Origin of the sequence: Bacteroides sp. AR20 (assembly GCF_964250605.1) — a bacterium.
GTDB lineage: Bacteria > Bacteroidota > Bacteroidia > Bacteroidales > Bacteroidaceae > Bacteroides > Bacteroides uniformis.
Genome location: NZ_CAXUGK010000026.1, coordinates 1 through 57671, shown reverse-complemented (window position 1 = coordinate 57671; position 57671 = coordinate 1). Strand labels below are relative to the sequence as shown.

The following is a 57671-nucleotide window of genomic DNA, read 5'->3' as shown; positions in this document are numbered from 1 at the left end:
CTCCGCCACTATCAGCTCGGAAAGTCCATCCTCCAAGTGGTTCTGAATGGCGCGCTTCAATGGGCGCGCACCAAACTGTACATCGTACCCTTTCGAAGCAAGGAATGTCTTTGCATCATCCTCCACAACCAGCTTGTAACCAATTGCTTCAACCCGTTCGTACAAACCTTTCAGCTCAATGTCCACAATCTTTGTGATGGCCTCCAAAGAGAGCTGGTCGAAAGTAATGATTTCATCCAAACGATTCAAGAATTCGGGAGCAAAGGTCTTGTTCAGAGCCTTTTGTATCACGCTGCGCGAATGTTCATTGTCATCCGTGCGGTTTTGCGCCGCAAAACCTACGCCACGGCCAAATTCCTTCAACTGCCGCGTACCGATATTGGAGGTCATAATGATAACCGTATTCTTGAAATCGATGGTTCTGCCATAATTGTCAGTCAAACGACCTTCATCCAGTACCTGGAGCAAGATGTTGAACACGTCCGGATGGGCTTTCTCAATCTCATCCAGCAAGACAATGGAATACGGCTTGCGACGCACCTTTTCAGTCAACTGGCCGCCTTCCTCATAGCCCACATATCCCGGAGCGGCACCAATCATACGAGATACGGTGTATTTCTCCATATACTCGCTCATATCGATACGTATCAAGGCATCGGCAGAGCCAAACATATATTTTGCCAATTGCTTTGCCAAATGCGTCTTACCCACACCAGTAGGGCCAAGGAACATAAAGGTTCCGATGGGATGGTTCGGGTCTTTCAACCCTACACGGCTACGCAAGATTGCTTTGGTAAGTTTCTCTATCGCAGCATCTTGAGCTATCACCTTCGCCTGTAGTTCTTCCTTCATTCCGGCCAGTTTAAGTCCTTCTGCCTGCGCCATGCGCTGTACGGGTACACCGGACATCATTGAAATAACATTGGCTATTTCCTCTTCACCTACCGTTTGGCGGTCATCCTTCAAACGGGCTTCCCACTCAACCTTCATCTCCTCCAAGCGGACAGAAAGTTCCTTCTCACGGTCGCGGTAGCTGGCAGCCAGCTCAAAATTCTGTGACTTTACAGCTTCAGCCTTCAGGCTACGTGCCTCTTCAATCAGCTTTTCCTGTTCCTCAATTTCTTTCGGAACATTAATATTCGTCAAATGCACACGCGAACCCGCCTCGTCCAAAGCATCAATAGCTTTATCCGGGAAGTTGCGGTCGGTTATATAGCGTGCTGACAACTTGACACATGCTTCCAGGGCTTCATCCGTGTAGCTCACGTTATGATGGTCTTCATACTTCTCCTTGATATTCTTCAATATCTGAAGCGTTTCTTCAGCTGTGGTAGGCTCTACAATCACCTTTTGGAAACGACGTTCCAAAGCACCGTCTTTCTCGATATTCTTTCTGTATTCATCGAGAGTGGTAGCTCCAATACACTGGATTTCACCACGCGCTAAAGCTGGTTTCAGCATATTGGCAGCATCCATGGAACCGGCAGCAGCACCGGCACCTACAATCGTATGGATTTCATCGATGAAAAGGATGACATTCGGATTTTTCTGCAACTCGTTGATGATAGAGCGGATACGTTCCTCAAACTGACCACGGTATTTTGTTCCCGCCACCACAGAGGCCATATCAAGCATCACCACGCGCTTTTCAAACAAAATGCGCGAAACTTTCTTTTGCACAATACGCAATGCCAAACCCTCTACGATGGCAGATTTTCCGACTCCTGGTTCACCGATAAGCACTGGATTGTTCTTCTTACGGCGGCTCAAGATTTGCGCCAGACGTTCAATCTCGCGTTCGCGACCCACAACCGGGTCCAGCTTGCCTTCTTCGGCAGCCCGCGTCATGTCTACGCCGAAATTGTCCAGCACAGGAGTATCATTGGACGGCTTTCTGGATGCAGCCTGTGCAGCCGAAGCCGAACCAGCCCCCCCAGTACGGGAGGAGCGAGACATATTCATATCTTCTTCATCCTCTTCATCATCCTCGGTGAATCCCATTCCCGCATTCGGATTGGTCGATTTCATCGAAAGCTGTTCAAATACAGCCTGATAATCCACCCGGTGTTCTTCCAAAACAGTTGCAGCAAGATTGTCGCCATCTTTCAAAATAGCCAGCAATACATGTTCCGTATCGGCAGTTGCACTTTTCAGCAAACGCGCTTCAAGCATACACATCTTCAATATCTTAGCCGTCATCGGGGACAAGGGCACTTCAGCGTCCGGCAAGAGAGTATCGTCCTCGGCATCCTTTAGGAAACCCTCCAGACGACTTTTTACTCGTTTTAAATCTATATCAAGTTTCAACAATATTTCAATAGCTTTTCCTCCGCCATCACGCAGCATGCCGAGCAGAAGGTGTTCCGGACCAATATAGCGATTTCTCAATCGATTGGCTTCTTCCTTGCTATAAGTAATTATGTCTGAAACTCTTTGTGAAAATTGATTGTTCATATTTTATAATTCTCCTCAATTAAAAAGGTTATCCACGACAAAGATACGCATTTATTAATTCAGCGTATCATATTTAACTGATTTAATAGTATACAAATCCCGTGCCATAAATTTCAAATCTGTTTTTCCACTTTACACCTTATATATTAATAGCAATTTGGTGAGGAAGGGAGGGAGTACTTCCATATTTATGTTGCAGGCAACAAAGTTTATGGAGGAAAACTTTTGTATATCGTAAAAAAGCAGTACTTTAGCGTGGTTTTTCACGAACCCGAAAATGTATAATTAATAATCTTTTTAAATGCTTGAACAAGACAGAATTATAAAGATTAACATCGAGGAGGAAATGAAGTCATCGTACATTGACTACTCTATGTCGGTCATTGTTTCACGTGCCCTTCCGGATGTTAGAGATGGTTTTAAACCCGTTCACCGAAGAATTCTTTTCGGAATGATGGGATTAGGAAATACCTCCGACAAACCTTATAAAAAATCAGCCAGAGTTGTAGGTGAAGTATTAGGTAAATATCACCCTCATGGCGACTCGTCCGTTTACGGAGCTCTTGTACGTATGGCTCAGCCTTGGGCAATGCGTTACATGTTGGTAGATGGACAAGGTAACTACGGTTCAGTAGACGGTGACAGTGCTGCTGCCATGCGTTATACAGAGTGTCGTTTGCGAAAAATTGGTGAAGACATGATGACAGACCTTGAGAAAGAGACTGTTGACATGCAGAACAATTTCGATGACTCTTTGCAAGAGCCTACCGTCATGCCGGCCCGTATTCCGAATCTTTTGGTAAATGGTGCATCTGGTATTGCCGTAGGTATGGCTACCAATATGCCGACCCATAATCTATCTGAGGTTATTGACGCTTGTATTGCATACATCGAAAACAATGACATCGATATAGAAGAGCTGATGACGTATGTCAAAGCTCCTGATTTCCCGACCGGAGGCTATATATACGGTATGAGCGGTGTTCGCGAAGCCTATCTCACGGGACGCGGACGTGTCATAATGCGTGCTAGAGCCGAAATTGAGACTGGTTCGACGCACGATAAAATCGTTGTGACAGAAATTCCCTATGGTGTCAACAAAGCTGAATTGATTAAGAATATAGCCGATTTGGCCAACGAAAAGAAAATTGAAGGTATTGCCAATGCTAATGACGAATCCGACCGTGAAGGTATGCGTATCGTTATTGATGTAAAACGTGATGCAAATGCCAGCGTTGTACTCAACAAGCTCTACAAGATGACAATGCTGCAGACATCTTTTGGTGTGAACAATGTTGCATTGGTACATGGCCGTCCACGTCTGCTGAATCTGAAGGATTTGATAAAATACTTCGTTGAGCACAGACACGACGTAGTCATCCGCCGTACTCAGTATGATTTGCGCAAGGCCAAAGAACGTGCACATATTCTGGAAGGATTAATCATTGCATCTGATAATATCGACGAAGTAATCAAGATTATCCGTGCTGCTAAAACCCCGAATGATGCTATATCAGGTTTGATGGAGCGATTCCAACTCAGTGAAATTCAGTCACGTGCCATTGTTGAAATGCGTTTGCGTCAGCTCACAGGATTGATGCAAGACCAGCTGCACGCCGAATATGAGGAAATTCAGAAGCAGATTGCTTATTTGGAAGAAATCCTTGTCAATGACGAACTCTGCCGCAAAGTCATTAAAGATGAACTGATTGAAGTAAAAGAGAAGTATGGTGACGAACGTCGCTCGGAAATTGTCTATTCATCAGAAGAATTCAATCCGGAAGACTTCTATGCAGATGATGAAATGATTATCACCATCTCGCACATGGGATACATCAAACGCACACCGCTGAGCGAATTCCGTGCGCAAAACCGTGGTGGGGTAGGCTCCAAAGGTACCGAAACCCGCGATGCAGACTTTGTAGAGCATATTTATCCTGCAACCATGCATAATACCATGATGTTCTTTACACAGAAAGGTAAGTGTTACTGGCTGAAGGTATACGAAATCCCCGAAGGTACTAAGAATTCGAAAGGTCGTGCCATCCAGAATTTGTTGAATATCGACTCTGACGATGCTGTAAACGCCTATTTGCGCGTGAAGAACTTGAACGACCAAGAATTTATCAACAGCCATTATGTATTGTTCTGTACTAAGAATGGTGTCATTAAGAAAACATTGCTTGAGCAGTATTCACGTCCTCGCCAAAATGGTGTAAATGCTATCACTATCCGTGAAGACGACCGTGTAATCGAAGTGCGTATGACAAACGGCGACAATGAAATCATCATTGCCAACCGTAACGGACGTGCCATTCGTTTCCATGAAAGTGCTGTGCGCGTTATGGGACGTACTGCCACCGGTGTACGTGGTATGACATTGGATGAAGACGGTCAAGACGAAGTAGTAGGTATGATATGCATCAAAGATCCTGAAGCGGAAACAATTATGGTTGTATCGGAACAAGGATATGGCAAACGTTCGGATATTGAAGATTATCGCAAGACCAATCGTGGAGGTAAAGGTGTGAAAACAATGAATATCACCGATAAAACGGGTAAATTAGTAACTATCAAGTCTGTTACAGATGAAAATGACTTGATGATTATTAATAAATCTGGTATTACCATCCGTCTGAAAGTCGCCGATGTTCGTATCATGGGACGTGCTACACAAGGTGTGCGTCTAATCAACCTTGAGAAACGTAATGACGAAATCGGCTCTGTATGTAAAGTCACTTCAGAAAATGAAGAGGAACTTATAGAGGAGGGGGAAGAAAATACCCTTGAAAGCCCTCAGAACGAGGTAAACAATGAAAATGAAGAATAGACATAATATTAATTTAAATTTTCTACAATCATGAAAAGAGTATTATTTTCAATGGTTTTACTACTTGTCGCAAGCTTTACTTTCGCCCAAGAAAAGAACGTAAAAGAGGCTAAAAGTATTGCTAACGGAGTAAATCCTGACTTTGCCAAAGCAGAGGAACTGATAAATCAGGCTTTAACCAATCCCGAAACAAAGGACAATGCCGAAACGTGGGATGTAGCAGGTCTTATCCAAAGAAAAAGAAGTGAGAAAGAAATGGAAAATGCCTATCTGAGAAAACCTTATGACACTCTTCAGGTATATAATAGCGCATTGAACATGTGTAAATTCTACTTCAAATGTGACGAATTGGCACAAATTCCCAATGAAAAGGGCAAAATCAAGAATAAATATAGAAAATCTAATTCTGCTACAATTTTAGCAGAACGCGGTAATCTAATCAATGGCGGTATCCAATTCTTTAATTTGGCCTCACAGAAAGAAGGCGATGCAGCCAATGAAGACAATAAAAAAGCATTAGATTTCTTTGCAACATACATTGATATTGCTATCAACCCGATGTTTGAAAAGGAAAATCTATTACAAACAGATACAGTATTACCCCAAATAGCATATTATGCAAGTTTAGCAGCTGCTAAGATGGAAGATTATCCTAGTATTTTGAAGTATGCTCCTTATGCGCAAGATGATAAAGAAGTTGGGAAATACGCAATGGAATTTATCTCTACTGCATTGAAAGCTGAAGGTGATACTGTTAAATGGATTGCTTCTTTAAAAGAAGGTATCCAGAAATATCCTGAACATTCATTCTTCTTCGGTCACTTGATTGATTATTATAGCAATAACAACAAATATGACGAAGCTATGCAGTTTGCTGATGATATGTTGGCTAAAGATCCTAACAATACATTCTATTTGTATGTAAAAGGCTACCTTTATCACAATATGAAGGACTATGATAAAGCTATTGAATTCTATAAAAAAACTATAGAAGTAGATCCTAATTATGCAGAAGCATACTCTAATTTAGGCTTGATTTACTGCTTACAAGCACAAGATTTCTCAGAAAAAGCAACTACAGATATTAATGATCCGAAGTATAAAGAAGACCAGGCTACTCTGAAGACTTTCTATGAAAAGGCAAAACCTTATTATGAAAAGGCAAGAGAACTGAAACCTGATCAAAAAGATTTGTGGTTAAATGGTCTGTATAGAGTGTATTATAATTTGCAAATGGGCCCTGAATTCGAAGAAATTGAAAAGTTGATGTAATACTTTCATAATAATAAAAGCCTAATTAAATTATTAATTAGGCTTTTATTATTGTTATATCATTAAGTAAAGAATGTTATTTCTTAAGTGAGGGAGAGAAGAAATTAAAATTAGATTAAATTATTCCAGCGCTATATTAAACATAATGCTTATATTGAACAGAAACCATATTATCCATATTCAACACCTAATTCGGTCTTCCATAAATTACCAACAATGGTGTATCAGAATGGAAAATCATCTTTCTGGCAATGCCAGGGTTAAATAAGCGCGAAAATATATTTCTTTTATAAGAAGTTAATGTTATAATATCAATATGATTACTTTTGATATAACTGTCTAAACTACTAAGCAGATTATCGTTCTTTACCACATCATAGTATATTTCCAATTGTGGATATTGTTTTTGAAAATATTCCTTAATACCAGCCAGTTTTATTTCATTCCATGTATTCTGAACATCTGAAAGATGTATCAGAGACACTGAAAACTTAAATGATTTCAGATTATTTATTAGCGAATCAAAAGCTATTAAATCACGTTGATCAAAATTAGTAATGAATGCAATACGCTTAGCTTCAGAAAATTGCTTGAATGGAGTATTTTCAGGAATGGCCAATACCGGTACACGGCTACGTTCAATCACTTCAGCCGTTACACTGCCGATCAAATCAATATCCTTCTGACTTTTACCACGAGTTCCCATTATGATAATGCGTGGCCGATATTCCTTGGTATAGCGGAGTACCTCTTCTTCAGGAATACCTTCACGCAAAACACAAGTATATTTAATATCTGGAAACTCGCCGGAAGCTACCTTCTCTTTTACTTTATCAGATAATGCATTCAAATCAGCATGAACTTTTTGTAAGATACTCCTTACATTCTCCTCATCACTTAGCTGATAGTTAAATACGTCTCCGTATGGCAAAGAAGTTGCATATATAGGAGTAAAATAAACATGTAGCAAAACAACTTCTGCACCTATATTCTGAGCGAAATTGAAACCGAACTCGCAAGCCTTCAAAGAATAATTGGAAAAATCCACTGGAATCAGCACTTTATTACTAACCTTCTCCAGTTTAGGTGACTTCCCCCCCACTACCTCTTCAGATAACCACGCAGAGCTTTCAGTAATTTTCAGAGCATGAGGTAAGTCACTCTCCTTAATACGTACACGTACGCCAGAAGAAACAACCGGTTGTATCTGGTTTACATTGTGAATATAAGTCTCAATACCTTCATTTTCAAGAACATTTTTCAATATTTGAGCTTTCGCGTACGTTAAGATTGCCAAAGTAACTAATTTATCTTCCATATATCATTGATTTTGAGATTAAAACAAACAAGAAATCCCAATTGTTGTCAGCAATTGGGATTCTATCTAACTTTCTCTTCTTAAGCTCGAACAGCTTCTTCAGTCTTACCTGCCATTTCATCTAAAATTTTTAAAGCTCGCTCTAAAACAGTAGTATCATCAATCATAACCAATCCACCATCTGGTCCAGGTTCCAAGTGAATCCCAACACTTTTCCCCTCCTTAAAATTGTGTCCACCGAAAAAATTTCTTACAGTGTCAACATTCAGTCCAAGTTCATCGGCTATTCTATGCATACTACCACTAGGCAATGAGTCTTTAATCTTACGTAATTCATTAAATGTTATTGTTCTCATATTCATAAATTTAATGGTTAATACTCTGTACTTTTTATTATCACGCTATAAACTTAAGGAAAAAAAAGGATAAAACAAACTATTTCTTTATCTTTTTTCAAAAAGAATATTGCCTCTCCAAAAAATAATCATTTTCAAGTATGCAGAATTATAAGTACAGAGAAAAAGCTCCTAAAAATAGACAGAAACAGCTCGTATAAAGCAGAATTATCGGGTTTATACGAGCTGTTTTTAGAATACAGGGAAAATTTAAATACCTTCTATGGCAGAAGCTGGAACCCACCCTACTTTACCATCTTCCAAACGAATTTCTTTCCATTCACGCATAGAGTTGTCTTTTATCTCAACTTTACGTCCCTCATGAAGAATGAACAGACTTGTACCACTTTCACTGGGAGTACTACGCACTGTGACACTAGGTGCCAACACTATAGCTTCGTTACGTTCCATCAGTTCGCCTTTTTGCTGAGCAGCAAACACATTACTCAATATAACAAGAACCTGGAATACTATTCCTGCAATAAATCCCACTTTCTTTCCCGTAATCTGTTTTGAAAAGAAAAAGAGATAGAACGAAACGAGTAATAGTACAAAGAACACAATCCCCAACTTAGCCCATGCGTCTACGCTAAGACAATTAATCAACGATTTAGTCCAAGATACAAAGAAAACCTCAGGAATTGGGATTACCTTATCGATTGTCTTAGAACGTGCTATCTCCAAATTTGCACGAATATCAGCATTACCAGGTTCCAACAACAAGGCACGCTCATAATTCAATATAGCTCTTGCTATATCATCTGCCTTATAATAACTGTTGCCAAGATTATAATAGACCTCTGCAGCCTCTCCCTTCTTTAACAGATTCTCATATATTTGAATGGCAGAAGCATAATCATTCCGTATATAAGCGCTGTCACCTTCAGCCTTTGTCACATTGCTTTCTTGCCTTGCAGCAGAGAATTCCGCATGTGAACCGACGGATGTAGAGTCACTAGCAGTCTGTAATGTATCTACAGATGCAGAATTCTGCCCATAGGCAGTAATTGCCATCACTAGACTAAGAGTAAAAAACAATATTTTATTCATTACCATTTCCTCCTGATTAATGTTTTATCGAGTTTTCCATTTTACTGATAACTTCCAAAGAAGCTGAATATACCTTATCCATAGCCTGGTTATCATCACCCGGAGCAAAGCGGGCAAACTCACAGTTATTCAATGCATCGAGGAATTCCTTTATCAACGCATCATTCACACCATAATTACGAAGTTCCTCTTCGATATTATCCTTAGACAAACGGGATACCGGAATGTTCAGTTTATCACTGATATACCCCCAAAGAGCCTTCAAAACCTCATCATAAAACGCATCTTTCTTATTCTCAACCAATAATTTACCAGCTTGCTTCATACGTTTCACCGCCACTTTATTGGCTTTCTTGGTACGCATCTTTGCTACATTTGCATTGGCTGCTATTTGCTTACGATAGATGATAAAGAATGTAATGAATGCAATACCCGGTATCAAATAAAGTAACCAATACGTCAACGAACCGAAGAAGAAATCACCTTTGGGAGACAGAGTAACATTATTCTGCTTGATAAAACGAATATCCTCGTTCAATACTTTCAACTCTTCCTTGCTTGTAAAGTTTGCAATAGTCTGAGCAGCATTGCCTGCTCCCTTTTCCACATGCAATTCATACTCTTCCGTAGTCAACGTTTTATACGAACGGGAATTAATATCAAAATAACTGAACTTTACGGCAGGAATCTTATAAGTTCCCGCATTACGAGGAATTGCCAGATACTCAATGACCTTGCTACCGGAGAGGCCCGAATTTGTCAGACGGAATTTATTGTCCACCTTCGGATCATATACTTCAAAATCCTCGGGGAATTTAACCTCCGGATTAGAGAGCAATTTCAGATTACCGGTACCAGAAATGACAAGTTTGACAGTAACAGCATCATTGGTCTTGACATTTGTACTATTGATAGAAGAAGTTATATTGAACTCTCCCACTCCTCCCGAAAAATCGGCTGGCTTACCTGCCGGCAAGGGCTTTACGTCAATTGTCAGTTGCGGAGTCAAAATTGTCTTTTTAACTTCTACGTAATTGCTTCCTCCATTGAAAAATGCCTCGAACGGATCAGCAACTTGTGTAGCCTTTGCAATGGAAGCATCAAAGCGTGCTGCATCAATTGTCAGCTTACCGGCTTGTTGCGGGAACAACACAAACTGACGATAGATTGTAGACTGATAATTTCTACCTTTATAATGCTCCAATCCCCATCTTCTGTCATTAGGCAATTCTACTTCCTGAGAATGGAATCCTTTGAAGTCAGGCAATTTCACATTATCAAACATACGTAAGTCCACCAAGGTATATATCTTGTATGTCAGCAGAAAAGCCTCTTGTTCATACACCGTCATCTTACTGGCAGTAGCTGTAATAAACAAATCACTATTCGATACAGATGTCCCGGAAGAAGCGCGGCTGGCAGTGCCCTCACTCTGTTTGCCACCATTTCCAGAAGCTCCATTAGCAGCCTGATCTGCCGGAAGAACCCTTACTTGTACAGAATTCGAAACCATTTGGTTACCATCAGCAGTGATAGTGGCTCCTGGAATAGTAAAATCACCTTCTGCAGTCGCCATTAAAATATAAGTGAATGTAATACTGCTGGTTGAAGTCGTCTGCCCATTAATCATCTGCACGCTACTCTGTTGCGAGCGGCTGGGCCCCATCAACACATCAAATCCCTTCATAGAAGGAGCACGAAAGTCCCTTACCTTTTGTGTAGTCACCGTATACGACAGTCTGAACTGGTCTCCTACCGCCACAGCGTCAGGAGCGGACGCAGTAAACGATACCTTGCCATCGGCAAAGGCATTCATACTGACTGCAATCAGTGCTATCCATAAGAAAACTATTTTTCTCATATATTATTCCTATTATGTTTGTTACCAATCTTTTTCCAGACGACCTCCTTGAAGTACCTGCTGCTTTTTCACTTTATCCTGCACATCCTTCTCGTCTTGCATGACAGAGTTTAACAGCTGCTCGGCATTTTCCTTAGACATCTCATTATCTTTCTTTTCCGGCTGAGAAGGTTGTTGTTGCTGGTCTTGATTCTGTTGCTGGTCTTTCTGCTGATCCTGCTGTTTATCCTGCTCCTTCTGTTGGTCCTGTTTATCCTGATCTTGATTCTGATCCTGGTTCTGCTGCTGGTCTTGCAATTGTTTCTGTGCCAAAGCAAGGTTATAGCGCGTTTCATCATCTTTCGGATTATTGCGTAACGACTCCTTATAGGCTTCTACCGCCTTTGCATAATCCTTCTGAGAATGAAAGATGACTCCCATATTATGATAAATCTGTGCTAAGTTCGATTTGTCCTTTTCTATCTTGGTAGCTCCCACATATTGCTCCATCGCTTCCTGCAGCTTGTTCTGCTGGGTCAATGTATTTCCCAGGTTGAACATGGAAACCGTTGACTTCGGGTTTACCTCCAAAGCCTTCCGATAGTTCACTTCTGCATCCACATATACGCTATCCTTAAAAAAACGGTTTCCCTTACGGATATAATCGCGTTCCGCCTTCTGTGCAGAAGCTGAAGCTGCCACTAACAGCAGCAAAACTATTCCAATATATTTTTTCTGTAACATACGCATCATTTCTTATTAGAGAATAAATGAATGTTGCGGAACAGAGGATTCTTGCGCTCCAATATCAACATCTCAGTCAGTAACAACAGCAGAATAATCCATGCCACTGCCTGAAACTGTTCATTGAATTCCGTGTACACCTGTGTTTCCACATCTGCCTTTGCCATCTTGTTGATTTCCTGACTAATCGCTTTCTGTGCACCATTGGTATTGTCTACGCGCACATAAATACCATTTCCTGCCTGAGCAATTTCCTGACACATCTGCTCATTCAAGCGAGTAACGATTACATTACCTTCACGGTCACGACGATAATCATTAGTACCCTCTATTGGAATGGGGGCACCCTCGGGCATACCTACCCCTAATACATTGACCTGGATACCTTTCTCTGCAGCAGCCTTAGCAGCTTCTACGGCACCACCTTCATGGTTTTCACCGTCGGTGATGACAATAACAGTACGTCCCACTCCTTCTTGAGGTGTAAAACTCCGGGCAGCCAGATTTATTGCAGCTCCAATTGCCGTACCTTGCTTGGAAATCAGCGAAGGATCGATGGACTCCAAAAACATCTTGGCAGAAATATAATCACTCGTAATAGGCAACTGGGTAAATGCGTCACCTGCAAAAACAATCATACCGACCTTGTCATTCTGCATCTTATCTACCAACTGCGCCACCAGCCGTTTTGCCTTCTGCAAGCGGCTTGGCTGTACGTCTTGTGCCAGCATGGAATTGGATATATCCAACGCAATCATCACTTCCACTCCCTGGCGTTTTACCGTCTCCAGTTTGGAACCAAACTGCGGACGTGCCAGCAGTACCGTGAACAACCCGATAGCCGCAAAAACCAACCAAAACTTCACATCCGGACGGTATTTGGAAACATCCGGCATTAGCTGTGCCATCAGTATAGGGTCACCAAATTTACGAATGGCTTTCCTCCTCCGATAATTGGAGTACAAGTAGAAGGCCGCCAATAAAGGCAGCAGCAGCAACAAGTACAAATATGCAGGTTCTTCAAATCGAAACATCTTTTTATTTACAATTTAGCAATTTACAATTTACAATTTGGCTACGCAATGACTGATACACTAAAAGACATTCTCCGTTTTTACGGTATCTTCTTCAATATAGAGTTGCGTAACAGTACCTCCAGTAATACGCACAAGAAAGCAGCCAACGCAAACCAGCGGTACTCTTCCTGGCGCTTGCTGTATTCTTTTACATTCAATTTTGTTTTCTCCAACTTGTCTATCTCCTCATACACTTCCTTCAACTTCGAGTTGCTGGTGGCACGGAAATAGTTACCTTCCGTTGTTCCAGCAATCTGTGTCAAAGTCTTTTCATCAATTTCGACGGGCATATTGACATATTGCACTGTTCCACCTACCGGATAAGGATAAGGAGCCATACCATTGGTTCCTACCCCAATAGTATAAACGCGAATGCCAAAGCTCTTGGCTATTTCAGCAGCTGTCAAAGGAGAAATATCACCTTTATTATTGACACCGTCCGTCAGCAGAATAATGACTTTCGACTTTGCCTTGCTATCCTTCAAACGGGTAACGGCATTGGCAATCCCCATACCGATTGCCGTTCCGTCTTCAATCAGCCCGCACTTCATATCTTTAAGCAAGTTCAACAATACGGCATGGTCTACTGTCAATGGACATTGCGTAAAGCTTTCTCCAGCAAACAAAGTTATACCTATATTATCATTCGGACGTCCGTTAATAAACTCTGCCGCTACATCCTTCGCCGCTTCCAACCGGTTAGGTTTCAGGTCTTCGGCCAGCATACTGGTAGAAACGTCCATGGCAAGCATGATATCAATACCCTCAATCTCACTGTTCTGCCAGCTATCGGTGGTTTGCGGACGTGCCAAAACAAGAATAATCAGTATCAAGGCAATTATCCGCAATACAAACGGTACATGCAGCAAGTAGTTCTTATAGCTTTTAGGGGTATGGGCATACACACGGGCATCCGAAATCTGAAGCGTAGCTTCACTATTCTTCCGCTTCATAATATACCATACTATATAAGGTATAAGCAACAGCAGCAAAAATAAATATTCAATATTGGCAAAAACCATATTTATGTACGATTTAACGATTTACAATTCAGCTTCGCTCCAAACATCCCTCATTTTTCACTCATGTATATCCGATTGAAGTCACTTTTTCAGTATTAAGCAAAATAATTATACAACTCCAATCCAATATATATCAAGGAACTGACAAGGGCTACAGCCAACACTACAATACCCGCTCCCAGCAAAATCTTGGTACGCAAAGAACGTTTCTCGATAATGGTAATCTCCGTAGGCTGCGGTTTAGCATTCTCCTCTTCTTTCTCCTTGGTTTCATTAATAAAGTCAATGGCATTAATCAGGTTAGCGTCATTTTCGTTCACCAATGGATTATGCTTGGCAAATTTCACCAAATCAGCAGTCTGGAACAATTCACGCAAATCTGATAGAGCTTCCTTATCTTTCATTTCCAGCAACTTATCTATGATTTCCGTAGAAGTCATTTCCAAAGCATTGAAACCAAAACGGTCTTTTATATATGTACGAAGAGCATCAGTCAATTCCGTATAATATTCCTTCGGCTCCCCTTTCTGCCATACCTTCTCATTCTTGATACGTTCTATCTCCTGCATAGCCAACTGATGGGGAGGCAACTTAGGTTCTACCTTCACCTTACGGATAATAGGCTTATTGTCGAAGAAACGCATTATCAGATAGACAAGCAATATCCCTATCGGGATAATCAGCGCACCACAAGCCATAAGACCATACCAGTCTTCCCAAGCAAAAGGCGCTTGCATCACTGTTTTGGGACCGAAAAACTGTTCCGGATTCTCCGGATCTAACGGGACATTCACCGAATATACTTTCAATGCCAACGCTTTGGAGCGATACTTCTCATTATCCACCGTCACTTCCATAGGCGGCAGATAATAAAGAGCCGAATCAAAAGAGGTAACTGTATACTCTTGAGTTATCAATGCACGCCGGCCATCATTCAGCAATTGCGTATCCGGTTTGGCCACATCAATAATTTCAACCCCATTCACCAGCGTATCGGTATATACCGGGAATATGGCACGCTTATCGGCATCTAGAGATACTTGAAGTTTTATCTTTGCCTGCTCTCCAATAAGAATCTGCAAAGAGTCAATCGTAGCATCTACCGTTACCGACTGGGCTACTACCCTTCCCGACCATGCTATTAATAACGCTATCAGAAATAAATATCTTTTCATTTTCCGATTAATTTCGTTTCGCAAACAAATTCATCAATGCCTTGACATAATCCTGGTCGGTACGTACCGACACATTGTCGACATTACTCTTGGTAAACGTTTCATTCAATTCCGCCTGCTTGTTCACCCACCAATCATGATGGGCACGGCGCACGGCACGCGAGGAGGTGTCAATCCACTGCTCATGTCCCGTCTCGGCATCCCTAATCTTCATCAGTCCCACGGGAGGCAATTCTTCCACACGACGGTCGTACACCTGAACGGCAACCAGGTCATGCTTACGATTGGCAATGGTCATGGCGTTCTTGAAACTTTCCTGGTCGATGAAGTCGGACAAGACAAATGCCGTGCAACGGCGTTTCATTACGTTTGTCAGATACTCCAAGCCCAGACGAATGCTCGTCCTCCGGCTTTCCGCATGAAAATCTATCAGTTCGCGGATGATGTAAAGTATATGCTTACGTCCCTTCTTGGGCGGAATAAACTTCTCAATCCGGTCCGAAAAGAAGATGACACCAATCTTGTCATTATTCTGAATGGCAGAGAATGCCAGTGTGGCGGCAATTTCCGTCACCATATCCTTCTTCATCTGCTTTACCGTACCGAATTCCAAACTACCGGAAACATCTACCAACAACATCACTGTCAATTCGCGCTCCTCCTCAAACACCTTGACGTAAGGCTTGTTGAAGCGGGCGGTCACATTCCAGTCAATGTCGCGTATGTCGTCGCCAAACTGATACTCGCGCACTTCGGAGAATGCCATACCTCTACCCTTGAAGGCAGAGTGATACTGCCCGGCAAAGATATTGTTGGACAGTCCGCGCGTCTTTATCTCAATCTGACGGACTTTCTTCAAAAGTTCTGTTGTTTCCATTGATTTATTTTAATAATCTCATTTAAGCACACAAGCGCAATTTAGTTTATAACAGAAACTTCCCTATGAAAAGGGGTGAAGTTTTCGGTACTCAACCCTAAGGTTTACGACGCTAAACCTCAGGTATTGGATTGTAAACCTCAAGTTTACGAAAACCTCTATTATGCGTTAGGGCACTTCAACCTTGTTCAGTATCTTGCTGACGATTTCATCAGATGTCATATTGCTGGCTTCCGCCTCGTAAGTCAAGCCGATACGGTGGCGAAGTACGTCGTGTGCCACAGCGCGCACATCCTCCGGAATGACATAACCGCGACGCTTGATGAACGCGTAGCTACGGGCAGCCAGGGCCAAGTTGATGGAGGCACGGGGCGAACCGCCGAAACCAATCATGTCTTTCAGCTCTTTCAAATCGTATTTTTCCGGATAACGAGTAGCAAATACAATATCGACAATATATTTTTCGATTTTCTCATCCAGATATACCTGGCGAACCACCTTGCGGGCTTCGATAATCTCGTCAGCCTTCAAGATTGGCTTCACGTTGAACTTCTCTCCATTGATATTCTGGCGAATAATCAGTTTCTCCTCTTCCTGCTTCGGATAGTCAATTACAACTTTCAGCATGAAACGGTCCACTTGCGCTTCGGGCAGCGGATAAGTACCTTCCTGCTCAATAGGATTCTGCGTGGCAAGCACCAAAAATGGTTTGGGCAACCCGAAAGTTTCATTGCCGATAGTAACTTGACGTTCCTGCATGGCTTCCAGCAAAGCACTCTGTACTTTGGCGGGAGCACGGTTGATTTCATCAGCCAAAACAAAATTTGCGAAGACCGGACCTTTTTTTACTTGGAACGTTTCATCTTTCTGGCTGTAAACCATTGTACCTATTACGTCGGCAGGCAACAAGTCAGGCGTAAACTGAATGCGGCTGTATTGCGCATCAATCAACGAAGCAAGCGTCTTGATAGCTAAAGTCTTTGCCAAACCGGGCACACCTTCCAACAACACGTGTCCATCGGACAACAAACCAATTAACAACGACTCTACCAGATGCTTTTGTCCTACAATGACCTGGTCCATACCTGTGGTAAGATTGGTAACGAAAGCACTTTGTCTTTCAATCCGCTCATTCAGTTCGCGGATGTCAATTGTTTCAGCCATAAATCATTCTATTTTTTTAATGTTTAATTTCCTCATTTATCCGGTTTTGAACCGGTAATTATTTTTTTCGCTCCCAAAAGTACGGGAATAAATTAACCATACCAACTAATTTTTATTAAAAAACTATGCGAAACCTTTAGATTAAACTACTTTCATAGAGTTTAGTATTTAACAAAAAAAGAAGCAGTAATTTTTTACTGCTTCTTGGCCAATTTTGGTATCTTGATAGTAGTACCATAAGGCACATTATCCGGATTCTTGATTACGCCGGGATTATGCTTCACGATATAAGGCCAAAGAGCTTTTGTTCCATAAAAACGAAACGCTACCCTAGTCAGCGTTTCCCCTTCCTTGATGGTATAAGTGGTTTCTGTTCCCACAATCGTATACCCCACAGAATCCGGTTCAAACGGTACAACTGTCTTTTTTTGCTCTTTTTTAGGAGTGGGAGACTGTACTTGTACATTTTCCTTTGGAGTTTTTTTAAGCGTAGGAGTTGTTGCAGCAACAGTTTCTGCCACAGTATCTATCCGGGCAGGAGCTACAACATCTTTTGAAACAATACTGTCTGTCAAGGCAATATTGTCTTGACCGGCAGGAACCTCCACCTTTTCAGTAACAGATTCCCTCACATCCGGGTCTGCAACTTCTTCTACAAGAGGCTTTGCAGTAAGTGCGTCAAGCAAGTCCGGATAATACATGAAAGCTACGGCACCACCACACAGCAACACTACAAAAACAACGATGCCTATAAAATATTTCATAGTCGAAGAATCTGCCATATCTTTTATCACTGGCTCAGACGGTTCCGGCTCAACAGCAACTATATTTTCAGGCATTGCTTCAGGTTCCGTTTTTTCCGGTTTCTCCTCTTCAACTGCCGGTTCGGGCTCAATTAACGGCTCTTCTATTACAGTTTCCACCAAAGGTTCTTCTATCGTGGCTTCTTCCACTAAGGCAACCTTCTCCTCCACCTCTTGTTCCGGAGTTTTGATTTCAGTATCTTCATCATCTTCACTGTCATTTTCCTGCAGGGTGTCCTCAAGCACCGTAGCGTCATTCAAAACTACAGTTTCAAAATGCGAAAATGGTCTATTGATAATATCTTTCAAAGCCGGTTCCGGTGTAAACGACACTTTTGTATGCCCTTGTATCTCAAACCTTTCCCCCGTATTCACATTAACGCTTTCACGACTCCCGACATCTATCAGCTTGAAAGTCCCCAAACCTCGTATCTTCACATATTTGTCCTTCTCCAAAGACTCCTCAATCAGCTGGAAGAATTCTTTCACAAAACTATCCGCATTCTTCTTGCTCATGCCATGCCTTTCAGCCAGCGTGTCAATCAGGTCTTGTATGTTCAGTTTCTCGTTCATAATACGGGAGATTTTTTAAAAGCCGGTTACTTAAACTTATCCTTTAACAATGTACTCGGCTTATAGGTCAACACCAATTTGGGAGGCACCAGCATACGTTGCTTTGTAGTCGGATTCACAGATATACGCTCTGCCTTCTTTTTCACTTCGAATGTACCGAACCCTTGTATAGAGATAATATTCCCCTCCTCCAACTGCCGTGTCATATCTGCCAGCAATGAAGCAACCAGCTCAGAAGTATCTTTCAATGTGTACCCTAACCTCCGCGACAATTCAGAAGTAAACTCTTTGTTATTCAAAATGTAAGCCTTTAAATTGAACTACGGTGCTATATTAGCAAATCTTCTTCACATATGCAAGAAGATAAGGAAAAATCTTTAAATTATTCGTCCAAAAAGGTCGAAATCATCGGAATTTACTATCTCTACGTGGTAAAAGTTACCTATATGCAACGCCCTGTCTCCACGCTCAATCAAAACCTCAGGATCCACTTCGGGAGAATCAAATTCTGTACGTCCAATATAATATTCGCCTTCCAGCCGGTCAATGATTACTTTCATCTGCCTGCCTACTTTCTCCGCACTCAACTCCCCTGAAATGCCTTGTTGAATAGACATTAACTCATCCAAGCGCGCTTGTTTCACTTCCTGGGGAATAGAATCCTCATATTCAGCAGCGGCATACGTCCCTTCTTCTTCCGAATACGCAAAAGCCCCCATTCTATCGAAACGCACTTTACGGACAAACTCTTTCAGCTCCTCAAAATCGGCTTCAGTTTCTCCTGGATGCCCCACCATCAGTGTAGTACGGAGATGAATACCGGGAACCTCCTCACGGAATTGTTCTATCAGCTTATACGTCTCATCCTTCGTCACATGGCGACGCATCTTTTGCAGCATATTGTCACTGATATGTTGCAGGGCAATATCCATATATTTGCATACATTGTCACGCTCGCGCATCACACGGAATAAATCAGCCGGAAAATGTGCCGGATAGGCATAATGCAAGCGTATCCACTCCACTCCGGGAATATCCGAAATCCGCTCAACAAGCTCGGGCAACATTTGCTTCTTATATAAATCTACTCCGTAATAGGTCAACTCCTGGGCTATAACCTGGAATTCCTTTACACCCCGTGCAACCAAATACTTCACCTCGTCAAGTATCTCCTCCATCGGGCGCGACACATGCCGTCCCGTAATGATGGGAATAGCGCAATAAGAACATTTACGGTCACACCCTTCGGATATCTTCAAATAGGCATAATGCTTGGGAGTGGTCAATGTGCGCTCTATGTGCAGCTCGTCATGATAGGCCTTTCCCAAATCCTGCAACAACTCTCTCCAATTGAATTTACCATAGAATTTATCCACCTGGGGAATTTCAACGGCCAATTCCTTCAGATAACGTTCTGAAAGGCAACCCATTACATAAAGCTTCTCCAAGTTTCCTTCCTCCTTGGCCTGCGCAAATTCCAGAATCATATTAATGGATTCCTCCTTGGCGTCACCGATGAAACCGCAAGTATTGATTACGGCAATCTGTCCCTTCGGTCTTTCCGCATCATGTGTCACATGGAATCCCACTTCCTCCAACTGACGCATCAAATGTTCCGAATCCACCAGGTTTTTAGAACATCCTAAAGTGATGATATCTATAGTCTTCCGTTTCATGCATTCTCCCCGAACAGTGAATCAACAAATTCCTTTTTACGGAACACCTGCAAATCTTCCATTCCTTCACCCAATCCAATATATTTAACCGGAATTTTAAACTGGTCTGAAATGCCGATGACTACGCCACCCTTGGCTGTTCCGTCCAACTTTGTAACAGCCATTGCCGTAACCTCCGTTGCCAGAGTGAACTGCTTGGCTTGTTCGAATGCATTCTGTCCGGTTGAGCCATCCAACACAAGCAACACCTCATTCGGAGCATCAGGAACAACCTTCTTCATCACATTCTTGATTTTCGTCAGTTCATTCATCAAACCGACTTTATTATGAAGGCGTCCTGCTGTATCTATAATTACCACATCGGCATTATTGGCAGTTGCGGAACTCAGTGTGTCAAAAGCGACAGAAGCCGGGTCAGCACCCATTTTCTGCTTTACAACAGGTACACCTACCCGTTCACCCCATATCACCAACTGCTCCACAGCAGCAGCACGGAAAGTATCGGCAGCACCCAGATAAACAGACTTTCCGGCTTTCTTGAATTGATAAGCCAGTTTGCCAATCGTAGTAGTCTTCCCTACACCATTGACGCCCACTACCATAATGACGTATGGTTTCTTCGCAATCGGTGCTTCAAAGTCATCCACATCCTCCGAATTATTCTCTGTAAGCAACGCTGCGATTTCATCACGTAAAATATGATTCAGCTCAGTGGCATTCATATATTTGTCGGCTGCTGCACGCTTTTCGATACGTTCAATAATTTTCAGTGTCGTTTCCACGCCCACATCCGAAGTTATCAACACCTCTTCCAGATTATCCAATACTTCATCATCAACTTTTGACTTTCCTGCCACGGCACGCGCAATCTTGCCAAACACACTTTCTTTGGTCTTAGATAATCCTTTATCTAATGTTTCCTTTTTTTCCTTGGAGAAAAAACTAAAAAATCCCATACACTAATTATTTTTATGCAACCTGTTTTCGCATTCCCTGCAAAGATAGTGCAAACCGGATGCAGAATAAAATGAACCCGTTCATTTTTTATGCCGAGGTGCAGCCTATCTTCGCATTTTCAGCAAAGATATAACAAAACTGACGAATATTAAAAACTTCGTCCTCTTTTTAAAAAGAAATCCCCTTACCGGAAATACCGACAAGGGGACCTTTATAAGTCATCAGCGCTTTACAGCCACTGTATTTATCTTATTTCTTAAAGAAGTTCTGAACATCTTCATTACGGACCATCTGTTCATCAAAAATGTAAGCACCAGTCTTAGGAGACTTCACCATTTTGATAACCTTTGTATAAGAACGTCCTTCTTTGCTTCCTTCGTGCAAGGTTGCTACCGCTTTCTTTGCCATAAGTTATAGATTTATTATTTAATTTCTTTATGTACTGTCACTCTCTTCAGAATCGGGTTGTATTTCTTCAACTCCAATCTCTCTGTGGTATTCTTTCTGTTCTTCGTCGTAATATAACGAGAAGTACCCGGCATACCGCTATCCTTGTGTTCTGTGCATTCCAGAATCACCTGTACTCTGTTACCTTTTGCTTTCTTTGCCATAATCAGTATTCTCCTCTACTTTAGCCAATAACTTTAATGCTTTTCCAATCACAATAACCTTTAGCTACCGCATCTTTCAAAGCAGCGTCCAGTCCTTTCTTATTAATAATGCGCAAACCATTAGCGCAAATGCTAAGGCTGATCCAGCAATCCTGCTCTACATAGTAGAACTTCTTGTTAAACAAGTTCAAATCAAAGGTTCTCTTTGTTCTTCTCTTTGAGTGTGAAACATTGTTGCCAATCATGGCCTTCTTTCCGGTAATTTGACAAATCTTTGACATTTCTATCTTAATTTTATAGTTTTCTTTTTTGCCTATTTCAAACAGAGCGCAAAGTAAGCACTTTTATCGTTACCAAACAAGTTTTTCTTAAAATAATTCACTGTATGATAGCATTTTTTCCTCATTTCAGCTTCTCACAAAGCAACAAAAGGGCATTTTGAATTGCTTTTTCCACATTTCCCTTTCTTCCCTCGTCTCCCTCCTGCTTCATGGTAACGATTTCATTTTTATAGGCAGCGGCTATCCACACCGTACCCACCGGTTTTTCCGGAGTCCCACCTCCAGGACCTGCAATACCGGAAGTAGCCACTGCACAATCTGTTTTCAGCGTTTTCATCGCACCTTTCACCATTTCTGTAACAGTTTCGCGACTTACTGCTCCATGTTTTTCCAAAGTTTCGGCAGATACATGCAGCAAAGACATCTTTATTTCATTGGAATACGCCACTATACTACCATTAAAGTATTCCGAACTGCCGGGAACGGAAGTAATCAGAGCGGCAATCCCTCCACCCGTACAACTTTCTGCGGTGGAAAGGGACAATTTCTTTGCTTTCAGCAGCTCTCCTACCTTTTCTTCCAACTTCATACCTTATTATATATTATCCTAAAGTTACGCGTGAATAAGCAGGTGCTTCCATCGGACAAAAATCCTTATCCATATACTTGAAGTATCCGGTAATGGCAATCATGGCAGCGTTATCCGTTGTGTAGCTGAACTTCGGAATAAATATTTTCCAACCATACTTCCCGGCATGCTCACGGAAAGCATTACGCAATCCGTTATTGGCAGAAACGCCTCCTGCAACAGCCACTTCCTTTATTTTATATTGTTTGGCAGCTTTGCGCAACTTATCCATCAAGATATCTACAACGGTAGCTTCCAGTGATGCCGCCAAATCCGTCTTGTGATGTTCGATGAAATCGGGGTCGTCCTTCATCCAGTCGCGCAGAGAGTAAAGAAACGAGGTCTTAAGTCCGCTGAAACTATAATCCAACCCTGGAATATGCGGTTTGCTGAACGAGAAGGCTTTAGGATTACCTTGCCGAGCCAGTTTGTCAATAATCGGACCACCCGGATATCCCAATCCCATTACCTTCGAGCATTTGTCAATGGCTTCACCGGCGGCATCATCAATGGTCTGCCCCAAAATTTCCATATCGTTATAGGCTTTCACCAAGATAATCTGTGAGTTTCCACCGGAAACCAGCAAGCAGAGGAAAGGAAATTCCGGCTGCACATTATCTTCACCTTCTGCTTTAATGAAATGAGCTAACACATGACCAGTCAAATGATTAACATCAATCATAGGAATACCTAATGAACGGGCAAACCCTTTGGCGAAAGATACCCCCACCAACAACGACCCCATCAATCCCGGTCCACGCGTAAAGGCCACAGCACTCAATTCCTCTTTGGTTACTCCGGCGCGTTTCAATGCCTCATGCACTACCGGAACTATATTTTGTTGGTGCGCGCGGGAAGCCAGTTCAGGCACTACCCCGCCGTATGCTTCATGCACAGCTTGGCTGGCCACCACATTCGAAAGCAGATAACCATCTTTGATGACAGCTGCAGAAGTGTCATCACAAGAAGATTCTATTCCCAAGATTATTGTACTCATAATGTTTATTTACGTTTAAACGCTGCAAAAGTAGTGATAAAAGTACGATTCATAACGTATTATTTCATATTTTTGTTGGCTGATTATAAAAATTAACCGCCTATCAGAAAGCTAAAAAAAACAGTACGCTGGGTACTCGGTATTGTATTGGGATTGTATATCGGTACCATATTGTTGCTAAACATTCCATCCGTTCAGCGACAAATGTCTGTATTTGTTGCCAATGAACTGGCTTCCATACTGGACAGCAAGATTTCCATTGGGCGAATAAACATAGGATTGCTGAACCGCATCATCATCGACGACCTGCTCCTGGACGACCAGTCTGGCAAGGAAATGCTGAAGGTGACCCGTCTTTCTGCCAAATTCGATATTCTCCCCCTATTCAGCGGCAAAATATCCATCAGTAACATACAATTGTTCGGCTTTAACATCAATCTGAACAAGCAGACTCCCAAGGATAAACCTAATTTTCAGTTTGTACTCGACGCATTCGCATCCAAAGATACGGTTCAAAAGAAAAACAACCTGGATCTCCGTATCAATTCCTTACTGATACGCCGCGGAAAGGTTTCATATGATGTGCTGTCCGAGAAAGAGACTCCGGGAAAGTTCAATCCACAGCATCTCCGCTTGCGTAACATTATTGCAAACATCTCCCTAAAAGCATTGCAAAATGATTCTATCAATGCTGCCATCAAGCGTCTGAGCATCGAAGAAGAACATTCCGGATTTGAATTGAAGAAACTAAGCCTAAAGGTTATCGGTAATGACCAACGGATGAAAATCGAAAATTTCGCCATCGACCTCCCCAACACCTCTTTGGCAATGGATACTATACACATGGATTATGACAGTCTGGGGGCGTTTGACAATCTTGCCCAAGATGTCCGTTTCTCATTCCATTTGCTGCCCTCTCAAATCGCCTTGCAGGATTTATCGGCTTTTGTTCCGGCTTTTGGTTCTTTTAAGGAAAAATTGCAAGTAGAGGTACAGACGGACGGCACTGTCAATCAACTGAATTGCCCGCACCTTTCCGTCTCTGTCGGAAATCATTTTTATCTGAGGGGAGACGTATCACTACAAGACCTTTCCCATCCGAAAAATGCTTATATATTCGGCAATTTGTCCAATTTGTACGCAGACCCGGAAGGAATAGCCTTCTTTGTCCGGAATTTCAGCAAGAACTATAATGGAGTACCTCCCGTCCTGCAACACTTAGGAACGGTTTCCTTCCGTGGAGAAGTCTCGGGCTACTTCACAGACCTCGTAACTTACGGACAAGTACGTACTGACATCGGAACCATCCAAACCGACGTAAAACTAAGTTCTAACAAAGATAAAGGTTATTTTTCCTATTCCGGTGCAGTGAAAACCAAAGACTTTGAGCTGGGCAAGATGCTGGGCAACAAGAAACTGGGTAAAGTAACTTTCAATCTGGATGTCAACAGCAGCCATTACGAAAACCAATACCCGTCCGTACTGCTGAAAGGGCTGGTTGCCTCTATTGATTACAGCGACTACAATTACGAAAATATCACCCTAGATGGAGAATACAAGCAGGGAGGCTTCACGGGAAAAGTCGCCTTGGATGACACCAATGGTTCTGTTATTTTGAACGGTACCATCAATACCGCCAGTCGGGTACCGACTTTCAACTTTCAGGCAAGCATCGACAAATTTCGTCCTCATGCCCTACATCTGACACCCAACTATGAAGATACGGAAATATCAGTCAAAGTCAAGGCAGACTTCACCGGCGGTTCCATTGACGAGATGAACGGTGAAATCAACATTGATAGCTTATTGTTCGCAGCTCCGGAAACACAATACTTCCTGGACAACCTGAAGATATCCGCCATAAGAGAAAGCGAAAACCAGAAACGGCTGACCATCCAATCCAACTTTCTCCAAGGTAGCATAGAAGGCGATTATTCTTATCGTACCCTGCCTGCCAGTGTACTGAATATCATGCGTCGTTATATCCCCGCCTTGATTCTGCCAGACAAGAAACCCATAGAGACGGAGAACAATTTCCATTTCGACATGCACATTTACAATACGGAACTGCTCTCCACCGTCTTTCAGATTCCGGTAAAAGTATATACCCATTCCACCATTAAAGGATACTTCAATGACAAGGCACAGCGACTCCGTGTAGAAGGCTATTTTCCCCGTCTCCGCTATGAAAACAAATTCATCGAATCCGGAATGTTCCTTTGCGAGAATCCCGGTGACCAGTTCCATACACGCCTACGCTTCAGCAACCGCAAATCAAGCGGCGCTGTCAATATAGCTTTAGAAGCGCAAGCCCAGAACAACAGCATACAGACCACGCTGAACTGGGGTAACAGCAGCACTGTAACCTACAGCGGGAAACTCGCCGCCGTCGCCCACTTCATCCGTGAACAGAAAGAAGCGAATGAAAACAAGAGGAAACTTCCCCCCTTAAAAACCGTCATTAATGTCCAGCCCACCAACGTGATACTGAACGATACGCTATGGGATATACATCCCTCCCAAGTGGTACTCGACTCCGGCAAAGTGTATGTCAATGATTTCTACTTCAGCCATAAAGACCGGCACTTGCGTATCAATGGTATCGTTTCACCACAACCCGAAGATACAGTACGTCTGGATTTGAAGGAAATCAACATCGGTTATGTGTTCGACATTGCAGACCTCGGAGTCAATTTCAAAGGAGAAGCCACCGGTCCGGCTTTCGCCAGCGGAGTACTGGAAAACCCCGTCATGAGCACCGACTTGTTTATCCGCAACCTCGGATTGAACGAAGGCTTGCTGGGTGATGCCAACATACACGGAGAATGGCACCACGACGTGAAGGGCATCTATCTGGATGCCCATATCAGGGAGAAAGATATCGCCAAAAGCCATGTGTATGGCTATGTCTATCCCTTGAAGCCCACCAGTTCATTGGATCTCCAAATTGAAGCGGGCGGTACCAACTTGAAGTTTATACATCATTATATGAGCAGCATCACGCCCGAATTCAACGGACGTGCCACCGGCCATGTACATTTCTATGGCAAATTCAAGGCTCTCACCATGGAAGGGCGTGTATTCGGCGATGCTTCCATGAAGGTAGACGTGCTCAACACCACTTTCTCCGTCAAAGACAGCATCTACATCGAGCCCGGCGGGTTGACCTTCCGCAACAACCGCATTTTCGACACGCAAGGGCATCAAGGCAGCATGAGCGGCTATCTGCACTATCAGCATTTCAAGAACCTGGAGTACCGTTTCAATTTCAATGTCAACGACATGCTGGTGATGAATACCAAAGAATCACCGGACTATCCCTTCTACGGCACCGTCTACGGTACGGGAAATGCCACTATTGCCGGTAATGCCCAAGATGGCGTTAACATTGACATTGCAATGACTACCAATCGCAACACCACCTTTACCTATATAAAGGATAACGTATCTACAGCAGTCAGCAACCAGTTCATCAAGTTTGTGGACAAAACGCCACGCCGTGCCGTACAAGACTCTGTCCGCCTTTCCGACTACGAGATTGCCCAAAAGGAAATCGAGGAAGAGAAAGAGAGCGACACTGACATCCGGTTGAATCTCTTGGTAGACGCCACTCCCGACGCTACCATGAAGATTATCATGGACCCTATCGCCGGCGACTATATCAGTGGACGGGGAACCGGAAATATCCGTACTGAGTTTTTCAATAAAGGAGATGTAAAGATGTTCGGCAGTTACCGGATAAGCCAGGGAGTCTATAAATTCAGTCTGCAAGAGGTTATCCGAAAGGACTTTATTATCAGGGATGGGAGTACCATTACATTCAACGGTTCGCCGCTGGATGCCACTCTGGACATAAAAGCAGGCTATACGGTCAACTCAGCATCCTTAAATGACCTGATGCCCAACGAGGCAACCTCCGGCTACATCAGCCAGACAAATGTAAAAGTGAACTGTATGATGGACCTTACCGGACAATTGACTTCACCCGATGTAAAATTTGACATCGAGCTACCCAACGAACGCGATGAAGTGCAGGCCATTGTCCGTAACTATATTCCTACTGACGAGCAAATGAACATGCAGATACTCTATCTGTTGGCTATCGGCAAGTTCTATACCCCGGAAAACTTGGGAGCCACCCAGAATTCGAATATGATGTCCAGTGTTGTTTCATCCACCCTTTCCGGACAGTTGAATAACGCTTTATCGAACATTCTCGATGTTAATAACTGGAACTTCGGCACCAATTTCAGTACCGGTGAAAGAGGCTGGACAGACATGGAGTTCGAGACCATGCTTTCGGGGCAATTATTGAATAACCGACTACTTATCAATGGTAATTTTGGTTATCGTGACAATCCGATGGCAAATACTAATTTTGTGGGAGACTTTGAAGCGGAATGGCTCGTCAACCGTTCCGGAGATATCCGCCTGAAAGCGTACAACGAAACGAACGACCGCTACTACACCCGGACAAATCTGACAACACAAGGTATTGGTATTATCTTCAAAAAGGATTTCAACAAATGGAGTGAGCTCCTTTTCTGGAACAGATGGAAACTCAACCGGCTGAGAAAGGAACAAGAAATAAAACAAGATACCCTATCCTCTGATAAAATAAACACAGAACAGCAGATGCCCGAGGCACAATCAAAACGGAAAAGGGAGCAAAAATAAGATTGACGTTCTTACTGTCCACATTGAAGGTTTTAGAATAAGCAAATAGGCTCAAATACAGTATTTTAACATGGCTACACCCTTTATACCTAAAGGTGTAGCCATCACTCTACGATGGTATAGGCATTCAAGGCAAAGGGTGTAGCCATAAAAATACATCAGAAAGGTAATGGCCCGTCCGACCCCACACCTCCAAACGGGTTGTCCGTCTGTGGCGGAAAATCAGCAGCCGATGGAGGTGGCGGTGTTGCCGTACTTCCGATAGGCGCATTCATACGTGAACCGAATGTAGCTCCTCCACCCTCCGTCGGAGGTGGAATAACCATATCATCCTCGGGATTCTGGAAACGGGTGTACTGTCCGATAAACCTCAGACGCACATCCCCCACGGCACCGTTACGGTGCTTTGCTATGATGATTTCCGCCATACCGCGCAAGTCACTGCCATCGGCAGAAGTATAAATCTTGTAATATTCGGGACGGTGGATGAAGCAAACCATATCGGCATCCTGCTCGATGGCACCGGATTCACGAAGGTCACTCAACTGGGGACGCTTGCCTTCCTCGCCTTCACGGTTCTCCACACCACGGTTCAACTGCGACAGAGCGATGATAGGAATGTTCAGCTCCTTGGCCAAACCTTTCAATGAGCGCGAAATGGTACTAACTTCTTCCTGACGGCTACCGAAAGACATTCCGCTTGCATTCATCAGCTGAAGGTAGTCGATGATGATAATCTTTACTCCGTGCTCACGTACCAAACGCCGTGCCTTCGTACGGAGTTCGAATACCGACAAAGAAGGCGTATCGTCCACATAAAGCGGAGCATCCAGCAAGTCACGCAGTTTGTAATCCAACTGCTGCCATTCATAGTCCGCCAACTGACCACTCTTGATTTTCTCACTCGGAATCTCGCACACGTTGGATATCAAACGGTTCACCAGCTGCACGTTACTCATTTCAAGCGAGAACAGCGCTACGGGATTGCGGAAATTCACGGCAATGTTTTTCGCCATGGAAAGTACGAACGCCGTTTTACCCATGGCAGGACGGGCTGCAATAATGATGAGGTCGGACTTCTGCCATCCGGAAGTCATCTTGTCCAGCTTGGTATACCCACTTTCCAAGCCACTCAAACCATCGGTACGGGCAGCAGCTTTCTGAATCAAATCATAGGCTTCGGCAATGACAGGATTAATTTGTGTATAATCCTTCTTCATGTTCTGCTGGGAAATCTCGAACAGTTTTCCTTCGGCCTCCTGCATCAAATCGTCCACATCCAGCGTCTCGTCGAAAGCCTTGCTCTGGATATTACTGGTAAAAGTAATCAATTCACGTGCCAAAGCTTTCTGCGCAATGATACGTGCATGATATTCGATGTGTGCAGAAGATGCCACCTTACTGCTAAGTTGGGTAATATAGAACGGGCCGCCCACTTCCTCCAATTCTCCCCGCTTTGAAAGCTGCTCCTTCACGGTGAGGATATCGACCGGCTTCTGATTCACGGCCAAATCGGTAATAGCGGAATATATCAGCTGATGTCTATGCTCATAGAATGACTCCGGACGAAGAATTTCACTTACCAGCGAATAAGCGTCCTTCTCAATCATCAAGGCTCCCAAGACTGCTTCTTCCAGCTCCGGCGCTTGCGGCTGGATACGTCCGTAGTCTGTTACGGGCTGTGGTGCCTTTCCTTTCGGAGTACGGGATGTTCTTCTTTGTTCTGCCACTTTAAGAATTAATAATTGAAAATTAAAAATTAAATGAACTTCCCTTTTAGAAAGGGGAAGCAAAGATAATGCAAACCGAATACATAACTTTCATGCTTGCATGAAAAAGTTATGTTGAGGTGCAGCCTATCTTCGCTCGTATGGCAAAGATAAGCGAATTTATTTATAAGCGGTAAATAAATCATTGCTAAGTTTTCAATCTACTATGAACAGAAATCACTAACTTTGTCTTCGGAAGCTGCACTTCATAGCTTCCCCTTTTAATTTTAAATTATTAATTCTTAATTTTCAACGCCATGCTGACTTTTCCAAATGCCAAAATAAACCTGGGACTGAATATCACAGAGAAGCGTCCGGACGGATACCATAATCTGGAAACCATTTTCTATCCGGTTCCCATAGAAGATGCTTTGGAAATAAATATCTTGAACGAAGGAAACCGAAAGTTCCGTCTGCATCAGGCAGGTCTGGAAATTGAGGGAGAAGCAGAGAGCAACCTGGTAGTGAAAGCCTACAAGTTGCTGGACGACCAATTCAACCTTCCTCCGGTAGACATCCATCTCTTCAAGCATATTCCCTCGGGAGCCGGACTGGGTGGCGGTTCGGCCGATGCAGCCTTCATGCTGAAGCTTCTGAATAATAAGTTTGAACTCGGACTGCCGGATGACACTCTGGAAGAGTATGCCGCCAAGCTAGGTGCCGATTGTGCCTTCTTCATCAGAAACCGTCCGACTTACGCAGAAGGTATCGGAAACATATTTTCTCCCCTTCCCCTCTCACTGAAAGGATATCGGATATGGTTGGTGAAGCCGGACATTTTCGTCTCTACACGGGATGCCTTTGCAAAAATAAAACCGCATCATCCGGAAATGTCTCTGAAAGAAATTGCCCAACTTCCCGTTGAAGAATGGAACGGACGAATGGTCAATGACTTTGAAGAAAGCGTATTCCCCCAATTTCCCACTATCGGAGAAATCAAGGAAGAGATGTATCGGCAAGGAGCTGTATATGCCTCCATGAGTGGTTCGGGGTCATCTGTTTACGGATTATTCAAGGAAGATGCCGTATTGCCGGAAGTGGATTTCGGAGAAAAAGCTTTTGTATACAAAGGCCGGTTCACTGATGTTTAAAAATGCGTCAACCAATATACTGATTTCCGGAAACAAAAACACAACAAGGTTGTTCTTACAGAAAACTCAAAACAACCTTGATTATGAAAAAGTTCAAATTCGGTATTCTGGCAGGACTACTTGTCTTGCTGTCAGTGTCCGCTTTTGCGGAAGGACGTCTTCCCGTAAATATACAAACAGCTTTTCAAAAGCTCTATCCTCAAGCAACGGATGTGGAATGGGAGCAAATGGCCGGTTGCTACGTGGCAGAATTTATTGCAGATAGTCAGGAAGTTGATGTCTGGTTCAATAAACAAGCGGAGTGGGTCATGACTGAAACAGATGTAGAGTCACTGGAAAAAGTGCCGGCTCCCGTGGCAGAAGCATTCATGAGCAGTAGAATGGCCGGCATGAAGTTAAGGGACGTAAGAATCATCACCTTTCCCAAACATCCCACAGTGATTATAATTGAGGTGGAACAATACAATTCCGATGAAGAATTCCAACTGTTCTATGCTCCGGATGGAAAACTATTACAAAGCCTCGATGTAACAGAACTTGGAGGAGAGATCTATCCCGGACTCTTTTTCAATGATTAATACTGACGATTGGTGATTTGTCGATGGTATCCATTCATCAACAAATCACCAATCATTCATCACCAATCATTAATATACCTCTACCCTATCAGCAATACGCTTCGCTTTGTCGCGCAACGTGTCAAGATCACTGTCAAGAGGTGCATAACACAGCACTACACCCATACGGCGGTTTACGCGGGTAGTAGGCTTGCCAAAAATACGCAGATAAGTATCCTCTTCTTTTGTAACCTCTTCCATGCCACGATAATTGGGACGTTCCTGACTGGCTATCGGAGAGAGGATGACAGCACTGGCTCCTATACGCTCCTGCTTGATGCCAGGGATAGGCAGACCAAGCACCGCACGACAGTGCAATTCAAACTCATTCAGATTCTGGGTTCCGGCCAGGGTTACCATACCCGTATCGTGCGGACGTGGAGAAAGTTCGGAGAAATAGACACCGTTCTCATGGCTGAGAAAGAATTCCACTCCCCACAATCCGGCACCGGTCAAGGCACGGGTCACTTTCTCTGCCATATCCTGCGCCTCCCTTAGATGGGCAGGGTCAATATGGGCAGGCTGGAAACTTTCACGATAGTCCCCACCCTTCTGTACATGGCCGATAGGCGGGCAGAACAAGGTCGGGCCATTCTTCTGCGTTACGGTGAGCAATGTTATCTCACTGTCGAACTTGATGAATTCCTCAATGATAAGTTCTTTTATGTCTCCACGGCTACCATTACAGCCATATTCCCAAGCATGCTCCAATTCGTCGGCACTCTTTACGAGAGACTGGCCTTTGCCGGAAGAGGACATCAGCGGTTTCACCACGCATGGGAAACCTATCTTTTCAGCTGCAATTTTCAGTTCATCCAGAGATTTGGCATAAAAATATTTAGCTGTTTTCAGTCCCAACTCTTTAGCTGCAAGGTCGCGTATAGCCTTACGGTTCATAGTAAAGTTCACAGCGCGTGCACTGGGCACCACTTGAATGCCTTCTTTCTCGAAATCGTACAGACGTTCCGTACGGATAGCCTCGATTTCCGGAACAATGATATCCGGCTGGTGTTTGCGTACCACGCGTTCCAAAGCATCTCCATCAAGCATGCTGAATACTTCACATTCATCTGCCACTTGCATGGCAGGCGCTCCGGCATACGAATCGCAGGCGATAATATACTGACCTTTGCGTTGGGCGGAAATTACAAACTCCTTGCCCAGTTCACCAGAACCCAACAATAAAATCTTTTTCATCCTATCTATTTATTTACTATTTGACAATTTTCAATTTACTATTCAACACTATACAATCAGACGATTTACTATTCACCATCCGCTACCCGATTACAGCACAGCCAATAGTAAATAGTAAATCGTCTAATAGTAAATTCCTTTATTGGTGCTGTTCTCTCAACAAATCATTCACCGTCTTTACCGGATTGAATGTAGTCAGAGGCACTTCTACAAATACAGTATTCCAATCACTCATGGCGCCGTTCCACAAACCGGGAAGTTCAAGCGCCTTCAGGTCCTTGCCGTTCTTGGACTTATAGGAGATGAACCCCGTGGCTTTATCCACATACTTCACAAGATTGAACTTATGTCCTTTATAGTCACGTACAGCGCAAACCAAATCCACCGGATTGAAATGGGTACCCTTTTCAAACATTTCCTTCTTTTCCGGATCGTCCATATCAATCTGCGAACTTTCCAGAATCTGCAGAGAGATAGTGCCGTCACTGTTGTATGCCAAGAACGGACCTCCACCTGGTTCGCCTACGTTCTTCACCATACCGCAGACGCGCATCGGACGGTTCAGTTTTTCTTTCAGGTATATCACCAGTTCGGCATCTTCCAGATTCTTCGTCTCCGGGTTCTTGCAATAGAGTTGCTTCTGCAGGAATTGCAGGATTTCAAGAATTTGTTCGTGTGTATATTTCCCGCTTTCAAGCAACTGCAAATAGGCAAATACCTTCTGCTGCAAAGCTACCAGTACACCGGCAATCAGCTTTTTATATAATACGGTGTCACCCTTCAGTTTGTCGGGTACCACATTGTCGATATTCTTTATGAAGATAATATCCGCATCAAGGTCGTTCAAGTTTTCAATTAATGCACCATGACCGCCCGGACGGAACAAAAGTTTGCCATTGTCACGGAACGGTTTGTTTTCCATATCGGCGGCAATGGTATCGGTGCTCGGCTTCTGTTCCGAAAAAGAGATGTTATAATCCACCCCATACTTCTTTGCATAAGCGGCAGCCTTTTCGTCTACCAAAGCCTTGAACAAGGCACGATGTTCGGGCGAAACCGTGAAATGCACATTCACCTTACCGTTCTTATTGGCAGCATACAATGCTCCTTCTACCAAGTGCTCTTCCAGCGGCGTGCGGCTACCGTCTTCATACTTATGGAACTTAAGCAATCCTTTGGGCAGAGCACCATAGTTCAGTCCGGCCCCTTCGAGTAAGGCAGCAACAACCGCCTTGTAGTTTCCAGCGGCAACCAAAGTCGGTATATCCTTTCCGGCAGTCCTCTGGCAAGCGGTATTCAAGTCATCATAGAAGGCAAACTTCTCTATTTTCTCAAAGAAAGTCTTTTCAAAGTTTGTCTGGGGAGTGTCATAGTCTGCCCCGAGAAATTCAAACAAGTTCTTGAACATACGGCTGGCAGCACCCGAAGCAGGCACAAACTTCACCACCACTTTATCGGTTTGTGTATATGCCTCCCAGGCATCCAGGTATTTCTTCTGTTCATCCGTATTCGGAGCCAGTATACCCTTTTCTACAGAAGCGGCGGCAGACAGCTTCAAGTATGGAAAACCTTTTTCGAAACAAGCCAACTGTTCGGCTATTTGTTCTTCGGAGATGCCTTTATTTTCGAGCAACTCTTTGTCTTGCGGTGTTATCATAATATCTTGTTTTATTAATTCATGCCCAAAAATACAAAAAAAGCAGAACTGCCGTCAAGAAAATGAAGAAAAAACTTACCTTTGAAGCATAAAATACGGACGATTATGGAAACTGATGAATTTTTCACTATCAAAGAGAAAGATTTACTCTTCTCGCTCTACCGCAAACTGTTGCAACTTTCCGGAGAAACCCTCCAGAAGGGGGACTGCAAAAAGCTGAAAACACATCTTGTCAATACTATACAGAACAACCGTATCCAGCGTGATATATTCGGTTTGAATCCCGTCATCAAAGATATGCAGACGGCTGTCATTGTAGCGGAAGAAATCGGAATGAAGCGTGCTTCTATCCTGGGGCTCATGCTGCACGACTCCGTGCGCTGCGGCACTTGCACCGCTCTGGAAGTGGAGCAAATCTATGGCGAGGATGTGGCAGGCATCATCCGGGGATTGATACGTGTAAACGAACTTTATTCCAAAAGCCCTACCATCGAGTCCGAGAATTTCCGCAACTTGTTGCTGACTTTCGCCGAAGACATGCGTGTCATTCTCATCATGATTGCCGACCGCGTAAACATCATGCGGCAGATAAAGGATTGCAAGAACGATGAAGCCCGTCGGCAGGTAGCCAACGAAGCGGCTTATCTCTATGCGCCCCTTGCCCATAAGCTGGGTCTGTACAAATTGAAGTCGGAACTGGAAGACCTCTCATTGAAATATACAGAAAAGGAAGTTTACTACCATATCAAGGAAAAACTGAATGAGACCAAGGCATCGCGTGACAAGTACATTGCCGCCTTCATTGCACCGGTACAGAAGAAGCTCGAAGAAGCCGGACTGAAGTTCCATATCAAAGGACGCACCAAGTCCATCCACTCCATCTACCAGAAAATGAAGAAGCAGAAATGCCCCTTCGAAGGCGTGTATGACCTGTTCGCCATCCGCGTCATCCTGGACTCTTGCCTGGAAAAGGAGAAACTGGAATGTTGGCAGGCCTACTCCATCGTAACAGATATGTACCAGCCTAACCCGAAAAGGCTACGCGACTGGCTGTCCGTACCTAAAAGCAACGGATATGAATCACTGCACATCACCGTGATGGGCCCCGAAGGCAAATGGGTGGAAGTACAAATACGTACCGAACGCATGGATGATATTGCCGAACGAGGCCTGGCCGCCCATTGGCGATACAAAGGAGTGAAAGGTGAATCTGGTCTTGACGAATGGCTGACTTCCGTACGCGAAGCCTTAGAGAGCTCGGACAGCAACGGACTGGAAACGATGGACCAGTTCAAACTGGATTTGTACGAAGACGAGGTATTTGTATTTACCCCCAAAGGTGATTTGTTCAAACTTGCCAAAGGCTCCACCGTGCTCGATTTTGCGTTCCACATCCATAGCAAACTGGGCTGCAAATGTATCGGTGCAAAAGTGAACGGCAAGAATGTACAGCTGAAGCAAATGCTGCATAGCGGTGACCAGGTGGAGATAATGACATCGAATACGCAGACGCCCAAGCAGGACTGGCTGAACATCGTAACCACCTCCAAGGCACGCACCAAAATACGCCAGGCATTGAAGGAAATGGCTGCACGCCAGCACGCCTTCGCTAAGGAAACCCTGGAACGCAAGTTCAAGAACCGGAAGATAGAGTATGATGAAGGAACCATGATGCGCCTCATCAAGCGCCTCGGTTTCAAGATAGTGACCGACTTCTATCAAGCCATAGCCGATGAAGAACTGGATGTCAACGAGATTATAGACAAATACCAGGAACAGCAAAGACGGGAAAATGATACGCGCGACGATATTGTCTACCGCAGTGCTGAAGGCTATAACCTTCAACAAGGCATACCGGAAGAGATAGGTACCAAAGAAGATGTACTGGTCATTGATCAAAATCTGAAAGGATTGGATTTCAAGTTGGCACGCTGCTGCAATCCCATCTATGGAGATGATGTATTCGGCTTTGTCAGTGTGACGGGAGGTATCAAGATACACCGTTGCGATTGTCCCAATGCCAGTGATTTGCACTCACGTTTCGGCTACCGTATCGTGAAGGCACGCTGGGCCGGAAAGTCACAAGGTACACAGTACCCCATCACCCTGCGCGTAGTGGGACACGATGACATCGGCATCGTGACCAACATCACTTCCATCATTTCCAAAGAAACGGGTATTACTTTGAGAAGCATCGGCATTGACTCGCATGACGGGCTGTTCTCCGGAACACTGACCATCATGGTGAGCGATACGGGACATCTGGAAGCACTTGTCAAGAAACTGAGAACAGTAAAGGGAGTGAAACAGGTTTCAAGGAATTAAGCAACAACTATAATCCATGAAGTACGACTTTAAAAAGCAGTTGCGCAGTTTCGGATATGCTTGGAAAGGTATCCGGTGTTGCATAGGAAAAGAACAGAACCTGAGCTTCCATCTGATAGCTACGGCTGTGGTAGTCATTGCAGGATTCGTTTTAGGCATTACCCGCATGGAGTGGATGATAATCATTCTCTGCATCGGAGTGGTGATAGCAGCCGAACTGTTCAATACCGCCATTGAGAAGCTGGTCGACCTGGTGTCTCCCCAACAGCATCCCGTGGCAGGGCAAGTAAAAGACATAGCCGCCGGAGCAGTACTGGTATGTGCTGCAACGGCGGCCATTATAGGATTGATTGTATTTATCCCTTACCTCACCCGCTTCTTCTTATAATAAGGATAGGTCAGAAGTACAAAGAAAAATACGGCAAGCATAGCAGCAACAGACGCCACATGGTATATCTGCGCTTTGTCCATCAGGTGGCAAGCCACAGCCATGCCCACCAGCAGCCCTGCCTCCATAGACAAATGACAAGTGGTGTTTGCCGTTCCACGCTGGCAATGGTGCGACAGCTTGACGAACATCTTCATGAACGGGACTGTAATGAACACCAATACAGCCAATGCCGCCAATGACCAGTAATCGCCCACAAACATCAGTGGCAGCAACGCTCCCGGTACAAAAGCAATCAACAGCATATTGATGGCAGGTACCCATGCACGCGGCAATAAGAAGCGGTCCATATTGCACAACGACACGCCTATCGGAGCACGGAAAGCCACATATACCCTCGATGCGAAAAATATGCTGGCCAGTCCGGCCGCTACAGACAGATAGGTCACCATACGGAAACCATACATCCTATACATTCCAATACCCAACACAACACCCACCAGCATGCCCAAGCGTGCAGCCCATGCATATACCATGTTTCCTGCGCTGCGGCGCGCGGAAGTCGTTATGTCGATGGCCACCGTAATGCCCGCTGTGGTTGCCAGCCCGAAACATGCTCCCTGCACAGCGGCAAGCAGCAGAAATTTCGTATAACCATCCACAAAGGCATATCCCAGAACAGCCGCCAGCATAATGAGTGCGGAGTAAAGGAGCACGTGTTTCCTTTTATATTCATCGACCAGATAGGCATGGAAAGGACCGACAGCAAACATGGCCACCGCAAAGACCAGAAACATGCTGCCCGCCTGCCCGACGGAAACACCCAACTGCTCTCCCATCACAAAAGGAAGCAAAGGGAAAAGCATATAGACGGATATGAACAGCAACAGATTTGCCGTACACATCCGCCAAAAATTGAGTGTCATGAGTTTGTTAGTACTGTTCTTTCTCATTCGGGAAGTCTAAATTCTTCACATCGGATACATAACGGCTGATGGCATCCGTCATCACTGTATGCAGGTCGGCATAGCGACGCAGGAAACGGGGACGAAAACCGTTATTCATACCCAGCATATCCTGAACCACCAACACCTGGCCGTCTACATCGCCACCGGCACCTATGCCGATAACGGGTATAGTCAGCTCGCTTGCCACGCGGGCAGCCAATGTGGCAGGAATCTTCTCCAATACCAGTCCGAAGCATCCGGCTTCTTCCAGCAAATGCGCATCGCGTACCAGTTTCTCGGCTTCGGCATCATCCTTGGCACGGACCGTATATGTTCCATACTTATTGATGGATTGGGGCATCAGTCCGAGATGTCCCATGATGGGAATACCGGCGCTGAGGATACGCTTCACCGTACCGATGATTTCCTCGCCTCCCTCCAGTTTGAGGGCGTCGGCATGGCTTTCTTTCATAATACGGATAGCGGAAGCCAATCCCTCCAGTTCGTTGCCCTGATAAGAGCCGAAAGGCATGTCGACAATGACCATGGCACGCTTCACACCGCGAACCACGGATTTGCCATGATAAATCATCTGGTCGAGCGTGATGGGAAGCGTGGTGACATTGCCTGCCATTACATTGGAAGCGGAATCTCCCACCAGAATCACGTCTACCCCGGCACCGTCCACAATCTGCGCCATAGTATAGTCATAAGATGTCAACATTGATATCTTTTCGCCTCTTTGCTTCATTTCAACAAGGCGATGTGTAGTCACTTTACGAGTGTCGTCTGAAATATAACCCATGATAGTATTTACAATTTGGCAATTTACAATTACTCAATTTAATTTTCGGCGCAAAGGTAATCCTTTTTCTGATTACTTGTACAATTGAGTTAATTTATCGTAAGTGAATCCCTGAAAGTCATCCAATACATAATGACACAACGGAGCTATGTCTTCACGGGAATTGGTGGTTGCCAACCCTATAACGGTAGCTCCTGAAGCCATGCCGGCTTTCAGCCCGTTGAAAGAATCCTCGAATACATATGTGGTGTCGGGAGTTGTGCCGAAAACCTCCATACCCAACAGAAAACAATCCGGTGCAGGCTTGGAAGCCGTAAACATCTCGGCCGTAAGGATACGGTCGAAAAGAGTCTTTATTTCGGGATGAACCCGATAGACAGCTGCCATCTTCGCTTCGTTGGAGCTGGTCACTACGGCAGTCTTCACCCCATTCCGGTGTAGGTCGGCAATGAAGTCAAGCACTCCGGGAATAAAGTCGAATGACATTTCCTGTTCAAAGCGGTTCAGCCGTTCGGTAATTTCGGCCTGTTCCTTCGCCATGCCCGGAAAAAAGGTATCATAAATATAGACCAGCGTCTGGCCCTTCACCCTGCCTTCAATATCATCCATACCCAAATACTGCTTTCCCATTTCATGCCAGAAGTGACTGTACTGTGTTTCCGTGTCTACCACCACGCCGTCAAAATCAAAAAGTACGGCGGTTGCTTTTGTTGTGTCCATAAACTTTCTTTTACCTAAATCTGTTAATACCAAAACATTATAGCGTACAAAGGTGGGAATAATCTGCGAATCAAACAAATATTTTATACCTTTGTGCTCCTTAATTGACTCATATCAAATGAACAACGCGCATATATTAGGAACCGAACGTATTGGCAAACTGCTTGTGCAGTACTCCATTCCGGCCATTATAGGCATGACGATTACTTCGTTGTACAACATCATCGACAGCATTTTCATCGGTCATGGCGTAGGTCCTATGGGCATTGCCGGACTTGCCATAACTTTCCCTCTGATGAATCTGGTCGTGGCTTTCTGTACGATGGTATCGGCAGGTGGCTCCACCATTTCGTCCATCCGGTTGGGACAGAAAGACCTGGACGGAGCAACGGAAGTATTGGGAAACACACTGATGTTCTGCCTGGTCAACGCATTCATATTCGGCAGTGTTTCATTCATCTTTCTGGATGACATCCTGCGCTTCTTCGGTGCCAGCAATGATACGTTGCCATATGCCCGCGACTTTATGCAGGTGATATTACTGGGTACCCCCGTCACTTATACCATGATTGGCCTAAACAATATCATGCGTGCCACGGGATATCCCAAGAAAGCGATGCTCACGTCTATGGTAACGGTAGTCTGCAACATAATCCTCGCTCCCATTTTCATCTTCCAATTTGACTGGGGAATACGGGGAGCTGCAACGGCAACGGTCATCTCGCAGTTCATCGGCATGGTGTGGGTAGTGAGCCATTTCCTGCAAAAGACAAGTGTGGTACGTCTGCAACGGGGGTTCTGGAAGATGAAGAAACGTATCATCAGTAGTATATTATCCATCGGTATGTCACCGTTCCTGATGAACGTCACGGCATGTGTCATTGTGATTATCGTAAACAACAGCCTCCAACAGTACGGAGGCGATATGGCCATCGGGGCATATGGCATTATCAACCGACTGCTGGTACTCTATGTAATGATTGTATTGGGGCTGACGATGGGAATGCAACCGATTGTAGGCTATAACTTCGGTGCGCAAAAGCACGACCGTGTGAAGGCTACCCTGCGCCTGACCATCATTGCCGGAGTATGTATCACCAGTACCGGCTTCCTTATCTGCGAATTGTTCCCCCATGCCATATCTGCCATCTTTACCAGTGATGAAGAGTTGATAGATATTGCTTCCAGAGGCGTACGCATTGCCGTAGCCATATTCCCGCTGGTAGGCGCACAGATTGTCATTGGCAATTTCTTCCAAAGCATCGGGAAAGCGAAAATCAGCATCTTCTTATCGCTGACACGCCAATTACTGTATCTGTTGCCGGGACTACTGATATTCCCGCATTACTTTGGGCTGGACGGCATCTGGATATGTATGCCGGTATCGGACTTCTTTGCTTTTGTAACGGCAGCGGTGGCATTGTGGATATATGTAAAAAGATTACCCACAGGAATTACCGAAAAAGCGAGGTGAAAGTGATTTATTCTACTGCAAATATGCATTTTATGTTATAACAAACAAATTGTTCGAAAATATATCATTCATTCAGCCCAAACACATCATCTATTCGCCCCAAACAGATGGTCTGTCTACCCCAAACGCATGATGTATGTTGCGGCAACTTTATTCGCTCTTGATGCTCTTTACCGGATTTTCATTGGCAATGCACCATGCCTTCAATACCACGGTAGCAACGATAAACAACAGCAACAGACAACCTACAAGAATATATCCGCCTATAGGGAATGGCACAACATCAGAGAACTGGCTCGCCCAAAGCTTTCCGGCCCGGCATGCTCCCCCAATACCTATGGCGACAGACGGAATGGCCAGCCAAAGCACATCTCTTGACAATAACAGCAAAATACTTTCCGTCTCCGCTCCATTCACTTTACGAATGGCAATCTCTTTTGAACGCAGGCGGATTTCATCATTCACATAGCCTATCAGTCCCATCAGAATGATAAAGAGTATGGTCAATGAAACCAGCAGGGTGACATCACGAAATACCCGTACAGACTCGGCATAACTGCGCATTTCCTGCTCCACCGAACGGAATACGAGGCTTTTCTGAGGATAAATCCGATGCATCTCTTCATTGAGGCGGGCGAGATTTTCATCCAATGGCTCTTTGAGGCGAACATGCAGGGTGGCAGCTGTCTTCCCCGTCCATTCCACCATCACCGGCAAATTATCGTTGGGCATATCGGCAAAACTGAAACTGTCTAACAGCCCGACAACAGTGCCATAATCATTCACCCGCTTGCCTATGGGGCTGTCTGTCCAATTCATCTTCTCACAAAAGACACTGTTGACAAGCAACTGACCTTCTCCCGTCAAGTTATGCCCCTCTTTCAGTCTCAGACCAATGAAAGGAAGAAAATCACTGTCGAACCAAGTATTACGAGGATAGAAAAGCTCGTTACCCTGATTGTCAAGAATTGGCTGGTTAGAACCGAACCACAATATAGGGCGTTCTGCCGAAGCAACCCCTTCCACATAAGGCAAACTGCCGACAAGACTACGCAGGCTATTGCCATCCACTTCCCGCTGGGTGGTATATACCACACGTTCAAGACGCCAACCACGGTCACGCGTCGTTACATAACTGTACTGTGAAACGACCATCAGCATCATCCCCAGAATGAATGCCGCTCCGATGAACTGAACAAAAAGCAGTACCCGTTTCCAGCCACGACGCCCGGAAGTGTAGCGGCGGAACACTTGTGTCACCGGAATACGAGCGAAAAGCATGGCAGGCAGGCAACCACCTAAAATAAACAGTAACAGTATCACCGACAATGGTGCCCAAAGATTCTGCCAGTCAAAAAGAGCACTGAGAGGTACAGCTGCCAATTCTTCCATTTTTTCGTGGAAAATATACACCAGCAGTCCAATGAGCAGCAAGGCAAGCCCTACTACTATAGCAGTCTCTACCATGAACATGGAAAAGATGCTACTTCCCGAAGCACCGCTGCATTTGTGTACACCGATGGCCTTGGCACGCTGTGTCAGCGAAGCCACGGAAACGAGTACATAATTCAATGCGGTCGTAAAAAGCAGCACGATACCCAGGAAGAACATAATCCAAATCATCTTCCGTACTTGAGGAGTCTCGACATGCAGATTATGGATAGGGACAATACGTACGCTCAATTCTAAACCACTTTCCGGTGGAATATGACGGGCAATAGCTATGGACATACGCTCATTCAGCCAATCAGCATCCTGCGGGCTGCGCAGCCTGAGATAACCGTCGTAGTTTCCGCCGCTTTGCCAACCTAGGTTCCACTTCAGATGCCGCCCTATAGTAGGAAAGGAAATGATTGCCTCTGGACGCCTCTCCAAAGAAGTGTTCAACGGAATATCGGCAAAGATACCCTTCACGAGCAGTGTAGTCTGATATCCCCAAAAATCATAACGCAGTGTTTTCCCTATCGGATTTTCGTCACCGAAGGCCTCCTTTGCTGACTTGGCAGAAAGGAATACGACATCCGGACCCGCCAAATCCTGTGGATTGCCTTCTATCATCTCCAAACCGAGTACAGAAAAATAAAGTGTATCTGCCATCACCGTGGACATATCTAATTGGCGCTCACCCAACTGGAAACTATTATCAAAAAGAGAACAGCTCACTGTGCTACTTTCCACTTGTTCCGGAAACTCTTCGGCAATGGCAGCCGGAATCGGAATGATGGTAAAGCGACTTTCGTTACCTTCCAACACTCCATTTTTCAACCAACCCGTCTTCACAATATAAAGGTTATCCGAATCATGATAAAAGTTATCAAAACTCAACTCGAATGCAATCCGTGCAAATAGAAATACAGACATCAGCAGTCCCAATGCCAAAGATACAATCTTAATGGCATTGGAACCTTGCTTGTGCAACAAGCTTTGTAATGTATAATAAATGTGCCGCCTCATAATTTCCTGAAGTTATTCTTTATTCACTCTTGATACTGTCTACCGGATTCTCATTGGCAATCCGCCATGCCTTGAATACTACACAACCGATGATGAGCAATAGTACAATGCATGCAATAAGCAAGAATCCGCAGATACCAAAATCCACTCCCTCCACAAACTGCTCTATCCAGACACCGCCTATATACCAGGCTCCCAGCCCTCCAAGAAAAACGGCCGGCAAGGATATCCAGAATATATCCTTCGAGAAAAGCCGGAGAATGGATGACGCTTCCGCACCATTCACTTTACGGATGGCAATTTCCTTGCTGCGGCGTTGTATCTCGTCATTGATGTAGCCAATCAACCCCATTAACGTAACAAAAAGGATGGTTATGGCAGCCAGTAAAGCTGCATTACGGAAATCCGTGACGGTACTGTTCTGGTCGTCAATGACCTTTTGGAACGAGGAAAATACAATGTCACGGGTGGGAAACAGCTTTTCCATGTCTTCGTTCAAACGCTTGAGGTTATCGTCAAAAGGCTCTTTCAGACGTAATTGGATGTTTCCGGAAAATCGGTCAAGATAAGTTGCATACATAGGTTGCACCGCCACATAAGCGGCATTGGATGTAGCAAAGTCTTTCAGTACACCTACAATATTGCCCGCTATGCGATCGCCGTTGCGCACTTGCCTGCCTATCGGTTTATCTTCCCAATGCATCATTTTCAAAAATGTTTCATTGACCAATATCTGCCCAGGGGCATCCATATTCTTGCCTTCCGCAAATTCCAACTTCATAAACGGGGCATAGTCCTTGCCAAATTCCACCCAACGCATGCTCATCCACTGCCCGTTATCAGTCGTAACCCCTTCTCCGCTCAATCCGTCTGTAAGAAGATTACCGCTACAAGCTCCATCTTCCACATAAGGCAAAGAAAGCATCACACTACGATTTGCATCGCTTTCCGCATCCGAGTCAAAGGATACGCCCGAAGCATAAGCCACCCGGTGGTAATCGAATCCACGTTCTTTATTGGTGATGTAATGGCTCTGCATAAGCACCAGCCCCAACAAGCCGAAAATAAAAGAGGTACCGGCAAACTGCACAAACAAGAGCGGACGTTTCCAGCCTTTCTTGCCTTCGGTGTACCGGCGGAAAACCTGCGTCACCGGAATGCGGGCAAAAAGCTGCCCGGGCAACATGCCGCCTATCATAAACAAAATGACTATCACTGAAAGCGGTGCCCAAATGTTTTTCCCAAGAGAAAAGACCGGCAAGACTAACGTCGAGCATGTCCTCCAACGGCTCACGGAAATTAAATAGAAGCAGCGCTACGAGCAGCAAGGAAGAAAGCATGATGACTCCGGTCTCCCATAAGAACATACCGAAAATAGTTCCCGTATTTGCCCCACTACATTTATGTACGCCTATAGCTTTGGCACGACGGTTCATGGCTGAGATGGAAATAAGCACATAATTCATCGCCACAATAAAAAGTATGGCGGTTCCCAGCGTCAACAGAATCCATACCATACGCATGGTACTGATACCAAATTCCATACGGTAGTCCTTTATCGGAACCAGACTGATAAACACATCATCGCTCTTGCGCACCTGCTCGGCAAGTTTCTCTATTCGGGTGTTCACATCGTCCAATTGCACCCCCGGGCGCAGACGGACAAAGGACATATAGCTGTCTCCACCTCCCCACCCCCAGTATCCCCAATGATGCTTGAAGGAGGTAGCCAGAGACATCACGACACCACTTCCATAGAAACTGGAGTTTTCGGGAAAATCTTCAAAAATGCCCTTCACGGTCATTGGCATCTGTTTGTTATAGACCACCGTCTGCCCGATGGGATTCTTATCGGCAAACATGCTGCCGGCCAGCTCCCTGCTGATGAAGACCACCTCCGGATTATTCAGCTCGCGAGGGTCTCCACTGACAACATCAATGCCCATAGTGGCAAAGAAACAAGAATCGGCCGTCATGGCATTGGTCTGGAAACGGCGTTCATTGGCAAACCAAGCCGAATTGCTCCACCATTGCTGGGTGACGGTAACACTCTCCACCTCGTCAGGCAGGTTTTCGGCAATGGTACCAGCCACCGGTCCAAGAGTTATATGCGAAGGATGATACTCGTTGTTGTAATACCATACTGTTTTGACAAGACACAAACGTTCATGGTCCTTGTAGCAGGTATCATAATTGAGCTCGAATGCCTGACGGGAAAAAATGAGGATACTGACTGCCAACCCCAGTCCCAAGGAAATAATCTTGATGAGGTTGGAGCCTTTTCCTCGTATCAGTGTCTGAAGAGTGTAATATAGTTGTCTCATGGAAGTTGTTTTAAAAGTCTGTTACAAATCCTGCGCTGCCACACTTGCCACCACACTACCGTCGAAAAGATGTATCGTGCGGTGTGCAAACGAGGCGTCGTGCTGGCTGTGGGTCACCATAATAATCGTAGTACCCTCTTTATTCAGCTCTGTCAACAGATTCATCACCTCAGCTCCGTTCTTGGAGTCCAAGTTACCGGTAGGCTCATCGGCGAGTATCAGCTTGGGATTGGTTACGACCGCACGGGCTATCGCCACACGCTGCTGCTGACCGCCGGAAAGCTGTTGCGGGAAGTGTTTGGCACGGTGGCTGATGTTCATTCTTTTCAGTATATCCTCTACCATACGCTTACGTTCACCCGCCTTTACGCCAAGATACGTAAGGGGAAGTTCCACATTCTCGTAGACGTTCAGTTCGTCTATCAGGTTGAAGCTCTGGAACACGAATCCCAGTTTCCCCTTACGTACGCGTGTACGTTCCTTTTCTTTCAAGTCCGCCACTTCCTGGCCGAGTAGCTTGTAACTGCCCTCAGTAGGATTGTCCAGCAGTCCCAGAATATTCAGCAAGGTGGATTTGCCGCAACCGGACGGCCCCATAATGGCTACAAACTCTCCCTCCTTTACATCGAGGTTTACGTGATTCAATGCTACCGTCTCTACTTCCGAAGTACGGAATACTTTGCTGATGTTGTTAATCTCAATCATGATATTTAATGTTTTAATATTGTTTTATTCGCTCTTAATACTATTCACCGGATTCTCGTTCGCTATCCGCCAGGACTTCCAAAGTACGCAGGCTACGATAATCACCAAATTGGCCATCACTACCAGTACGTATACTGCCCAACTGATGTGAATACGCTCCGCAAACTGTTCCATCCACATTCCGTTGACATACCATGCTACCACCGTACCGATGACAACTGCCGGAGCCGCCACCACAAGTACATCTCTCGACAGCATTTCCAAGATGCCGGAAGCCTCTGCCCCGTTCACTTTACGGATGGCAATCTCCTTACTGCGGCGGCGTACCTCGTCGGTGGTATACCCAATCAGTCCCATCAGCATGATGAAGAACATGGTCACTGCCGCCATCAAAGTGGCATTACGGAATACACGGACAGAATTATAACTATTCTCTATTCTTTTCTCATAGCCGGTAAAGTCAATGGTCTGGTCATGGAAAGCCTCGGCTACATCGTGGTTCAACTTCTGCAGATTTTCGGTAAAGGGTTCTTTCAAACGAACATGTACCGTTCCATAAAAATTCTTGTTCCCACGGGCTATGAAAGGCATCTTCTCGGTTCTGAAACTCTCTATCTGGAAATCCTTCAACTGCCCTACGACCTTGAATGTATTCCCTTCGGTATATACCGTACGGCCTACGACGTCGTCTCCCCAACGCATCATCTCGGCAAAGGTCTCGTTCACCACGACTTCCTCTTTATCGCGCGCCATACGTCCCGTCTTCATAGTCATGCCCATCAAAGCAGGAAAATCCTCGCGCATGAAATAAGAAGAACGGCAAGAGAAAAGTGCCTGCCCGCTCTCACTATGAATCATCGAACCGCTATATCCGCTAATGGGTGTGCTGTTGGCGCTGGACACCGCTTCCACGTAGGGCAATCCCTTGAAGAACTGATAAGCCGCGTCACGCGTCGCTTCATTATCCCAGTAGGCATTACCTATGGCTATCTGCTTGGGATTATACCCCATATCCTTTTTCAGTACATACTGATATTGCGACATCACCACACACATCAATCCACTGATGAATGCCACGCCTGCAAACTGCACAAACAGCAACGGACGCTTCCAGCCCTTTTTCCCCTCGGTATAGCGGCGGAACACCTGCGATACGGGAATACGCGCAAAGAGCCGGCCCGGCAACACGCCTCCCACTATAAACAGCAGAAGCACTACCGACAACGGTACCCAGATACGCTCCGGAGCCAACAAGGTGGAGAGCTTTACAACGACCGTGTCTTCCACAAAATCGCGGAAGTTGAGCATTATCAACGCCATCAGCAGCAATGCTGCCGCAATGATGATACCTGTTTCCAGCAAAAACATGCTGAAAACCGTGCCACCGCTCGCACCGCTGCATTTATGTACGCCTACCGACTTGGCGCGGTAGCTCAAAGAGGAAATGGAAATCAGCACATAGTTCAACGCCGCAATGAAAAGAATGGCAAAACCAAGAATGCTCATAATGACACGCATCCGCTGCACATCATCATAATTGCGGTATGTATCACGGATGGGCTGCACAAAAGCCGTGTAACCGTACTCTTTCTTATCTTCTGCCGGGCGATATTTGTCTATCATGGCATCAATACGCGCATTGACAACAGATTTGTCGGCACCGGGACGAAAACGGATAAACTCTACCCAACTGTCTCCCCCGCTCCACGAGTAGTTATTCCAGTTGCGGCTCCACAAGGTAGGCATCGAGATAACCGCTTCCGGATTGATTGTGGCGTTCTCAGGCAAATTGGCATAGATTCCCTTCACCGTCAGGTCAAACTGATGGTCATAATTAAGCGTTTTCCCTATGGGATTCTCCTCACCGAACACTTTCCTTGCAAAGCGTTCACTCAAGAAAATAATATCCTTCTGCACCAAGTCCTTTTCGGGATTCCCGTTCAGGACGTCGATGCCCATAGTACGAAAGAACAGCGAATCGGCTGCAATCTTCCTGTCATCAAGACGCACGCTTCCATTGTAAAGAGGAGCAGATACCATAGACGTGCTCAAACTTACTGCCGACTCCACCTCTTTGGGGAAATTCTCCAAAATAGCTCCTGCCACGGGACCGCAATTCCACTCCTGAGGCTCAAACTTCTCTCCTTTCACCGAGAATATCGACCATACCTGATACAAGTTATCATAATCCTTGAAGCAAGTGTCAAAACTCTGTTCATATGCCACGCGGGAGAAAAGCAGAATACTCATCGTCAATCCCAATCCCAAAGAAATGACCTTGATGATATTCGAACCACGTCCCCGCAGCAAAGTCTGAATTACATAATAGATTTGTTTCATTCCGTTTATCGTTTATTAGATATATTTTCTTGCTTTCTATATTGCAGAAAGCGTGCCAAAGAATGCACAAACCTGATTATCAGCATACATCTCATAATTAAAGAAGAAAAAAGTGTCTAATTTTTAGACACTCCCGTCTAAAAATTAGACAGAGGCCGAATCTCTGTTCAGCCTCATAGAACAAAAAAAAGGGAAATTAGAAAAGAATCCATAAGAATGAAAACTTTACCTTTGCCCACAGTTTTCTAAAGATAGAGTATAAACGTAAAATGAAGCACCTGCACATGAAATTCCCCAAACTCTTATATCCTTCATTCCTATGCCTGCTTATAGCCGGCTGCGACATGATAGATTATCACCCTTACGATGTACACATCAGCGGTGAAACCGATGTCAATGCCCACAACATTGCCCAAATAGAGCAGAACTGCCAGAACAAGACAACAATCCGGTTCGTAACAATGGGTGATTCCCAGCGCTGGTATGACGAGACCGACGACTTTGTAAGCCACCTCAACAAGCGGGACGACATAGATTTCGTCATTCATGGCGGAGACGTCAGTGACTTCGGTGTAACAGACGAGTTCCTTTGGCAACGGGACATTATGAACAAACTCAAGATACCCTATGTGGTACTTCTCGGCAATCACGACTGCCTGGGCACGGGCGAAGAGACTTATCGTGCAATATTCGGAGACCCCAATTTCTCCTTCATTGCAGGACGGGTAAAGTTTGTCTGCCTGAATACCAACGCCATCGAATTCGACTACTCCCGCCCCATTCCCGACTTCGAGTTTCTTGCCGCACAGATACGCGACCATGAAGAGGAATTCGATAAAACCGTTGTGTCCATGCATATACGCCCGTTCTGCAACGAGTTCAACAATAATGTGGCACACGTATTCCAGCGTTACATCAAGGAATTTCCCGGACTGCAGTTCTGTACATCCGCACACGAACACCATCGCTTCGAGAAAGACCTCTTTGAAGATGGGATAATGTATTACATGAGCGACTGCATGAAGAACCGCAATTACTATATATTCACCATAACCCCCGACGGATATGAACGCGAAGTGGCATATTATTAATCACCTGGCATGCGCCGTCGTCTTCTTGTCGGTATGCTCTTTTTCTGCTTTTTCACAAGAGAGAGATACCATCTTCATCATAGAACACGATACCGTATGGATGGACCTGCAACCGGATGCCGTCATTGAAAGCCAGACCAGAGAGAACCGTTATGACCGCCGCGTACACCGCTACCGCAGGCATTGGGAGGCCTTGATTCCGACGCACACCAAAATTCAGTTTGCCGGCAATATGGGGTTGCTGTCATTCGGTACCGGATGGGATTACGGCAGAAGAAACCAATGGGAAACAGACGTATTCTTCGGAGTATTGCCCAAATATGACTCCAAACGTACCAAGCTGACATTCACCGTCAAGCAGAACTACCTTCCCTGGAGCCTGCAAATCAAGCAGAGCCGTTTTTCTGTAGAACCGCTGGCTTGCGGCATGTATCTGAACACGGTATTCGGCGATGAATTCTGGGTCAATGAACCGGAACGCTACCCTAAAGGATATTATGGTTTCTCCTCTAAGGTACGCATCCATGCATTCTTAGGACAGCGCATCACTTACGACATCGACCCGCAACGACGGTTCACGGCCAAAGAAATCACTTTCTTCTATGAAATAAGTACATGTGACCTATATGTAGTCAGCGCCTTCACCAACAAGTATCTGAAACCCAAGGATTATCTGAGCTTGTCATTTGGCATCAAACTGCAACTGCTATAAATTTTTTCAGTACCGCCATGAGCTCTTACTGAAGTTGCTACAAACTAATTTCTGTTTTACTTAAATCTATTCGTCCCACAATCGTTATATTATCGTCCGACAGCTGTTGAATTATCGTCCAACAGTTATCGGACGATAATTCAACAGCTGTCGGACGATTAATTCTTAGCAAGCAAAAATATAAAATAAAGCGGCATAAGGATTTGCTAAATGAGAAGGAGAATCTTAATACTTTGAAAACTGAGAGATTTACCGAATATAATGCAGATAAATCATTAACTTTGCCTGCAGAAAACAGAAATAGTTTATGGCAAAAAAAAATGGAAACATCCTGATTGTCGATGATAACCGAGGCGTACTTACCGCCTTGCAGCTTTTGTTGAAGCCATATTTTGAAGGGATAATCACACTTCCCTCTCCCGTAACCCTGCCCAGCGTATTGCGGGAAAGGTCATGGCAAGTGGTTCTTCTTGACATGAACTTCACCTCGGGCATCAACACCGGCAACGAGGGACTATACTGGCTCCATAAAATAAAGAAGCAATGTCCCACCCTGCCCGTAGTGCTGTTTACCGCCTATGCCGACATTGACCTTGCCGTACGGGGAATCAAGGAAGGAGCCACAGACTTCGTCGTGAAACCCTGGAACAACCAGAAACTGGTGGAAACCTTACTGAATGCCGTATCAGCTTCTGAAACAAAATCTCCGGCCAACGGCCCAAATGCCGGACGTACGGCAGAAAGCAGCCACCTGTTTGCAGATACCCGCAACATGTATTGGGGAAACAGCCCCGCCATGCAGCAGCTCCGCCTTTTGGTGGAAAAAGTGGCCTCTACCGATGCCAATATCCTTATTACGGGCGAGAACGGTACCGGTAAAGAGATGCTGGCACGCGAAATTCACTCCCTTTCACCGCGCAACCGGCAGGAGATGGTAAGTGTGGATATGGGTGCAGTCACCGAAAGCCTTTTCGAGAGCGAACTGTTCGGCCACATGAAAGGCTCTTTCACCGATGCCCATGCCGACCGTGCCGGCAAGTTCGAAGCAGCCAGCCGCAGCACCCTCTTTCTCGATGAAATAGGCAATCTCCCCTACCATCTGCAAGCCAAACTGCTGACCGCCATCCAACGACGCAGCATTGTCCGTGTAGGCAGCAACACTCCCATTCCCGTAGACATACGGCTGATTTGCGCTACAAACCGCAATCTGCCCGAGATGGTGGCAAAAGGCGAATTCCGCGAGGACTTGCTGTACCGCATCAACACGATACATCTCGAGATACCTTCGTTGCGCGAGCGGCCCGAAGACATCATCCCCCTTGCAGAGCTTTTCATCGCCCGCTTCTGCAAGCAATATGACAAGCCCCCTGTCAAGCTGACGGACGGCGCCTGCGAGAAACTTACGCTCCACCCCTGGTACGGCAATATCCGCGAACTGGAACATGCCATCGAAAAAGCCATTATCATCTGTGACAACGAAACCCTTCCCGCAGAACTGTTCCAGCTGGCACGGCGAACCGGCACTCCCGAAGCAGCCGCATCCACGCTCGAAGAAATGGAAATGCAGATGATACGGAAGACGCTCGACAAATGTAGCGGAAATCTCTCTGCCGTCGCCGCACAGCTGGGTATCACCCGCCAGACGTTGTACAACAAAATGAAGAAGTATGGCCTTTAATTATTCATTCCGTGTTGCCGTCAGTCTGGCAGTAGCGCTCCTTGCAGGGGTGATGTGGACTGTGGACGTATTTTGGGGCGCGCTCTGTACCGCGCTGCTTCCCATAGCCTTGTACTGGCAGCAGAAGCTATACCGCCATCATGTGCGGAAAGTGCTTTTCATGCTCGACGCCATCGAAAACAACGACAATGCCATCCACTTCTCCGAAACGGAAAACACTGCCGACGCACGACTCGTGAACCGTGCATTGAACCGGGTTGCCCATATACTTTATAATGTGAAAAGTGAAACAGCCCAGCAAGAAAAATACTACGAACTCATCCTGGACTGCGTGAATACCGGTATCCTTGTCCTGAACGACAATGGTGCCGTATATCAGAAAAACAGCGAAGCCCTCCGTTTGCTGGGCCTCAATGTCTTTACCCACGTCAGCCAGCTGAACCGCGTGGATCCGCGTCTTTCGTCCCTTCTTGCCAATTGCCGCCCGGGAGACAAATTGCAAATGCCTTTCAACAACGAGCGAGGCACTGTCAACATGTCTGTCCGCGTCAGCGACATCACAGTCCGTAAAGAACATCTGCGCATCCTCGCCTTGAACGACATCAACAACGAGCTGGATGAAAAGGAAATAGATTCCTGGATCAGGCTTACCCGCGTACTGACGCACGAAATAATGAACGCCGTCACTCCCATAACCTCCCTGAGCGATACACTGCTGGGACTGACCGAGGCACAAGCCTCCAAAGAAGAAATCAGAAACGGCCTGCAGACTATCAGCAGTACAGGCAAGGGCCTGCTCTCTTTTGTGGAATCATACCGGAAATTCACCCGTATTCCCACCCCCGAACCATCCTTGTTCTACGTAAAAAGCTTTATCGAGCGGATGGTCGAACTCGCCCGTCACCAGCACCCCGATGTCCGGGTCACCTTTCATACGGACATCGCGCCAAGCGACCTTATTCTATATGCCGATGAGAACCTGGTATCACAAGTGGTCATCAACCTACTGAAAAATGCCATACAAGCCATCGAATCGGATAAAAATACAGATAAAGAAGGACATATCAACATACGTGCCTACTGCAACGAAGCGGAAGCCATACTGATAGAAATTTCCAACAACGGACCTGCCATTCCCAATGACATTGCCGAACACATATTTATCCCCTTCTTTACGACCAAAGAGGGTGGAAGCGGTATTGGATTGAGTATTTCCCGGCAAATAATGAGGCTTTCCGGCGGAAATTTATCCTTATTGCCTGGTAAAGAAACCACCTTTATTTTAAAATTCAATTGAACTATTTTAGATTTGTATTTGTTAAACACATTGCATATCTTTGTACTATTAGACATAAGAAACATCACATTTCAAACTATATAGCATAGAATTTATGATATTTACAGCAGGAAACATACTACTTATAGGTTCCATATTACTTTTCGTCAGCATCATTGTCGGCAAGACCGGCTACCGTTTCGGAGTGCCTGCGTTATTGCTTTTCCTTGTCGTCGGTATGCTGTTCGGCAGTGACGGATTGGGATTGCAGTTCCACAACGCCAAGGAAGCACAGTTCATCGGCATGGTTGCACTCAGCATCATTCTGTTCTCCGGTGGCATGGACACCAAGTTTACGGAGATAAAGCCCATATTGACTCCCGGCATTGTTTTGTCAACTGCAGGAGTGCTGCTCACGGCCCTCTTTACCGGATTATTTATCTGGTGGCTGTCCGGCATGAGCTGGACCAACATCCACCTGCCGTTGATAACCTCCCTTTTGCTTGCATCCACCATGTCATCTACCGACTCAGCCTCTGTATTCGCCATTCTGCGTTCACAAAAAATGAACCTGAAGCATAATCTGCGCCCCATGCTGGAACTGGAAAGCGGTAGTAACGACCCGATGGCATATATGCTGACAATCGTGCTGATTCAATTCATCCAGTCCTCCGGAATGGGAGTTCCCCAGATATTGGGCTCTTTTGCCATACAGTTCATTGTCGGTGCCGCAACCGGTTATTTCCTCGGAAAGCTGGCCATCCTTATGCTGAACCGGCTGAATATAGACAACCAGGCACTCTATCCTATCCTGTTGCTGTCCTTTGTATTCTTCACCTTCTCCATCACCGACCTGCTGAAAGGCAACGGTTACCTGGCCGTGTATATCGCCGGAATGATGGTAGGCAATAACAAAATCATGCACCGGAAAGAGATTTATACTTTTATGGACGGACTGACCTGGCTTTTCCAAATCATCATGTTCCTCTGCCTCGGTCTGCTTGTCAACCCCCATGAGATGCTGGAAGTTGCAGTCGTGGCATTGCTCATCGGCGTCTTCATGATTGTCGTGGGACGTCCTCTCAGTGTTTTTCTCTGCCTGCTGCCTTTTGGCAAGAGAATCACCCTCAAGTCACGGCTATTCGTATCGTGGGTAGGATTACGTGGCGCAGTACCCATTATCTTTGCCACCTATCCCGTGGTGGCTAATGTGCCCGGCGCCCATGTCATCTTCAACATCGTATTTTTCATAACCATCGTCTCACTGGTCATCCAGGGTACCACAGTCTCCTGGGTAGCCCGGCTGCTTGGCCTCTCCACCCCGCTGGAAAAGACCGGAAATGATTTCGGAGTTGAACTGCCCGAAGAGATTGACTCCAACTTGCACGACATGACCATTACACAAGAAATGCTGGAGCAGGCAGACACCCTGAAAGACATGAACCTGCCCAAAGGCACACTGGTGATGATTGTAAAACGTGGCGATGAGTACCTCATTCCGAACGGAACATTAAAACTTCATGCCGGTGACAAGCTGCTTCTTATTTCGGAAAATAGCAAGGAATAAGAATTACAGATAAGTTTCTATCCGTTCCAGGGTAAGAAAAAAGTGGAAACTATTTGCTTTGCATCACTATAAGACCTATCTTTGCGCAGTTTTAACTAAAGTGTGCAACAGCTGAATGGAACAAGAACAAGGGTTCATCGATTATATAGAACAAAGCATTATTAAAAACTGGGATCGCAACGCCCTGACAGACTACAAAGGAATTACACTGCAATACAAAGATGTAGCACGGAAAATAGCCAAATTCCATATCGTATTGGAAAGCGCCGGCATCAGGCCCGGTGACAAGATTGCCGTTTGCGGACGTAACAGTGCACATTGGGCAGTCGCTTTTCTGGCGACGGTTACCTATGGAGCTGTCATTGTTCCCATTCTGCATGAGTTCAAGGCCGACAATATCCACAACATCGTCAACCATTCCGAAGCCAAGCTGCTGTTTGTCGGCGACCGGGCATGGGAAAACCTCAATGAAGAGGCAATGCCCCTGCTGATGGGTATCGTACTGCTGACGGACTTCACTCCGGTAGTTTGCCGCAACGAGCAGCTGATGGAGGCTTTCGAACATCGCAACGTCCTCTATGGCACACGTTTCCCCAAGAATTTCCGCCCCGAGCATATCAGCTACCGCAAGGAGGAATCACCCGAAGAACTGGCTGTCATCAACTATACTTCGGGCACCACGGGATATTCCAAAGGGGTCATGCTCCCCTATCGCAGCCTTTGGTCCAATGTTGCATATTGCCATGAGATGCTCCCCGTACGTCCGGGCGACCATATTGTATCCATGCTGCCTCTGGGACATGTATTTGGTATGGTGTACGATTTTCTATACGGTTTTTCCGCAGGCGCCCATCTGTATTTCCTTACCCGTATGCCGTCTCCCAAGATTATTGCACAGTCATTCTCCGAAATCAGGCCACGGGTCATTTCGTGTGTACCGCTTATCGTAGAAAAGATTATCAAGAAGGATATCCTGCCCCGGATAGACAATAAAATAGGCAAGCTGCTATTGCGGATGCCCATTGTCAACGATAAAATCAAGGCTGACATGCGCAAAAAGGCAATGGAAGTATTCGGCAGTAATTTCGATGAAATAATCATCGGAGGAGCACCGTTCAATGCCGAAGTGGAACGCTTCCTGAAGCAGATAGGCTTCCCCTATACCATTGCATACGGAATGACGGAATGCGGCCCCATCATTTGTTCCAGCCGCTGGGAAACATTGAAACTGGCCTCTTGTGGCAAGGCAACCACCCGCATGGAAGTAAAGATAGACTCTCCCGACCCTCAGAACGTGGCAGGAGAAATAATCTGTAAAGGTGCCAATCTGATGCTGGGCTATTACAAAAATGCCGAAGCGACTTCCCAAATCATCGATGTAAACGGCTGGCTGCACACCGGCGACCTTGCAACGATGGATACCGAAGGATATGTCACTGTCCGCGGACGCAGTAAGAACATGTTGCTCACAGCCAGTGGCCAGAACATCTACCCCGAGGAGATTGAAAGCAAACTGAACAACATGCCCTATGTGTCCGAATCACTTATCGTATTGCAGAACGATAAGCTCGTGGCTCTTATCTATCCGGATTTTGACGATGCATTCGCCCATGGTATGGAACAATCGGACATCGAAAAGGTTATGGAGGACAATCGGAATGAATTGAATCTGCAATTACCGGCCTACTGCCAGATAACAAAAGTCAAGATACACTTCGAGGAGTTCGAGAAAACGGCAAAGAAGAGCATTAAAAGATTTATGTATCAAGAAGTAAAAGGGTAAGGGGAATGTGTCAAAACCTTCTTTAACGCTTTATTTTAGGCGCGGATGACGCAGATTTCACGGATTTAGTTTATTGAATCCGCATTATTCCGCGTAATCCGCGCCTAATATTATAACATTATAAAAGTCTTCATGTGCTTTTGACACATTCGCATCCTTTTTGTTAACAAAAATAGAAGCAAAGGAATAAACGGCTAATAAGTGTTATAAAACATACTTTTTTAGTTGGATAATTTGCAGATTTATCAAAAGTACGTATCTTTGCAATGTGTTTTTCATAGTATTAGATTTAAGGTTAACAAAGGTTGGAGTACAGCGGTACTCCTTTTTT

General features: G+C 45.1%; 45 protein-coding genes (1 of these 45 running past the window's edge). 14 read left to right on the top strand and 31 right to left on the bottom strand.

Annotated elements, in window-relative coordinates:
- Positions 1 to 2454, bottom strand: partial view of an ATP-dependent Clp protease ATP-binding subunit gene (locus ACESTD_RS13790; RefSeq protein ID WP_005837192.1) — the 5' portion only. 75 nt of this gene lie to the left of the window's left edge; the window shows 2454 of its 2529 coding nt (coding positions 1–2454); its start codon is at positions 2452 to 2454; its stop codon lies off the left edge, out of view.
- A 301-nt stretch (positions 2455 to 2755) separates the two neighbouring features.
- Here ACESTD_RS13790 and gyrA point away from each other — a divergent pair, with 301 nt between their 5' ends.
- Entirely contained in the window at positions 2756 to 5284 is a 2529-nt protein-coding gene (gene gyrA, locus ACESTD_RS13785) for a DNA gyrase subunit A (protein ID WP_016273790.1), read from the top strand.
- 30 nt (positions 5285 to 5314) lie between these two features.
- Positions 5315 to 6556: a M48 family metallopeptidase gene (locus tag ACESTD_RS13780; protein ID WP_005837195.1), complete on the top strand. Its 1242-nt coding sequence runs from the start codon at positions 5315 to 5317 to the stop codon at positions 6554 to 6556.
- A 187-nt stretch (positions 6557 to 6743) separates the two neighbouring features.
- Here the strand turns inward: ACESTD_RS13780 and ACESTD_RS13775 are convergent, their stop codons facing one another.
- From ACESTD_RS13775 to tsaD, 19 genes are all read right to left on the bottom strand, one after another.
- Complete coding sequence (locus tag ACESTD_RS13775; RefSeq protein WP_005827758.1) at positions 6744 to 7874, bottom strand: universal stress protein; 1131 nt, start codon at positions 7872 to 7874, stop codon at positions 6744 to 6746.
- Between the two features lie 80 nt (positions 7875 to 7954).
- Positions 7955 to 8230 carry a DNA-binding protein gene (locus tag ACESTD_RS13770; RefSeq protein ID WP_085929906.1) on the bottom strand — a complete coding sequence of 92 codons (276 nt, stop codon included), beginning with the start codon at positions 8228 to 8230 and terminating at the stop codon, positions 7955 to 7957.
- Between the two features lie 249 nt (positions 8231 to 8479).
- The gene (locus tag ACESTD_RS13765) at positions 8480 to 9325 is read right to left on the bottom strand and encodes a tetratricopeptide repeat protein (protein ID WP_195288625.1); all 846 of its coding nucleotides are present in this window, start codon (positions 9323 to 9325) and stop codon (positions 8480 to 8482) included.
- Positions 9326 to 9335: 10 nt separating this feature from the next.
- Entirely contained in the window at positions 9336 to 11180 is a 1845-nt protein-coding gene (locus ACESTD_RS13760) for a BatD family protein (RefSeq protein WP_016273794.1), read from the bottom strand.
- A gap of 21 nt (positions 11181 to 11201) precedes the next feature.
- Positions 11202 to 11912, bottom strand: coding sequence for a tetratricopeptide repeat protein (locus ACESTD_RS13755; RefSeq protein ID WP_044468212.1), 711 nt, complete (start codon positions 11910 to 11912; stop codon positions 11202 to 11204).
- A complete protein-coding gene (locus tag ACESTD_RS13750) occupies positions 11909 to 12937 on the bottom strand; it encodes a VWA domain-containing protein (protein WP_022402392.1) in 1029 nt (342 codons plus the stop codon). The genes ACESTD_RS13755 and ACESTD_RS13750 overlap by 4 nt, the downstream gene beginning before the upstream one ends.
- Positions 12938 to 13017: 80 nt before the next feature.
- Entirely contained in the window at positions 13018 to 14001 is a 984-nt protein-coding gene (locus tag ACESTD_RS13745; RefSeq protein ID WP_005827750.1) for a VWA domain-containing protein, read from the bottom strand.
- A gap of 95 nt (positions 14002 to 14096) precedes the next feature.
- Positions 14097 to 15176, bottom strand: a complete 1080-nt coding sequence (locus ACESTD_RS13740) for a hypothetical protein (protein ID WP_117600866.1) — start codon at positions 15174 to 15176, stop codon at positions 14097 to 14099.
- A 7-nt stretch (positions 15177 to 15183) separates the two neighbouring features.
- Complete coding sequence (locus ACESTD_RS13735; RefSeq protein ID WP_057256498.1) at positions 15184 to 16053, bottom strand: DUF58 domain-containing protein; 870 nt, start codon at positions 16051 to 16053, stop codon at positions 15184 to 15186.
- Between the two features lie 168 nt (positions 16054 to 16221).
- Positions 16222 to 17217, bottom strand: a complete 996-nt coding sequence (locus tag ACESTD_RS13730; RefSeq protein WP_057256497.1) for a MoxR family ATPase — start codon at positions 17215 to 17217, stop codon at positions 16222 to 16224.
- 194 nt (positions 17218 to 17411) lie between these two features.
- The gene (locus ACESTD_RS13725) at positions 17412 to 18593 is read right to left on the bottom strand and encodes an HU family DNA-binding protein (protein WP_373158777.1); all 1182 of its coding nucleotides are present in this window, start codon (positions 18591 to 18593) and stop codon (positions 17412 to 17414) included.
- Positions 18594 to 18619: 26 nt separating this feature from the next.
- Positions 18620 to 18892 (bottom strand): HU family DNA-binding protein, encoded by a 273-nt coding sequence (locus ACESTD_RS13720; protein WP_005827742.1) that lies wholly within the window; start codon positions 18890 to 18892, stop codon positions 18620 to 18622.
- A gap of 78 nt (positions 18893 to 18970) precedes the next feature.
- Positions 18971 to 20269 carry a 30S ribosomal protein S12 methylthiotransferase RimO gene (rimO, locus tag ACESTD_RS13715; protein WP_005837204.1) on the bottom strand — a complete coding sequence of 433 codons (1299 nt, stop codon included), beginning with the start codon at positions 20267 to 20269 and terminating at the stop codon, positions 18971 to 18973.
- Complete coding sequence (gene ftsY, locus ACESTD_RS13710; RefSeq protein WP_005827738.1) at positions 20266 to 21225, bottom strand: signal recognition particle-docking protein FtsY; 960 nt, start codon at positions 21223 to 21225, stop codon at positions 20266 to 20268. Before ftsY ends, rimO begins: the two co-directional genes overlap by 4 nt.
- A gap of 250 nt (positions 21226 to 21475) precedes the next feature.
- Positions 21476 to 21634 (bottom strand): DUF4295 domain-containing protein, encoded by a 159-nt coding sequence (locus ACESTD_RS13705; protein ID WP_005827735.1) that lies wholly within the window; start codon positions 21632 to 21634, stop codon positions 21476 to 21478.
- Between the two features lie 14 nt (positions 21635 to 21648).
- Entirely contained in the window at positions 21649 to 21837 is a 189-nt protein-coding gene (rpmG, locus tag ACESTD_RS13700) for a 50S ribosomal protein L33 (RefSeq protein WP_002560155.1), read from the bottom strand.
- Between the two features lie 20 nt (positions 21838 to 21857).
- On the bottom strand, positions 21858 to 22118 hold the full coding sequence (gene rpmB, locus ACESTD_RS13695; protein ID WP_004291052.1) for a 50S ribosomal protein L28: 261 nt from the start codon (positions 22116 to 22118) through the stop codon (positions 21858 to 21860).
- A gap of 121 nt (positions 22119 to 22239) precedes the next feature.
- Positions 22240 to 22707, bottom strand: a complete 468-nt coding sequence (locus ACESTD_RS13690) for a CinA family protein (protein WP_008664496.1) — start codon at positions 22705 to 22707, stop codon at positions 22240 to 22242.
- 13 nt (positions 22708 to 22720) lie between these two features.
- Entirely contained in the window at positions 22721 to 23743 is a 1023-nt protein-coding gene (tsaD, locus tag ACESTD_RS13685) for a tRNA (adenosine(37)-N6)-threonylcarbamoyltransferase complex transferase subunit TsaD (protein WP_005827731.1), read from the bottom strand.
- A 204-nt stretch (positions 23744 to 23947) separates the two neighbouring features.
- Here tsaD and ACESTD_RS13680 point away from each other — a divergent pair, with 204 nt between their 5' ends.
- Complete coding sequence (locus ACESTD_RS13680; RefSeq protein ID WP_373158776.1) at positions 23948 to 28420, top strand: translocation/assembly module TamB domain-containing protein; 4473 nt, start codon at positions 23948 to 23950, stop codon at positions 28418 to 28420.
- Between the two features lie 158 nt (positions 28421 to 28578).
- Here ACESTD_RS13680 and dnaB read toward each other — a convergent pair whose 3' ends face one another.
- On the bottom strand, positions 28579 to 30150 hold the full coding sequence (gene dnaB / locus ACESTD_RS13675; protein WP_008664493.1) for a replicative DNA helicase: 1572 nt from the start codon (positions 30148 to 30150) through the stop codon (positions 28579 to 28581).
- A gap of 296 nt (positions 30151 to 30446) precedes the next feature.
- On the opposite strand from dnaB, the gene ispE reads away from it, so the two are divergent.
- Complete coding sequence (gene ispE / locus ACESTD_RS13670) at positions 30447 to 31280, top strand: 4-(cytidine 5'-diphospho)-2-C-methyl-D-erythritol kinase (protein ID WP_117688994.1); 834 nt, start codon at positions 30447 to 30449, stop codon at positions 31278 to 31280.
- A gap of 83 nt (positions 31281 to 31363) precedes the next feature.
- The gene (locus ACESTD_RS13665) at positions 31364 to 31858 is read left to right on the top strand and encodes a PepSY-like domain-containing protein (RefSeq protein ID WP_373158775.1); all 495 of its coding nucleotides are present in this window, start codon (positions 31364 to 31366) and stop codon (positions 31856 to 31858) included.
- Positions 31859 to 31927: 69 nt separating this feature from the next.
- Here the strand turns inward: ACESTD_RS13665 and purT are convergent, their stop codons facing one another.
- Positions 31928 to 33094 carry a formate-dependent phosphoribosylglycinamide formyltransferase gene (gene purT, locus ACESTD_RS13660; RefSeq protein ID WP_057089426.1) on the bottom strand — a complete coding sequence of 389 codons (1167 nt, stop codon included), beginning with the start codon at positions 33092 to 33094 and terminating at the stop codon, positions 31928 to 31930.
- 139 nt (positions 33095 to 33233) lie between these two features.
- A complete protein-coding gene (locus tag ACESTD_RS13655; protein WP_098032332.1) occupies positions 33234 to 34751 on the bottom strand; it encodes a DUF4301 family protein in 1518 nt (505 codons plus the stop codon).
- A 105-nt stretch (positions 34752 to 34856) separates the two neighbouring features.
- Between ACESTD_RS13655 and ACESTD_RS13650 the strand changes: the two genes are divergently transcribed.
- Positions 34857 to 37076 (top strand): bifunctional (p)ppGpp synthetase/guanosine-3',5'-bis(diphosphate) 3'-pyrophosphohydrolase, encoded by a 2220-nt coding sequence (locus ACESTD_RS13650; RefSeq protein WP_005827714.1) that lies wholly within the window; start codon positions 34857 to 34859, stop codon positions 37074 to 37076.
- Positions 37077 to 37092: 16 nt separating this feature from the next.
- Positions 37093 to 37464 (top strand): diacylglycerol kinase family protein, encoded by a 372-nt coding sequence (locus ACESTD_RS13645; protein WP_005827712.1) that lies wholly within the window; start codon positions 37093 to 37095, stop codon positions 37462 to 37464.
- On the opposite strand, the gene ACESTD_RS13640 is transcribed toward ACESTD_RS13645, so the two are convergent.
- The 3 genes from ACESTD_RS13640 to ACESTD_RS13630 all read right to left on the bottom strand — a co-directional run bounded on the left by ACESTD_RS13640 (position 37440) and on the right by ACESTD_RS13630 (position 39936).
- Complete coding sequence (locus ACESTD_RS13640) at positions 37440 to 38417, bottom strand: MFS transporter (protein WP_151875166.1); 978 nt, start codon at positions 38415 to 38417, stop codon at positions 37440 to 37442. The two genes, ACESTD_RS13645 and ACESTD_RS13640, sit on opposite strands and share 25 nt — an antisense overlap.
- Positions 38398 to 39219: a 3-methyl-2-oxobutanoate hydroxymethyltransferase gene (gene panB, locus ACESTD_RS13635; RefSeq protein WP_288856787.1), complete on the bottom strand. Its 822-nt coding sequence runs from the start codon at positions 39217 to 39219 to the stop codon at positions 38398 to 38400. The genes ACESTD_RS13640 and panB overlap by 20 nt, the downstream gene beginning before the upstream one ends.
- A gap of 69 nt (positions 39220 to 39288) precedes the next feature.
- The gene (locus ACESTD_RS13630; protein ID WP_005837215.1) at positions 39289 to 39936 is read right to left on the bottom strand and encodes an HAD family phosphatase; all 648 of its coding nucleotides are present in this window, start codon (positions 39934 to 39936) and stop codon (positions 39289 to 39291) included.
- A gap of 118 nt (positions 39937 to 40054) precedes the next feature.
- Here ACESTD_RS13630 and ACESTD_RS13625 point away from each other — a divergent pair, with 118 nt between their 5' ends.
- A complete protein-coding gene (locus ACESTD_RS13625) occupies positions 40055 to 41410 on the top strand; it encodes an MATE family efflux transporter (protein ID WP_005827703.1) in 1356 nt (451 codons plus the stop codon).
- A 150-nt stretch (positions 41411 to 41560) separates the two neighbouring features.
- On the opposite strand, the gene ACESTD_RS13620 is transcribed toward ACESTD_RS13625, so the two are convergent.
- Genes ACESTD_RS13620 through ACESTD_RS13600 form a run of 5 tightly spaced genes read right to left on the bottom strand, consistent with a single transcriptional unit; the run spans position 41561 to position 49233 of the window.
- The gene (locus tag ACESTD_RS13620; RefSeq protein WP_117688998.1) at positions 41561 to 43864 is read right to left on the bottom strand and encodes an ABC transporter permease; all 2304 of its coding nucleotides are present in this window, start codon (positions 43862 to 43864) and stop codon (positions 41561 to 41563) included.
- A gap of 19 nt (positions 43865 to 43883) precedes the next feature.
- On the bottom strand, positions 43884 to 44903 hold the full coding sequence (locus tag ACESTD_RS13615) for an ABC transporter permease (RefSeq protein ID WP_373158774.1): 1020 nt from the start codon (positions 44901 to 44903) through the stop codon (positions 43884 to 43886).
- Entirely contained in the window at positions 44878 to 46188 is a 1311-nt protein-coding gene (locus ACESTD_RS13610) for an ABC transporter permease (protein WP_373158773.1), read from the bottom strand. The genes ACESTD_RS13615 and ACESTD_RS13610 overlap by 26 nt, the downstream gene beginning before the upstream one ends.
- A 21-nt stretch (positions 46189 to 46209) precedes the next feature.
- Positions 46210 to 46893, bottom strand: a complete 684-nt coding sequence (locus tag ACESTD_RS13605; protein ID WP_005827694.1) for an ABC transporter ATP-binding protein — start codon at positions 46891 to 46893, stop codon at positions 46210 to 46212.
- A gap of 24 nt (positions 46894 to 46917) precedes the next feature.
- Positions 46918 to 49233: an ABC transporter permease gene (locus tag ACESTD_RS13600; protein WP_373158772.1), complete on the bottom strand. Its 2316-nt coding sequence runs from the start codon at positions 49231 to 49233 to the stop codon at positions 46918 to 46920.
- Positions 49234 to 49517: 284 nt separating this feature from the next.
- On the opposite strand from ACESTD_RS13600, the gene ACESTD_RS13595 reads away from it, so the two are divergent.
- The 6 genes from ACESTD_RS13595 to ACESTD_RS13570 all read left to right on the top strand — a co-directional run bounded on the left by ACESTD_RS13595 (position 49518) and on the right by ACESTD_RS13570 (position 57340).
- Complete coding sequence (locus tag ACESTD_RS13595) at positions 49518 to 50324, top strand: metallophosphoesterase (RefSeq protein ID WP_008664467.1); 807 nt, start codon at positions 49518 to 49520, stop codon at positions 50322 to 50324.
- Positions 50299 to 51036: a hypothetical protein gene (locus tag ACESTD_RS13590; RefSeq protein ID WP_005827685.1), complete on the top strand. Its 738-nt coding sequence runs from the start codon at positions 50299 to 50301 to the stop codon at positions 51034 to 51036. The genes ACESTD_RS13595 and ACESTD_RS13590 overlap by 26 nt, the downstream gene beginning before the upstream one ends.
- A gap of 307 nt (positions 51037 to 51343) precedes the next feature.
- Entirely contained in the window at positions 51344 to 52714 is a 1371-nt protein-coding gene (locus tag ACESTD_RS13585; RefSeq protein WP_022402378.1) for a sigma-54 dependent transcriptional regulator, read from the top strand.
- Positions 52704 to 54011, top strand: coding sequence for a PAS domain-containing sensor histidine kinase (locus ACESTD_RS13580; RefSeq protein WP_035448591.1), 1308 nt, complete (start codon positions 52704 to 52706; stop codon positions 54009 to 54011). Before ACESTD_RS13585 ends, ACESTD_RS13580 begins: the two co-directional genes overlap by 11 nt.
- A 94-nt stretch (positions 54012 to 54105) precedes the next feature.
- On the top strand, positions 54106 to 55557 hold the full coding sequence (locus ACESTD_RS13575; RefSeq protein ID WP_005827676.1) for a potassium/proton antiporter: 1452 nt from the start codon (positions 54106 to 54108) through the stop codon (positions 55555 to 55557).
- 115 nt (positions 55558 to 55672) lie between these two features.
- A complete protein-coding gene (locus ACESTD_RS13570) occupies positions 55673 to 57340 on the top strand; it encodes a long-chain fatty acid--CoA ligase (protein ID WP_035448595.1) in 1668 nt (555 codons plus the stop codon).
- Positions 57341 to 57671: the final 331 nt, after the last annotated feature.

Bases quoted from the DNA above. Each gene is read 5' to 3' on its own strand.
- ACESTD_RS13630 (WP_005837215.1), bottom strand. From the start codon at position 39,936: ATGGACACAACAAAAGCAACCGCCGTACTTTTTGATTTTGACGGCGTG.
- ACESTD_RS13780 (WP_005837195.1), top strand. From the start codon at position 5,315: ATGAAAAGAGTATTATTTTCAATGGTTTTACTACTTGTCGCAAGCTTT.
- ACESTD_RS13640 (WP_151875166.1), bottom strand. From the start codon at position 38,417: ATGAGAAAGAACAGTACTAACAAACTCATGACACTCAATTTTTGGCGG.
- ACESTD_RS13775 (WP_005827758.1), bottom strand. From the start codon at position 7,874: ATGGAAGATAAATTAGTTACTTTGGCAATCTTAACGTACGCGAAAGCT.
- ACESTD_RS13575 (WP_005827676.1), top strand. From the start codon at position 54,106: ATGATATTTACAGCAGGAAACATACTACTTATAGGTTCCATATTACTT.
- ACESTD_RS13665 (WP_373158775.1), top strand. From the start codon at position 31,364: ATGAAAAAGTTCAAATTCGGTATTCTGGCAGGACTACTTGTCTTGCTG.
- ACESTD_RS13655 (WP_098032332.1), bottom strand. From the start codon at position 34,751: ATGATAACACCGCAAGACAAAGAGTTGCTCGAAAATAAAGGCATCTCC.
- ACESTD_RS13625 (WP_005827703.1), top strand. From the start codon at position 40,055: ATGAACAACGCGCATATATTAGGAACCGAACGTATTGGCAAACTGCTT.
- ACESTD_RS13760 (WP_016273794.1), bottom strand. From the start codon at position 11,180: ATGAGAAAAATAGTTTTCTTATGGATAGCACTGATTGCAGTCAGTATG.
- ACESTD_RS13600 (WP_373158772.1), bottom strand. From the start codon at position 49,233: ATGAAACAAATCTATTATGTAATTCAGACTTTGCTGCGGGGACGTGGT.
- ACESTD_RS13620 (WP_117688998.1), bottom strand. From the start codon at position 43,864: ATGAGGCGGCACATTTATTATACATTACAAAGCTTGTTGCACAAGCAA.
- ACESTD_RS13770 (WP_085929906.1), bottom strand. From the start codon at position 8,230: ATGAGAACAATAACATTTAATGAATTACGTAAGATTAAAGACTCATTG.
- ACESTD_RS13705 (WP_005827735.1), bottom strand. From the start codon at position 21,634: ATGGCAAAGAAAGCGGTAGCAACCTTGCACGAAGGAAGCAAAGAAGGA.
- ACESTD_RS13580 (WP_035448591.1), top strand. From the start codon at position 52,704: ATGGCCTTTAATTATTCATTCCGTGTTGCCGTCAGTCTGGCAGTAGCG.
- ACESTD_RS13740 (WP_117600866.1), bottom strand. From the start codon at position 15,176: ATGAAAAGATATTTATTTCTGATAGCGTTATTAATAGCATGGTCGGGA.
- rpmB (WP_004291052.1), bottom strand. From the start codon at position 22,118: ATGTCAAAGATTTGTCAAATTACCGGAAAGAAGGCCATGATTGGCAAC.
- ACESTD_RS13605 (WP_005827694.1), bottom strand. From the start codon at position 46,893: ATGATTGAGATTAACAACATCAGCAAAGTATTCCGTACTTCGGAAGTA.
- ACESTD_RS13750 (WP_022402392.1), bottom strand. From the start codon at position 12,937: ATGTTTCGATTTGAAGAACCTGCATATTTGTACTTGTTGCTGCTGCTG.
- ACESTD_RS13735 (WP_057256498.1), bottom strand. From the start codon at position 16,053: ATGGAAACAACAGAACTTTTGAAGAAAGTCCGTCAGATTGAGATAAAG.
- ACESTD_RS13610 (WP_373158773.1), bottom strand. From the start codon at position 46,188: ATGAGACAACTATATTACACTCTTCAGACACTGATACGAGGAAAAGGC.
- ACESTD_RS13745 (WP_005827750.1), bottom strand. From the start codon at position 14,001: ATGGTTTTTGCCAATATTGAATATTTATTTTTGCTGCTGTTGCTTATA.
- rpmG (WP_002560155.1), bottom strand. From the start codon at position 21,837: ATGGCAAAGAAAGCAAAAGGTAACAGAGTACAGGTGATTCTGGAATGC.
- ACESTD_RS13585 (WP_022402378.1), top strand. From the start codon at position 51,344: ATGGCAAAAAAAAATGGAAACATCCTGATTGTCGATGATAACCGAGGC.
- gyrA (WP_016273790.1), top strand. From the start codon at position 2,756: ATGCTTGAACAAGACAGAATTATAAAGATTAACATCGAGGAGGAAATG.
- tsaD (WP_005827731.1), bottom strand. From the start codon at position 23,743: ATGAGTACAATAATCTTGGGAATAGAATCTTCTTGTGATGACACTTCT.
- purT (WP_057089426.1), bottom strand. From the start codon at position 33,094: ATGAAAAAGATTTTATTGTTGGGTTCTGGTGAACTGGGCAAGGAGTTT.
- ftsY (WP_005827738.1), bottom strand. From the start codon at position 21,225: ATGGGATTTTTTAGTTTTTTCTCCAAGGAAAAAAAGGAAACATTAGAT.
- ACESTD_RS13755 (WP_044468212.1), bottom strand. From the start codon at position 11,912: ATGATGCGTATGTTACAGAAAAAATATATTGGAATAGTTTTGCTGCTG.
- ACESTD_RS13730 (WP_057256497.1), bottom strand. From the start codon at position 17,217: ATGGCTGAAACAATTGACATCCGCGAACTGAATGAGCGGATTGAAAGA.
- ACESTD_RS13650 (WP_005827714.1), top strand. From the start codon at position 34,857: ATGGAAACTGATGAATTTTTCACTATCAAAGAGAAAGATTTACTCTTC.
- ispE (WP_117688994.1), top strand. From the start codon at position 30,447: ATGCTGACTTTTCCAAATGCCAAAATAAACCTGGGACTGAATATCACA.
- ACESTD_RS13570 (WP_035448595.1), top strand. From the start codon at position 55,673: ATGGAACAAGAACAAGGGTTCATCGATTATATAGAACAAAGCATTATT.
- ACESTD_RS13680 (WP_373158776.1), top strand. From the start codon at position 23,948: ATGTCTGTATTTGTTGCCAATGAACTGGCTTCCATACTGGACAGCAAG.
- ACESTD_RS13645 (WP_005827712.1), top strand. From the start codon at position 37,093: ATGAAGTACGACTTTAAAAAGCAGTTGCGCAGTTTCGGATATGCTTGG.
- ACESTD_RS13615 (WP_373158774.1), bottom strand. From the start codon at position 44,903: ATGCAGAGCCATTACATCACCAATAAAGAACGTGGATTCGATTACCAC.
- ACESTD_RS13725 (WP_373158777.1), bottom strand. From the start codon at position 18,593: ATGAACGAGAAACTGAACATACAAGACCTGATTGACACGCTGGCTGAA.
- ACESTD_RS13595 (WP_008664467.1), top strand. From the start codon at position 49,518: ATGAAATTCCCCAAACTCTTATATCCTTCATTCCTATGCCTGCTTATA.
- ACESTD_RS13690 (WP_008664496.1), bottom strand. From the start codon at position 22,707: ATGAAGTTGGAAGAAAAGGTAGGAGAGCTGCTGAAAGCAAAGAAATTG.
- ACESTD_RS13590 (WP_005827685.1), top strand. From the start codon at position 50,299: ATGAACGCGAAGTGGCATATTATTAATCACCTGGCATGCGCCGTCGTC.
- ACESTD_RS13765 (WP_195288625.1), bottom strand. From the start codon at position 9,325: ATGGTAATGAATAAAATATTGTTTTTTACTCTTAGTCTAGTGATGGCA.
- rimO (WP_005837204.1), bottom strand. From the start codon at position 20,269: ATGAAACGGAAGACTATAGATATCATCACTTTAGGATGTTCTAAAAAC.